At 62.5% G+C, this 46,678-nt stretch carries 54 protein-coding genes and 1 pseudogene (1 of these 55 only partly in view); 21 read left to right on the plus strand and 34 right to left on the minus strand.

Features of this window, described 5'->3' with window-relative positions:
- From NKJ64_RS17390 to NKJ64_RS17400, 3 genes are all read right to left on the minus strand, one after another.
- A protein-coding gene (locus tag NKJ64_RS17390; RefSeq protein ID WP_352463025.1) for a Coat protein crosses the window boundary here: on the minus strand, positions 1-439 show its 5' portion. The gene continues 389 nt to the left of window position 1, outside the view; the window shows 439 of its 828 coding nt (coding positions 1-439); it begins with the start codon at positions 437-439; the stop codon falls past the left edge of the window.
- A gap of 44 nt (positions 440-483) precedes the next feature.
- Complete coding sequence (locus NKJ64_RS17395) at positions 484-1,395, minus strand: hypothetical protein (RefSeq protein ID WP_352463026.1); 912 nt, start codon at positions 1,393-1,395, stop codon at positions 484-486.
- A gap of 88 nt (positions 1,396-1,483) precedes the next feature.
- Positions 1,484-2,056, minus strand: a complete 573-nt coding sequence (locus tag NKJ64_RS17400) for a hypothetical protein (RefSeq protein ID WP_352463027.1) — start codon at positions 2,054-2,056, stop codon at positions 1,484-1,486.
- A 260-nt stretch (positions 2,057-2,316) separates the two neighbouring features.
- Between NKJ64_RS17400 and NKJ64_RS17405 the strand changes: the two genes are divergently transcribed.
- Positions 2,317-2,634 (plus strand): YMGG-like glycine zipper-containing protein, encoded by a 318-nt coding sequence (locus NKJ64_RS17405; RefSeq protein WP_352463028.1) that lies wholly within the window; start codon positions 2,317-2,319, stop codon positions 2,632-2,634.
- 120 nt (positions 2,635-2,754) lie between these two features.
- Here NKJ64_RS17405 and NKJ64_RS17410 read toward each other — a convergent pair whose 3' ends face one another.
- From NKJ64_RS17410 to NKJ64_RS17425, 4 genes are all read right to left on the minus strand, one after another.
- On the minus strand, positions 2,755-3,189 hold the full coding sequence (locus tag NKJ64_RS17410) for a hypothetical protein (protein ID WP_023695030.1): 435 nt from the start codon (positions 3,187-3,189) through the stop codon (positions 2,755-2,757).
- 399 nt (positions 3,190-3,588) lie between these two features.
- Positions 3,589-4,023 (minus strand): hypothetical protein, encoded by a 435-nt coding sequence (locus NKJ64_RS17415; protein WP_023695031.1) that lies wholly within the window; start codon positions 4,021-4,023, stop codon positions 3,589-3,591.
- Positions 4,023-4,502, minus strand: coding sequence for a hypothetical protein (locus tag NKJ64_RS17420; RefSeq protein ID WP_352463029.1), 480 nt, complete (start codon positions 4,500-4,502; stop codon positions 4,023-4,025). Before NKJ64_RS17420 ends, NKJ64_RS17415 begins: the two co-directional genes overlap by 1 nt.
- Before the next feature lie 29 nt (positions 4,503-4,531).
- Entirely contained in the window at positions 4,532-6,466 is a 1,935-nt protein-coding gene (locus NKJ64_RS17425; protein WP_352463030.1) for a hypothetical protein, read from the minus strand.
- A 214-nt stretch (positions 6,467-6,680) separates the two neighbouring features.
- Between NKJ64_RS17425 and NKJ64_RS17430 the strand changes: the two genes are divergently transcribed.
- A complete protein-coding gene (locus NKJ64_RS17430) occupies positions 6,681-7,052 on the plus strand; it encodes an endonuclease domain-containing protein (protein ID WP_352447935.1) in 372 nt (123 codons plus the stop codon).
- 110 nt (positions 7,053-7,162) lie between these two features.
- Here the strand turns inward: NKJ64_RS17430 and NKJ64_RS17435 are convergent, their stop codons facing one another.
- The 5 genes from NKJ64_RS17435 to NKJ64_RS17455 all read right to left on the minus strand — a co-directional run bounded on the left by NKJ64_RS17435 (position 7,163) and on the right by NKJ64_RS17455 (position 12,090).
- Positions 7,163-9,259 (minus strand): portal protein, encoded by a 2,097-nt coding sequence (locus NKJ64_RS17435; protein ID WP_352463031.1) that lies wholly within the window; start codon positions 9,257-9,259, stop codon positions 7,163-7,165.
- 214 nt (positions 9,260-9,473) lie between these two features.
- Positions 9,474-10,661, minus strand: a complete 1,188-nt coding sequence (locus tag NKJ64_RS17440; protein WP_352463032.1) for an acyltransferase family protein — start codon at positions 10,659-10,661, stop codon at positions 9,474-9,476.
- A gap of 248 nt (positions 10,662-10,909) precedes the next feature.
- Positions 10,910-11,104, minus strand: a complete 195-nt coding sequence (locus NKJ64_RS17445) for a hypothetical protein (RefSeq protein WP_155924219.1) — start codon at positions 11,102-11,104, stop codon at positions 10,910-10,912.
- Complete coding sequence (locus NKJ64_RS17450) at positions 11,046-11,573, minus strand: hypothetical protein (protein ID WP_352463033.1); 528 nt, start codon at positions 11,571-11,573, stop codon at positions 11,046-11,048. Before NKJ64_RS17450 ends, NKJ64_RS17445 begins: the two co-directional genes overlap by 59 nt.
- A 376-nt stretch (positions 11,574-11,949) precedes the next feature.
- Positions 11,950-12,090 carry a hypothetical protein gene (locus tag NKJ64_RS17455; protein WP_352463034.1) on the minus strand — a complete coding sequence of 47 codons (141 nt, stop codon included), beginning with the start codon at positions 12,088-12,090 and terminating at the stop codon, positions 11,950-11,952.
- A gap of 747 nt (positions 12,091-12,837) precedes the next feature.
- Here NKJ64_RS17455 and NKJ64_RS17460 point away from each other — a divergent pair.
- Together NKJ64_RS17460 and NKJ64_RS17465 are read left to right on the plus strand one after the other, a co-directional pair.
- Complete coding sequence (locus tag NKJ64_RS17460) at positions 12,838-13,323, plus strand: hypothetical protein (RefSeq protein ID WP_352463035.1); 486 nt, start codon at positions 12,838-12,840, stop codon at positions 13,321-13,323.
- A 23-nt stretch (positions 13,324-13,346) separates the two neighbouring features.
- Complete coding sequence (locus tag NKJ64_RS17465; protein ID WP_156933494.1) at positions 13,347-13,766, plus strand: hypothetical protein; 420 nt, start codon at positions 13,347-13,349, stop codon at positions 13,764-13,766.
- 87 nt (positions 13,767-13,853) lie between these two features.
- Here NKJ64_RS17465 and NKJ64_RS17470 read toward each other — a convergent pair whose 3' ends face one another.
- From NKJ64_RS17470 to NKJ64_RS17480, 3 genes are all read right to left on the minus strand, one after another.
- Positions 13,854-16,070 (minus strand): hypothetical protein, encoded by a 2,217-nt coding sequence (locus NKJ64_RS17470; RefSeq protein ID WP_352463036.1) that lies wholly within the window; start codon positions 16,068-16,070, stop codon positions 13,854-13,856.
- Positions 16,071-16,208: 138 nt separating this feature from the next.
- On the minus strand, positions 16,209-16,964 hold the full coding sequence (locus NKJ64_RS17475) for a phage terminase large subunit family protein (protein WP_352463037.1): 756 nt from the start codon (positions 16,962-16,964) through the stop codon (positions 16,209-16,211).
- Between the two features lie 373 nt (positions 16,965-17,337).
- Entirely contained in the window at positions 17,338-18,042 is a 705-nt protein-coding gene (locus NKJ64_RS17480; protein WP_155923799.1) for a hypothetical protein, read from the minus strand.
- On the opposite strand from NKJ64_RS17480, the gene NKJ64_RS17485 reads away from it, so the two are divergent.
- Positions 18,023-18,910, plus strand: coding sequence for a HEAT repeat domain-containing protein (locus NKJ64_RS17485; protein WP_155923798.1), 888 nt, complete (start codon positions 18,023-18,025; stop codon positions 18,908-18,910). The two genes, NKJ64_RS17480 and NKJ64_RS17485, sit on opposite strands and share 20 nt — an antisense overlap.
- Before the next feature lie 333 nt (positions 18,911-19,243).
- On the opposite strand, the gene NKJ64_RS17490 is transcribed toward NKJ64_RS17485, so the two are convergent.
- Genes NKJ64_RS17490 through NKJ64_RS17500 form a run of 3 tightly spaced genes read right to left on the minus strand, consistent with a single transcriptional unit; the run spans position 19,244 to position 20,673 of the window.
- Complete coding sequence (locus NKJ64_RS17490) at positions 19,244-19,954, minus strand: terminase large subunit domain-containing protein (RefSeq protein ID WP_023832800.1); 711 nt, start codon at positions 19,952-19,954, stop codon at positions 19,244-19,246.
- Positions 19,881-20,270, minus strand: coding sequence for a hypothetical protein (locus NKJ64_RS17495; RefSeq protein WP_023693740.1), 390 nt, complete (start codon positions 20,268-20,270; stop codon positions 19,881-19,883). The genes NKJ64_RS17490 and NKJ64_RS17495 overlap by 74 nt, the downstream gene beginning before the upstream one ends.
- The gene (locus NKJ64_RS17500; protein ID WP_023832798.1) at positions 20,263-20,673 is read right to left on the minus strand and encodes a hypothetical protein; all 411 of its coding nucleotides are present in this window, start codon (positions 20,671-20,673) and stop codon (positions 20,263-20,265) included. The genes NKJ64_RS17495 and NKJ64_RS17500 overlap by 8 nt, the downstream gene beginning before the upstream one ends.
- Positions 20,674-21,113: 440 nt before the next feature.
- On the opposite strand from NKJ64_RS17500, the gene NKJ64_RS17505 reads away from it, so the two are divergent.
- The 5 genes from NKJ64_RS17505 to NKJ64_RS17525 all read left to right on the plus strand — a co-directional run bounded on the left by NKJ64_RS17505 (position 21,114) and on the right by NKJ64_RS17525 (position 23,638).
- The gene (locus NKJ64_RS17505) at positions 21,114-21,929 is read left to right on the plus strand and encodes a class I SAM-dependent methyltransferase (RefSeq protein ID WP_352460561.1); all 816 of its coding nucleotides are present in this window, start codon (positions 21,114-21,116) and stop codon (positions 21,927-21,929) included.
- 247 nt (positions 21,930-22,176) lie between these two features.
- Entirely contained in the window at positions 22,177-22,620 is a 444-nt protein-coding gene (locus NKJ64_RS17510) for a Ros/MucR family transcriptional regulator (protein ID WP_352460560.1), read from the plus strand.
- Between the two features lie 42 nt (positions 22,621-22,662).
- A complete protein-coding gene (locus NKJ64_RS17515) occupies positions 22,663-22,857 on the plus strand; it encodes a hypothetical protein (RefSeq protein ID WP_023689866.1) in 195 nt (64 codons plus the stop codon).
- A gap of 114 nt (positions 22,858-22,971) precedes the next feature.
- A complete protein-coding gene (locus NKJ64_RS17520) occupies positions 22,972-23,241 on the plus strand; it encodes a hypothetical protein (RefSeq protein ID WP_023697755.1) in 270 nt (89 codons plus the stop codon).
- 91 nt (positions 23,242-23,332) lie between these two features.
- On the plus strand, positions 23,333-23,638 hold the full coding sequence (locus NKJ64_RS17525; RefSeq protein WP_352460559.1) for a hypothetical protein: 306 nt from the start codon (positions 23,333-23,335) through the stop codon (positions 23,636-23,638).
- Positions 23,639-23,660: 22 nt separating this feature from the next.
- Here the strand turns inward: NKJ64_RS17525 and NKJ64_RS17530 are convergent, their stop codons facing one another.
- Both NKJ64_RS17530 and NKJ64_RS17535 read right to left on the minus strand, forming a co-directional pair.
- Positions 23,661-24,074, minus strand: coding sequence for a DoxX family protein (locus NKJ64_RS17530; RefSeq protein ID WP_352463038.1), 414 nt, complete (start codon positions 24,072-24,074; stop codon positions 23,661-23,663).
- Positions 24,075-24,219: 145 nt separating this feature from the next.
- Positions 24,220-24,693 carry an Lrp/AsnC family transcriptional regulator gene (locus NKJ64_RS17535; protein WP_023693744.1) on the minus strand — a complete coding sequence of 158 codons (474 nt, stop codon included), beginning with the start codon at positions 24,691-24,693 and terminating at the stop codon, positions 24,220-24,222.
- 114 nt (positions 24,694-24,807) lie between these two features.
- Between NKJ64_RS17535 and NKJ64_RS17540 the strand changes: the two genes are divergently transcribed.
- Both NKJ64_RS17540 and NKJ64_RS17545 read left to right on the plus strand, forming a co-directional pair.
- A complete protein-coding gene (locus NKJ64_RS17540; RefSeq protein ID WP_352463039.1) occupies positions 24,808-25,365 on the plus strand; it encodes an RBBP9/YdeN family alpha/beta hydrolase in 558 nt (185 codons plus the stop codon).
- 83 nt (positions 25,366-25,448) lie between these two features.
- Entirely contained in the window at positions 25,449-25,814 is a 366-nt protein-coding gene (locus NKJ64_RS17545; protein ID WP_352463040.1) for a VOC family protein, read from the plus strand.
- Here the strand turns inward: NKJ64_RS17545 and NKJ64_RS17550 are convergent.
- Complete coding sequence (locus tag NKJ64_RS17550) at positions 25,811-25,975, minus strand: hypothetical protein (protein ID WP_023671439.1); 165 nt, start codon at positions 25,973-25,975, stop codon at positions 25,811-25,813. The two genes, NKJ64_RS17545 and NKJ64_RS17550, sit on opposite strands and share 4 nt — an antisense overlap.
- Positions 25,976-26,063: 88 nt before the next feature.
- Positions 26,064-26,220 (minus strand): annotated as a pseudogene (locus tag NKJ64_RS17555) (SDR family oxidoreductase); the annotation flags it as partial.
- A 142-nt stretch (positions 26,221-26,362) separates the two neighbouring features.
- Between NKJ64_RS17555 and NKJ64_RS17560 the strand changes: the two are divergent.
- Both NKJ64_RS17560 and NKJ64_RS17565 read left to right on the plus strand, forming a co-directional pair.
- The gene (locus NKJ64_RS17560; protein ID WP_023671438.1) at positions 26,363-26,539 is read left to right on the plus strand and encodes a hypothetical protein; all 177 of its coding nucleotides are present in this window, start codon (positions 26,363-26,365) and stop codon (positions 26,537-26,539) included.
- A 114-nt stretch (positions 26,540-26,653) separates the two neighbouring features.
- Positions 26,654-26,947, plus strand: coding sequence for a DUF982 domain-containing protein (locus NKJ64_RS17565; RefSeq protein WP_352445885.1), 294 nt, complete (start codon positions 26,654-26,656; stop codon positions 26,945-26,947).
- Between the two features lie 49 nt (positions 26,948-26,996).
- Here NKJ64_RS17565 and NKJ64_RS17570 read toward each other — a convergent pair whose 3' ends face one another.
- Complete coding sequence (locus NKJ64_RS17570) at positions 26,997-27,716, minus strand: Crp/Fnr family transcriptional regulator (RefSeq protein WP_023671436.1); 720 nt, start codon at positions 27,714-27,716, stop codon at positions 26,997-26,999.
- Positions 27,717-28,000: 284 nt separating this feature from the next.
- Here NKJ64_RS17570 and NKJ64_RS17575 point away from each other — a divergent pair, with 284 nt between their 5' ends.
- Together NKJ64_RS17575 and NKJ64_RS17580 are read left to right on the plus strand one after the other, a co-directional pair.
- Positions 28,001-28,231, plus strand: a complete 231-nt coding sequence (locus NKJ64_RS17575; RefSeq protein ID WP_023671435.1) for a DUF6894 family protein — start codon at positions 28,001-28,003, stop codon at positions 28,229-28,231.
- A 106-nt stretch (positions 28,232-28,337) separates the two neighbouring features.
- Positions 28,338-28,838, plus strand: coding sequence for a hypothetical protein (locus tag NKJ64_RS17580; protein ID WP_023685942.1), 501 nt, complete (start codon positions 28,338-28,340; stop codon positions 28,836-28,838).
- 37 nt (positions 28,839-28,875) lie between these two features.
- On the opposite strand, the gene NKJ64_RS17585 is transcribed toward NKJ64_RS17580, so the two are convergent.
- The 3 genes from NKJ64_RS17585 to NKJ64_RS17595 all read right to left on the minus strand — a co-directional run bounded on the left by NKJ64_RS17585 (position 28,876) and on the right by NKJ64_RS17595 (position 32,234).
- On the minus strand, positions 28,876-30,990 hold the full coding sequence (locus NKJ64_RS17585) for an EAL domain-containing protein (protein WP_023828879.1): 2,115 nt from the start codon (positions 30,988-30,990) through the stop codon (positions 28,876-28,878).
- Between the two features lie 145 nt (positions 30,991-31,135).
- Positions 31,136-31,693, minus strand: a complete 558-nt coding sequence (locus NKJ64_RS17590) for an RNA polymerase sigma factor (RefSeq protein WP_023693751.1) — start codon at positions 31,691-31,693, stop codon at positions 31,136-31,138.
- 151 nt (positions 31,694-31,844) lie between these two features.
- Positions 31,845-32,234, minus strand: coding sequence for a DUF427 domain-containing protein (locus tag NKJ64_RS17595; RefSeq protein WP_023693752.1), 390 nt, complete (start codon positions 32,232-32,234; stop codon positions 31,845-31,847).
- 818 nt (positions 32,235-33,052) lie between these two features.
- Between NKJ64_RS17595 and NKJ64_RS17600 the strand changes: the two genes are divergently transcribed.
- Genes NKJ64_RS17600 through NKJ64_RS17615 form a run of 4 tightly spaced genes read left to right on the plus strand, consistent with a single transcriptional unit; the run spans position 33,053 to position 37,653 of the window.
- Positions 33,053-33,544 carry a Csu type fimbrial protein gene (locus NKJ64_RS17600; protein WP_023685937.1) on the plus strand — a complete coding sequence of 164 codons (492 nt, stop codon included), beginning with the start codon at positions 33,053-33,055 and terminating at the stop codon, positions 33,542-33,544.
- Between the two features lie 26 nt (positions 33,545-33,570).
- Entirely contained in the window at positions 33,571-34,293 is a 723-nt protein-coding gene (locus NKJ64_RS17605; protein WP_352463041.1) for a fimbrial biogenesis chaperone, read from the plus strand.
- Positions 34,265-36,682 (plus strand): fimbria/pilus outer membrane usher protein, encoded by a 2,418-nt coding sequence (locus tag NKJ64_RS17610; protein ID WP_352463042.1) that lies wholly within the window; start codon positions 34,265-34,267, stop codon positions 36,680-36,682. Before NKJ64_RS17605 ends, NKJ64_RS17610 begins: the two co-directional genes overlap by 29 nt.
- 14 nt (positions 36,683-36,696) lie before the next feature.
- Positions 36,697-37,653 (plus strand): Csu type fimbrial protein, encoded by a 957-nt coding sequence (locus NKJ64_RS17615; protein ID WP_023693755.1) that lies wholly within the window; start codon positions 36,697-36,699, stop codon positions 37,651-37,653.
- Here the strand turns inward: NKJ64_RS17615 and NKJ64_RS17620 are convergent.
- The 7 genes from NKJ64_RS17620 to NKJ64_RS17650 form a co-directional block, all read right to left on the minus strand.
- Complete coding sequence (locus tag NKJ64_RS17620; protein ID WP_023727091.1) at positions 37,647-38,633, minus strand: branched-chain amino acid ABC transporter permease; 987 nt, start codon at positions 38,631-38,633, stop codon at positions 37,647-37,649. The genes NKJ64_RS17615 and NKJ64_RS17620 overlap by 7 nt on opposite strands.
- Before the next feature lies 1 nt (position 38,634).
- A complete protein-coding gene (locus NKJ64_RS17625) occupies positions 38,635-39,522 on the minus strand; it encodes a branched-chain amino acid ABC transporter permease (protein WP_023693757.1) in 888 nt (295 codons plus the stop codon).
- 178 nt (positions 39,523-39,700) lie between these two features.
- On the minus strand, positions 39,701-40,405 hold the full coding sequence (locus NKJ64_RS17630) for an ABC transporter ATP-binding protein (protein ID WP_352463043.1): 705 nt from the start codon (positions 40,403-40,405) through the stop codon (positions 39,701-39,703).
- The gene (locus NKJ64_RS17635; RefSeq protein ID WP_352463044.1) at positions 40,402-41,193 is read right to left on the minus strand and encodes an ABC transporter ATP-binding protein; all 792 of its coding nucleotides are present in this window, start codon (positions 41,191-41,193) and stop codon (positions 40,402-40,404) included. Before NKJ64_RS17635 ends, NKJ64_RS17630 begins: the two co-directional genes overlap by 4 nt.
- Before the next feature lie 14 nt (positions 41,194-41,207).
- Positions 41,208-42,416 carry an ABC transporter substrate-binding protein gene (locus NKJ64_RS17640; RefSeq protein ID WP_352463045.1) on the minus strand — a complete coding sequence of 403 codons (1,209 nt, stop codon included), beginning with the start codon at positions 42,414-42,416 and terminating at the stop codon, positions 41,208-41,210.
- A 202-nt stretch (positions 42,417-42,618) separates the two neighbouring features.
- Positions 42,619-43,677 carry a GSU2403 family nucleotidyltransferase fold protein gene (locus tag NKJ64_RS17645; RefSeq protein ID WP_352463046.1) on the minus strand — a complete coding sequence of 353 codons (1,059 nt, stop codon included), beginning with the start codon at positions 43,675-43,677 and terminating at the stop codon, positions 42,619-42,621.
- A gap of 211 nt (positions 43,678-43,888) precedes the next feature.
- Positions 43,889-44,485 carry a YdeI/OmpD-associated family protein gene (locus NKJ64_RS17650; protein WP_023693762.1) on the minus strand — a complete coding sequence of 199 codons (597 nt, stop codon included), beginning with the start codon at positions 44,483-44,485 and terminating at the stop codon, positions 43,889-43,891.
- Between the two features lie 171 nt (positions 44,486-44,656).
- Here NKJ64_RS17650 and NKJ64_RS17655 point away from each other — a divergent pair, with 171 nt between their 5' ends.
- Positions 44,657-45,271: a hypothetical protein gene (locus tag NKJ64_RS17655; RefSeq protein WP_352463047.1), complete on the plus strand. Its 615-nt coding sequence runs from the start codon at positions 44,657-44,659 to the stop codon at positions 45,269-45,271.
- A gap of 188 nt (positions 45,272-45,459) precedes the next feature.
- Here NKJ64_RS17655 and NKJ64_RS17660 read toward each other — a convergent pair whose 3' ends face one another.
- Positions 45,460-46,371 (minus strand): S1C family serine protease, encoded by a 912-nt coding sequence (locus tag NKJ64_RS17660; RefSeq protein ID WP_023671416.1) that lies wholly within the window; start codon positions 46,369-46,371, stop codon positions 45,460-45,462.
- Between the last annotated feature and the right edge of the window lie 307 nt (positions 46,372-46,678).

Genomic DNA, 46,678 nt, shown 5'->3' on the forward strand with positions numbered 1-46,678 from the left:
TGGCGATGTTGTCGGCCACGACCCCTTTCAGGATGCCGAGCAGGGTCAGCTTGTTGGCGCGCTGCCAGTACTCGGTCTGGCGCTTGACGATCAGCTTCTGCGGGTCGTCGCCGGCCAGGATCGAGGTCAGGTCCGGAACGCCCCAGGCCTGGGCGCGAACATTGCGGGCGGCGACCTCGCGGCGGGCGCCGATCTTCTTCATCTCGATGGAATCGGCCGGATCGTCATTGACGGGTTCCGACGGATCGTTGCCGAGATCCTTCCAGCCGGGCATGTCGACGGAACGGCCGCCCATCGACAGCTTGGCGGTGATGGCCGGGTCGTTGAACAGGATGCCAGCCTGGAAGATTTCCAGCGACTGGACATGCTCCTCGAACGAGTACTGGGCATAAACGGACGGAACGATCGCGTCCGCGATACGGGTATAGGCGTCTGCCATTTTTCACTTCCTTTGAGGTTGATGTGGCGGCGAGCTTTGGAGGACTAGAGCGGGTTGTTGGGCATCCAGAGGTTGGGGTTTTCACCGGCCTCGCGTGCCAGCCGCCGGGCGCGGGCGGGGTCGCTTTTGACAAGGGCTGAAATGGCCGAAATGTTGCGGTCGCCAGCAGCGTTGCGCTTGAACGGATTGCCGCCGCTCACGGCCGCGCCGCCGTCGATCGTGTCTTCCCTGAACATCGCCTCGCCGACGGCGTGGAACGCCTTGGCAATCTGCGGATCGGTCAATGCGCCGTCCGGGAGAAGGATGCCCTTGGCCTTATAGGCGTCGACCAGTCCGAGCTTCTTCATCGCCCGGTTGGCGACCTCGAGCTTCTGGCGAAAGCCGTCGCTGTCGGTCGGTCCCCAGTCGCGCACGAGATCGTCATGCGTGGCTTCGACCGAGCGGGCGAGCGCGACGTCCTGACGCGCGGCCTGCTCGGCCATGTAGCCGACGAAGCGGTCGTGATAGGCCTGCGCCACCTTCGGCGTGGCGCCGGCCTCGACCGCCCAGGCCTTGGACGCCTGGGCAAGCTCGTCCGAATAGGCGAAGTTTTCCGGCAGGCCGTCGGGCCGCCTGTACTCGACCTTGTCGGGCGATGTCAGCGGGCGCATGGTCTCGGGCAGCCGGGCATGAAATTTCTGCCAGTCTTCCGGGGATGCGTCCGGTGCGGGAACGCGCAGGCTCTCACCCTGCTGCCGCTCCAGCTCCGCATAGGAGTTGAAAACCCGATCCAGGTTTTCAGCTTTGGTCCAGCCCTTGGCTTCAGCGAGCTTGCGGTTGCCTTCGGAAAGACCGTCAAACCAACTTTTGGCCGGAAGCGCGGCGGACCCGTTATCCGCGCCTGCCGGTGGCCGTACTGGGTTGCCCGCCGGCTGCGCACGCGCCGCCACGGACCCGGCATCTACCAGATCTGTCATGAGTGGATTCCTTTGATTGTTGTTAGAAGGAGCCGGCGACGAAACTGCCAATCTCCCCACCTGTGGGGGAGATTGGCTGTGTCGCCGCCTACGCGTTGTCGCCCCAGTTCTCCCACAGGAGCGTGATCGTGCCGGTGATTGCCAGCGTGCCATCGGCATCGATATCGGTGCCGGTCGCAAACGCCAGGTTGAGATAGAGGTCGACCGGCGTCACCGTGCCGTCCAGCGTGGCGGCTGCCGCGACATCCGCGGTCGAGGCCGTCGACAGCGCGGCGCCCAGGCCATCCAGTGTGCGGGCCGTCGAAGCCAGCACATTGACCATGGCGCCGGCCAGCGTCGCACTCGATGCCGCCACAGAGCCCAGCGACCAGGTCAGCGCCGCATTGTCGTTGATGGTCGCCGCGCGGGTGGTCAGTACCGCAAATTGCAGTCTGGCCGTGCCGCCCTTGATGCGCACCTTGCCGTCGGCGAAATCGAGCAGTTTCTGGCTGGCATAGGCCAGCGCGTCGGCGACCGGCACCTGCATGCCGGCAAGCGTGAAGACGGTGCGGTACGAGCCGCCCTGCCCCGTGGTGACGGCCTTGAGGCCGAATTTGGGCGGGGCAGATCCGGCCTCGCGGGCGGCGGCGCGCGACAGCGTCCGGGGAAGACCTCGGGTCATTGGTATCTCCATTTCTATTCGGGAAATTGCTGGAAGGACGTTATTCAAAAAGCGCCGGATCAGCGCTGGCGTATCGATTCAAACCGGGGCGCTATCGCCCTGTTCGCGCAAGGCGTTTCCGCTTTGGCAACCATTGTCTTCAAGGCCCGAGAAACCACGTCTCATTTCGTGAGCGGGCGCGCCGCCGTTTGGCCGCAATGCGACAGCTACTGGCAACCATTCGCCCCAATCCGCGTTTGGGGCTTCAAAGGAGTTCCAGGATGATCATCAGACAAGCCATTGCCGCCGTGCTCATGACTGCCGCTCTGGCAGGCTGCGCGACGCAGACCGAACAGCAGCAGAGGGCAACCAACGGCGCGCTTATCGGCGGCGGTGTCGGCGCGCTCGCCGGCCAGGCGCTGGGCGGCAACACCAAGAGCACCGTGATCGGCGCCGCCGGCGGCGCCCTGCTTGGTGCCGTTATCGGCCAGGCCACCACGCCGCGGCGCCGCGGCGAACAGCTCTGCCGCTACCAGGATCGCTACGGCCGCATCTACACCGCGCCTTGCGACGACCGGTATTACAACGGCGATTATTGAGGACCGGCTTCCCCTTCTCCTCGTTCAACGGGGAGAAGGTGCCCGAAGGGCGGTTGAGGGCAGCGCGATCCTCTGAGAGGCTGGCCCCTCACCTGCTACCGGCATCCTCAATCGTCAGAATTACCTTTTAAGCTCCGGCAAGATTTTCTCGTCGAGAAATTTGAGGCGGCCAGCCAGCATTTCGGCGTTGGCGGGATTTGCGTCTACATTGACTGGTATCAATTTCGCCACCGACTTTCCTTGTCGCGCTGCCTCGACCCAGTCCTCAAGGGCACCGATATAGCCATCAAGAGCCTCGAAAGGCGTCCTCGCGTCGTCGGCAGGGATATATGTCGGCGGCACATCGCCAACGATCACCCAGATCCATTGGTTCACATCCGGTCGCGGCTCTATCTCGAACAGGAAAATGTAGATTATTCCTTCCGCGCCATATCCGAAATATTCGCCTTTGATGGATAAGACCCAGGTGTAAAATTCGAGATACTGCCGTGCCTCGATTCGGGCGGCATCAAGATCGTCATCGGCGGTGCTGATGTCGGCCGGAGGCAGACGCATAACGCTGCTTAAGTCTGGTTTGGCGGTCTCTATGGCTAACTCCCTTGCCACCTTCGTCTAGCCCAGCGCACCGAGGCGGTCACCTCAACATCTGCAAAAGCCACGCCCGAAACACCTATCTCCAAAGGTTCCCGCTTGGCTTCCTCGGTGACAAGATAGCAGGGGAAGCTTGTTATGAGGACGTCACCTATCCAAACGTCAATCTCGTAGTGGAATTTGTGGACAATGGCGGGTGAACGCGATTGTCGAGGAGAGTATTTTTGCCAAAATCACCAGCGGCAAAAGGCTCTACATAATAGTAATCCATTTCTCACCTATATATTCCGAGAAGTGGAATGAGTGACCCAGAATTGGCAACTCTGGTGGATTAGGGTGACTTATTCATTGCATCGGCCCTCGTCATGAGTCTCTTTCGCCAAAAGGCTCAATCACCGCAGAGGGAATTCCTAGTCTTTCAAACAAATCAAGGACTCGCTCTGATATGACGAGATCGTAATTCGAAGCGATGCCAAAATCGTCGCGACCTGCTTGCCCGTCCACTTTTAACCAGACGAAATGTGGCAGTTCCTGCCCAGGCTGCAACTCATGAAATTCCTCCGACTCTGTCACCTCAGCATCGGAAAAATCAGCACCAGATATCCCCATCTTCAGCAACGCCTCCTTTGCTTCATCCGTTACAAGAAAGCATGGAAAGGTTGTGACAAGCGCGTCGCCGAACCATCCTTCTACCTCATAGTGCAGCTTGTGGACGACTGGTGGGTGAACGTCGGTGTCTAAAACCGTATGGTTACCCAGCCCACCAGCCACATCCGGCCTGATATCAAAATATCGCATTATTCACCTATCGGCGGGTCGAACAAATGGCCATATTTCTTGTCGATTTCTGTAATTTTATCAAGCCATTGCTCGCGCGTGAAATTGGGGTTGCGTTTATAGAATTCATCCCATTCAAACCTGATTACCTTTTTGTGTAGGTTTCTATCTCGTTTTTTTGGGATTCCTCGAAGATTTTCGTATGAATTTATTTCTTCTATATTTGTAATTCTTGGATCTCTCTCGACAACCTGCCTCTCGCCAGCATGATGAACAACGTTATCACTGCTCTTTAATTTCGGATTTCTGGCGTAAAAAATCTTGCGGTAATCCTCTGACTCGGCAACGCCTAGTTTTGCGCCGGAGTATCTGACCTTGTCTGGATCCCGGGCGAGCATTGCGCCTAGCATTGCATTGTCAAATGCGCGGTCGGATTTGGGGACCGATTGGAAAGCGAAGCTGGCCAGCCCCTGCTGGTATCGGAGCGTTTCGGCGTCCACGCCACCAACAAGCGCCTCGCCTTCGTCAGCTAACTCGCCCGGCCGCTTGGCGACAGGCCTTCGGCTCGCTCGGCCGCGATAGCGCTCATAGACTCAACTGCTCGCGGTATGCCTTTCTCGGCGGCTCGGCCAAATCCGGGCACCGGTATCGCCCAGCCGAATGCGTCACCTCCCTGACGCATCATCACTTTCTCGGTGGGATTTGCAGGCTCGTAGTAGCCTTGGCTGAAATCGGGAGGGTCGATTGATCCGAAGGAAAGCCCGTAGCCAACTCCCTTCGTCAATTTGCCCGCGAATATCCCGGCATTTGCACCCGCCTTGCCAAGCGCCTTGGCGTCAGCTCGAAACACCTCGCCCGCTGAAAGGCCAGGCTTGCCGCCGGGGAGTATGCCGCCCAGGCCGGCTTCATCCAATTCCCGGACCAAAGCTGCCCGCGCGACAGGATCTTTGGTGCGCGCAAACAACTCGCTCGCCTTGGCGTAGCGGTCCATCAAGTACGCGCTTCCGCTGTCGCGCTGTTCGGCAAGCTCAAGCAGGTAGGAAAACGTTATTGGCTGAAGATTTTCATCTTCGATGCCCAATACTTTTTGCAGAGCGACAGACAAGGCTATCGTCTGATCGTAAAGGTTCGGATCATAGTTCCCCGGATTCGAAGCCCCGCTGCCAAACACGGCTTCCCAGCCCTCGAAGGTCTTTTGAGACAATCCGCTGACGTAGCCACCGGCACCGACCCGCCGCCTCTCCCGCACCAGCTTTGCCGCGGCGTCGGTGATCTCATAGCGCTCCTGGTCCTCAGGTGAAGCGTTCGGCCCCGGCTCAGCGCTGACAACAGCGGCATCGATCGCCTGGTTCGACATGGTACCCATGTCAAAGATTTTCTTTCCGACCCCGGCTCGCCATTCGAGAACCCGCCGGCGCCTGTCGCCCTCATCGAGGCCATAGATGATCCGGTAGGCATCCTTGCCCGGTATTCCGCCGGAGTAGGCGCCCGTGCGTGCGAACTGGTCCGGCGCTTCCGCCTCGGCGCGACCGATGGCAATGCGCGTCTGGATGTCCTGCGAGAACTTGGCGACCTTTGCCTTTAAGGCCAGGACATCCTGTTCCTCCTGGGGAAGATCGTCCCTGAATGCCTGCGCTATGCGTTCGTCCGGAGTCTGCGTGCCGACGCGGCCTTCTTTCCCGGGCGCCATCCTTGGGCCTTCCACAAAGGAGTTGCCCGCAGCCTGCGCGCTGTCGCCCATAGCCCCACTGCCGGCGGCCGGCCTGCCAACGCCAAATATCGCCAGCGCGCGCTTCGGGTCCCTGGAAATCAGCGCCTCGAACCGCGCCTTGGCGGCGGTGCTGTGCCAGTCCTTGGCCAGTTGCTGCCTGATACCAGGATCGACCCCCATCTTGTCGATGAGATCGAGCCCGTCCTGCCTGGCCGCCTCGAAGGTCACGTGGTCGTCGGGGTGCGCCTTGCCGATGGCGATGGCGTTGGTTCGCAGCGCCGTGTCGACTTGGGCCCGCTCATAGTCTTTGCGGCGTTGCAGCTGCTGCGCCGCCATCCGCCAAGCACCCTCGGTGCGCAGCGTCTCCTTGCGAGCGCTGAGGCCGGGGTGCAGCTCGGGCGGCATCTGGCTCAGGAAGCCCTTGAACAGGGTGTCGAACCGACCCGTTTGCAAGACGCGCCCCGTGTGCGGGTCGACCTCGCCATACATGCCTAGGTGCAGGCCGGCTCCATCTGCCGGCGCATTGGCAACTGCGTCGGCCTCGGCCTTTGCGATCTCGCCATCCAGCTTGCGCGCGGCGATCTCGGTGTCGAAGGCCTGCTGCTGCGCCATGAGCCGCTCGTAGTGCTCGGCAACCTCCTGCCAGTAGCTGTCGGGCTGCTGGCTTGCCCCGCCTGCCGGCGAGGAGCCAGTATCTTGCGCCGTATTGCCGGGCCGGCGCCGGGCAACCGAGAGAGGAATGATGTGGACCATGTGTCTGGTTCCTGCCGATGGAGCGCTTTGCCGGAGGCATGGCAAGCCGCAACGCACGCCGATCGCGTCGTTTGCGGACTTTTGGAGTGGCGTTGTTGGAAACACGGCAACGGTTGAGCAGAGCGCCGGTGACAGCTAATCTCCCCCCTCGTGGGGGAGATGTCCGGCAGGACAGAGGGGGGCGCCGTAGAGTGCCCGCATCGGGGCTTTCATAATGCCGCACACACCTTTGCCCCCAAGGCATCGTTCAAAAGCCAGATCGATGCGCAAGGTGATGACCGACGCCGAGTTGAAGCTTTGGAATGAACTTCGCGCGCATCGATTGATGGGGCTTGGCTTCCGCCGGCAATTTCCGATCGCCGGCTACATTGTCGACTTCGCTTGCCCTGAAAAGAAGCTCACCGTGGAAGTTGACGGCTCCCAGCATGCGGAAGCGGATTCAGCCGCGCGCGACGGAGCGAGGACGACGCGCCTTGAGGAAGACGGATGGACTGTTCTTCGCTTCTGGAACGACGACGTCCTTCGCGACATCGATAATGTTTGCCAGCATATCGTGATTGCGGCTGGGCTTGGCGCAGCGCGTTGATTGGGAAATCGATCTGTAGAAACGGCAAACGCTAGCGGGACAGCGCCCCCCTCTGTCCTGCCGGACATCTCCCCCACACGGGGCGAGATTGGCAGCTTTGCGGATGCCGCCTACCCTTCCGCCCGTGCCGCCTTCTCCAGCGCAGCCAGCTGCGTCTCGTCCAACGTCAGAAATCCCATAATGTGCTGCACCACCTCGGCACGCGCATTGCTGAGCGCGCTGTGCAATTCGAAGCCGTTGGGCGTCCTGGTCCTGGCCATCCACTCGCCATAGGACGGGCGGCGGTAGTAGCCGACGGTTGCTGCGAGGTCGGCCAGCACCATTTCGCCGTCCTCGCCGGAGAAGACCCTGAGATAGGCCTTGGTCAGCGCGTCGCGCGCCTTGGCGGGACCGCCCGTCTGGCCGGCTCGGGCGAAGCGTTTGGCGCTCATGCTCCCTGCTCCGGCGCGGCCGCTCCGGCCGGCGCCCGGCGCGGCCGATCCGGCCGTCGCCTCTCCGCCGCCGCCCGCCTGCAGCATCAATGCGTCGAGCAGGCCGCTGTCGCGCGCCTGGACGGCTGCGGGCACGGCATCCTTGGCGACCTTGCCGGCGGAAGCGATCGCCGCCATGCCGGCCTGTGCCTGTTGGGCCTGTGCTCTTGCTCCACGCAGACCCTCCACCTCCTCCTTGCGCCGAAAGATGCGCTGCGGGCTGCGGCCGGCGCTCTGCACGATCTTCAGCGCCTCGTCGCCGTCGATATTGTCCATGATGCCGGGATCGAACTGCGCCATCTGCATGGCCGTCGTCACCACCTGGATGGTGTCGCGCGCTTCGGCCGAGCGCCTGAGCACATCGAGCGGGCCGGTGAAGGTCGGCCGCACCGCCTTGCCGGCGAGGCTTTCCGGCGGCGCGAAGCGGCTGTCCTCGTCATAAAGGCCCTTGTCCTCGAGAATGCCTAGTTCACGGTCGAGATTGCTGGCAAAGCCGGCCTGGATGATCGAGCCCGAGGGGCCGAGCAGCGCGCCCTTCTCTTCCTGGCGAATGAGCGCTTCGGTCGCCGTCATCTGCGGGTTCTGCACCAGCGTCTGGAACAAATTGACGAACATCATGTCGCGGATTTCTTCTGCCCGGCTCGCCGCGTAGTTGAAGGCATAGGTCGGGTTCTGCCCGGTCGCGATCGGCTGGATCAGCGGCCTTCCATTGTCGTCGATGAGGCCGGGATAATTCTCGCCGGGGTTGAGCACCGGGACATAATCGAGCCTGGCCTTGGACGCGGTTGCCGGATCGGTGATCTGCTGCAGGGCGCGCAGGCCCGAGCGGCGCACCGCGTTCTCCTCGCGAACCGTCGTCAGCGCCTCGATAGCAGGCGAAATGCCATAGGGGTCGCCCTCGTAGCGGCGCCAGTTGAATGTCGACACCGGGAAGGACCGAAAACCGCTCTCCCTGACGATCTCCTCCTCGTCCTCGATGACGTGATAGGAGGCAAAGGCCGTGTCGAGATACTGATAGTCGCCGGAAAGCCGGTACATCTTGCGCTCGTCGCGCGGCTGGATGCACTGGATCAGCGAGATTTTCGTCTCGCATTTGGCGGGATCGTCGACCAGCATCTTGATCCGCGCCGGCATTTTTTCGTAGCCGAGCAGCTGCGCCGCCTGTCTTGCCGTGCGCTCGTAGCGGCGGTGGAAAATGTCGACCTGGCCCCAGCGGTTGCGGGCGAGATAGCCCTCGACCACGGGGATCGAGGCATAGCGGATCAGCGTGCCGCCAAAGCCCTCCTCGGCATAGAGATAGGCCGGGCCATAACGCACGACATTGCGCAGGCAGGCTTGCGTCGCCGGCACGAAATTGGAGTTGGCGGAATAGCGCAGCGCAAACAGGAAATCGCGCAAGGCTTCCGCCCATTCCTTCTCCTCGTCGGTCTCCTCGTCGTTCATTTCTGCGGTGGTCAGCCCGTGCCATTTTTCCGACTGCGGGATGATCAGGCTTTCGAGCCCGGCGGCGAGGCGATTGGCGGCCGAGTTGATGGTGTTGGCATAGACGCGGGCACCGCGCCGCTCCTGCCGCTCGGCCTGCGAATCCGGTCCGCCGCTTCTGCGGCCGCTCCAGACATCGCGCGCATCGGGATCGCAAAATTCCGCCACCTGCTCCCACACCGCCTCGTACTGAGAGCGCTCGGTCTCGAGCTCGGATTGGCGGGACAGGATATCGCGGGCACGGGAATCGGTCATGAGGGGCTCGCTGGGTAGGATGTGAATGGACGGCGAAGCGGCGCTTCTCCCCACTTGAGGGGGGAGATGGCCGGCAGGCCAGAGGGGGTCGCCGCGCGTGGAGCGCTAGCCTCATCTGTCGGTGGCGGGAGGTCGCGTCCGGTCGCACCGACCCCCTCTGTCGCCTTCGGCGACATTTCCCCCTCGAGGGGGGGAGATCGGCAGCGTCAGCCGACTACGCGCTGCGCTTGATGCCCTCGAGCACCGGCGCAGTTTTCCGGCCAAAGCGCTGGACGACGAAGCGGCCCGCCTTCTGGCCGGGGACCTCGATCAAAGTATAGGTGATCCAGGACAGCAAAGTCACCGTCGGCAGCACAACGGCAACGACGATGGCGAAGCGCAGCGGCGCCGACAATTCGTGGCCGAACTCACTGATGACGAACGCCGCGACGGGCTGCAGCACCAGCAGATGGATCAGGTAGATGCTGAAGGAAAGCTCGCCCATCAGGTGGAAGAACCGGTTGCTGAGCGTCACGGCGATCGCTCGCGCCAGCGTTCCCGCCCTTCCAGGCAGCATGCGGTAGAGAACCAGCGCAAAGAAGCCCGCCACCAGCGCTTCACGCACCAGAAGCTTGCCCAGCCCCTGGTCGCCGCCAAAGGGCAGCGCCGCCAGCAGCAGCGCCAGTGCCAAGTACAGGATAGATCGCGGCTGGCTCTGATGCACGACTCCGGCCAGCAGCATCCCGCACAGGAATATCTGTATCTTGAGCGGCAGAAAGGACGGCATCGGAAAATGGATCGACAACAGCCGCATCGCAAACACGATGACGCAGCCGATCGCCGCGACCACAAGGGCGCTCCTGATCCAGTCCAGCCTGCGAACCAGCAGCATGACGGCCGGGAACACGGCATAGAACTGCATCTCCAGCCCCAGGCTCCAGTCAGGCAGCGGCGTGCGATAGGCGAGGTTCGGCACCAGCCCAAACAGGAACGTGAGATGAGCGACGATGTTTTTCAGGCTGCCGTCGAGGTAGCGTTCCGGCGCCTGGTGCGATCTGGAGAGGAAATCGTCGATGATGATCCTGCAATCGTAGAGATAGGGGCCAAGCGCCAGCGCCAGGAAAAGCATGACATAGAACAGCGGCGCGATCCTGAAATAGCGGCGCGTCCAGAATTTCAGCCAGGTTTCCGGTCTTTGCCAAGGCTCCTTTTCCTGGCGCAGCTGATAGTGGAACACCATCAGGAAGCCGGACAGCATGATGAACAGGTCGACGCCGAGATCCGGCTCGCCGACGATCGGAATTTGCCAGCCGGTCAAAAGCATGCAGTGCCCGACCAGCACCCAGATCGCCGCAAGCGCGCGAAGCCCGTCCAGGCATTCGATCCGCGACGACTTGATGATGCTGGTTTCGTAGCTAGCCATGTTGCACTGCAGCATGGCGCCTGAGGAGCGATTGTCAAGCCGCTGAGAGATGACGAATTGCTACACCCTCCCCCTTGTGGGGAGGGTCGGCGAGTTCGCTTTGCAAAGCAAAGCGAGGGAGACGGGGTGGGGGTGCAGCGCAGACCCCACCCCGTAGCGTCACCTCCGCTTCACCAGCCTGGCATGCCGTCGCCAGTACCACCACGCCAGCACGCGCTTGCTGAAACTGCGTTTCATCGCGGTCATGGTCATACCCCCAGCAGAACGCGGCGCTGGCCGGTGAGGTCGCCGGGCGCGAGGTCGGTTTTCACCGTCGCCGCCGTGCCCTGGCGCTGTTCGAGTTCAGCCCGCAGGGCGGCCTCGCGCGCCTGCACGTCCTTGTCTTCAATGGTCGGGGTCGGTGGCAGCGGCTTCAGCGCCGGCGGCTTTTGAAAGAGACACATGGTTCCAGCCTTCTCTTGTCCAGTCGTAGAGGAAAAAATCTTCGCCGTTCCTGCCATAGCCCGGCAGCCGGCAGCGTTGGGTGGCGCCGAGCCGGCCGAGCCAGCGCAGAGCCAGTTCGTTGGCGGCGAGCGCCCGCGCCTCGACCCGCCAGGCGCCCCGCGCCGCGACCTGCGGCCCGAGCACGGCGTGGAAGTGCGCAGTGATGCCGGGCACGCATCGCCTCATGCGGCGCGTACCCCAGCTCCAGGCGATCCACAACCCGCTACGCTGTTCGGCAGCGCCAAAGCCGGCCTCCGGATTGCCGTCGAGCTCGGCGACATAGGCAAACCCTTGCAGCGCGGTGAGCGCCAGCAGCGCCGGCGACCAATGGTCAAGCTGGCAGTCGGTCTCGGCACGGTCCTCGGGACGCAGATTTGCGGCGATGTAGGAGAGATCGCGCAGCGTGGCGGCGATGATGCGGAGGGTCATGGATGGACCTTCGTCAGCCAGAAGCGAAGCCATCGTCAGTGAAGGAAGCGAGACGCCCCCCATCCTTCGTCATCCTATGGCGAAGCAAGGAGCGAAGCGACGCGGCGCAGACCCCTGGAGCTGCTCCGCAGCCAAGGGATTCATGCCGTGACCCGCGAGCGGTGCAGCGGTGCAGAATTCTGAGGCGCCGCGTTCTCTCGCAATCGTCGCAGCATCCGCACCGGCTATCGCGCAAACAAAAACCCGCCTGATGGCGGGTCACTGGCGCAAATCAGCACCATGGATAGAAGTATACCATTGCTGCCCTCACCCCGTCAACGGATTTAAGAATAAAATCCTACTGCCCGTCGACAGGAGGCATCCCCCTGGTGCATGCTCAGTCCTTGTTCGGTTTCGCCGCCATCCGGCTGTCGATCTCGCTCAACTTGGCCAGGATGCCTTCCTGCGCGCGCGCCATCTGCTGCTGAACGCGGATGAGTTTGAATGCGAGCCAGATGCTCACCCAGAGCTGCGCCACCAGATAACCAGCAATGGCAGGTAGGAAATAATGTATGCGAGAATGCTGGTTTCCGCTTCCATGATGATGCCTCAGGTTGCTGATGCCGAACGCATCGTAAGGTCATTCCGCAAAAACCGATGATTGGCGAGCCCCGGTGAACACTACAGAGGCTCTCGCCTCACTCGCCTCCCCCGCAGCCAGTTCCGATGCACGTCAAGCCGTATTCTTTCATCAGCCGGCGGGTGACCAAATCCCTGATCCGCTCCTCCTGCGCGTCACTCAGCCCTCCGTGGGACACTCTTCGTAGCCGGCAGCGACGTCCGGGTTACCCTGATCGCGTGCCTTGCTTAGAACGCAGGAGAATGCCTTCCATTCTTTCTTTGAAGGGTGATTGCCGACGCGGGCACGGCGTAGACAAGGCCAAGGGAAAGGCTCGCGAGCAGGACTGAACGTGCCTTCCACAAACTCCCAGATTGCTCCCTCACTCGCCGTCCCCGCAGCCGGTTCCGATGCATTTCAAACCGCTCTCCCTCATCAAGCGGCCAATAACCAGGTCCGGCGTCGGGCACTCATCTATGACAAAGTTTGCTGCCACCTCCGGATTACCCATAGTGCGCGCTTTTTTCAATCCTATCCCATATCCTTCCCAGCGATGTCAGCACTTGCTACAACCAAAATGGCGCTATAGCTTGCAACATACAATTTAAGAGAGCATTCTTGCGATCACTCATTCTCGCCCCAGTTGTCGCACGAAGAGCCGACGCCATGAGAGCAATTGGCTTCGCCTTCGGCCTCTTGGCGCTGTCGACGCCGATGGCCGTTGCCAAGGAGCCTATCAAATGGATCGAGTCGTTAAGCGGCGGAAGCAAGATCGAGATCCCCGAATTCTTTGAAGATGGCGATGGCTGGTTGCTTGGTGGGTTCGCCGAAAACTACGGCTCGGTGTTCCGTCCGGCATCGTATCCGGACGCAGAGCTTCGTCAGTACCGAGCCCTTGAAAAAAAGATGACTCCGTTTGAGTACCTTAAACAGGCAATCGTCGGTGATGACAGCATCGTAACGTATAAGATTGACAGGCCATCGCTCGCAGTGATTTCCGGGACCTCGCCCGATGGCGAATTCATTTTCTACGGCATGTGTCAGAAACACCGTACCGTCACCTGCTTCGATATGCATTGGAACAAGAAGGATCAGGCGCTGTTTCAGCCAATTGCCGAGCGCATTGCTCGGTCATTCCGCAAAAATCGGTGACCTGTACCGTCCTAGGAGGCAAATTGCGATCACTCATTTTCGCTGCGATGGCGGTGTTTGCGTTGCCATTTGGCGCGGCTCAGTCGGACGACGTGGATAAGACGGACACTCTGTGGCAAAGCTGCCCAAAGGGCGTGCTCTTCAAGGAACTCGAGTCGGGGATTGTCGTGACCGTCATCCGACAAGGTTCCGGTAAAGCCGCCTTCACGGCGGATAAGAAGCTTTTGCAGCCGGCCACGGCGGCGGAGCTGGTGACGAAAGAGGGCGACCACGGATTTATCAGTGGTCCGATGCCTTCCTATATGTTTGCGGTAGGTCCGGATACAGTCAAGAACTTCAATTGGAGGCCCGCTGAAACTTACCCAGATGCATTCTATACCGTTCGGGACGATGAAGGCGTCGAACCACTACTAAATTTTGTTGATGTTGGCTGCGCGCCGTAGCTGAACGGATGATGATTGTTTTCACAATAAAGGACACCGCCTAATAAAGAGGTGGCCCTTTCTGAGCGGCACCGATATCGATCTATTTTACCGCCAAGCTGAATAGTAGTCCTCTGGTAGATTGATACCAAATTTTCCCGGAAGGAACCGCAGCAAATCGGGAGGCGTACCATGCAAATGAAGACCACGCTTCATTTTTAATTTCAGTAACCACTTAAGACCAGATTCGTCTGCATAATCTGGATTACCATAGCTAAGATTATCATCAACCGATGACGGCTCGCCTGATGCACGCTGCATTAGGTATTCGTCAACTATCCTCGATGCTTTAGGAAAACGTGGGTCGCCGATGGGTACTTGATCGATGTCGGATCGATTATGCTTAGACCTGGAGGTCGGACCATTAACGTCTGAGAATTGATCCTTGCTGTTTACTACGCTTTCAATGCTGTAGCCCCAATGCTGGGAAGCCAGCCGATTTAGAACCGCGTCGATAACTGCTTTAGCCTCGATTTCGTCGCTCTTAGGATAGTATTCCGTCGCAACTGTTTTCTTTAATCGAAGAATGTCTGCCGGAGATAGATCGATTGACTTCGCGAATCTTTCATTTGATGGACGCTCGGAACCGGCATCGTCAAACCCATCCGCATCCGGCTCGCCGTCAGACGCTGCCAGCGCATCTGATTGTGCCGCCTTGATATTATCCAGCTGCGTGGCCAGCGCTTTGCGCGATTTCTGATCAATTATTGCTTCAAGCGCCTTGCGCTCGGCTTCCTCCGGATCGGGGGTATCATTCCACGCTTTGATCAAACCTTCAGCGTCGGATAGGGGCAGCGGCTGAGGCTTCGCGATACCCAATTGACGCTGAGCGGCAAATGATAGCGCGACCGCGGCTTGCAAGTCCTCTGGTGTCGACAAGTTTTTGAAGGCTGTATCGACGGCCGGGATCACCTTGCGCACGTAAGCCGCCGGGTCGATCTGCCGCTGTTGTATGATGAAAGCTGCAGCGTCCGCGTTCAATTCATAGCGCTTCTGATCTTTTTCGAAGCGCGCCTGATCCATCCTATACAGTTCGGGATCTTCCTCCTGCGAGAAGCGGTTCGGGAGGGGTTTTGCGGCAAAGATTGACGCATCGATCTGACTTGTCGGCATGACTCGCATATCGGCAAGATATGGGCTGACATCCGCTCTCCAATTGAAAGCTCTGGATCGTTTGCCGCCCTCTTCGGCACCAAAGACAGAAGTAAACTCGGTATCGTCATGTCTTGTGTCGGAATAGGGTGTCATGTTGATTATGGCTGCCCGCGCGTTTTGAGAAGCGATGTCGAGATCGGCATGGGTGCCGATGAGACTTGCCGCATCCGCGGTGCGCGCCTTGCGAACAACATCGTCATAGGAACCAGGCGAAAGCTCGGCAAGCAACGTATCGATCGGAAGATCGTCCTGAAATGCCCGCCTTATCCGTTCATTCGACGTGAGTCGGCGAACGCGGTCACCTTTTTCGGTTGACTCGTCAGAACTATCCGTTCCGGCAACAGAGTCGGTGATGATATCATCCATCCCCTGCCCCGGCTGATTGCTTTCCTGAGTGGTAAACGCTGTCGGCACGAGCAGATTGAGGGCCCTTTTCGGGTTCTGAGTTATCAGAGCCTCAATCCGTGTCTTTGCCGTGCTATCCCGCCACGCGGCTTCGGCCTGCAACTTGCCCTGCGGGTCGAGGCCCATCTTGTCGAGAACATCGAGGCCGCGCCGGCGAGCGGCGTTAAAAGCCACAGTGTCGTTGGGATTGCTTTGAGCGATGGCGTCAAGCTCGGCGCGCTGGACCCCGGACCATTGGTTCTGTTCATAATCCTTGCGCCGCTGGAGCTGCCGCTGCGCCATGCGCACCGCGCCTGCCATGCGCATCGCCTCCTTCTGCTTGGCAAAGTTGGCGCGTTGGCTTTCGGGCATGCTCGGCAAGACCTCGCCGAACATCTTGTCGAACAGACCGGGCTTCACCGCTCGGCCGTCATACGGGTCCAGCTGGCCGTACATGGCCTCGTGCATGCCCGCGCCGTCGGCCGGCGCCTTCGCCGCCAGCTCGTCTTCGGCCAACGCGATCCGGCCGTTGAATTGGCGGCGTGCGATCTCGGCGTCGAAGGCCTCCTGTCGCTCTGTCATCTTCCGGTAGTGCTCGGCCAGTGCGGAAAGCTCGTCGCCAAAACCCTGCATGGCGCCGCCGATGGGCGACCCTTGCGGATACTGCACTGCGTTCCCCGTATCGAGCCGTCGCCGACCAACGGAGAGTGGGATGATGTGTACCATTGTTGGCTGCTCCCTGGCTTTGAACAAAGGCGCGCAGCGCTGGCGACCACAGCAGGGCCGGGCCACACGCGTTCGCCCGCCCGCCTCGCGGGCTTTGTCGGATCGAAGACTCTTGGAAAGATCGAGGGCGCTTGCCCCTCACCGAAAAGCCCCCAGCGGATCACTCTGCCCGGTCGTCCGCCTCGCGCTCTTGAACTCCGCGGGATCAACCACCGCTTCCCGCAGCATCATCACGCCATAGCGCGTCGCGGCCATCAAATCGTCGCGCAGTTTCACCACCTTGCCGTCCTTGCGATGGTAAAGCCGAAATTCCTCGAACCAGGGCAGCAGCGACGAGAACACCTTGAAGCGGCCGGACTGCATGCGGTCGAGCATCTCCATCAGCCCGGCCTCGACCGAGACCGAGCCGTCGGCGAAGCGGGCGTGGCCGGTGAGCATGTTCAAGCCGTGGGCGGCATATTGCCTGGCGAGCGCCGTGCCCGCCCCTTCCAGCGTCTCGCGGCGGCCGTCGCGCGGCCAGGCCCAGGGCAGCCATTCGCCCCATGGCTTCAGCGCCAGCACCTGCATCGCCGGCGTCTGCTGCGAGGCCCGCGCCGCCTTGGAGATATAGACGACATCGGCCTCCGTATCCCAGGCCAGCTCGACCGCGGCCGACGGATGGTCCCAGCCGAAATCGAGGGCGCCGATCCGCGGCCAGTAGCGCGGCAGCCGGAACGGCTCGCAGGCAATCAGCTCCTCGGCAATCGGAAAGATGCGGCCGGAGCCCAGCACCGGAATGCCCTTGGCCCTCGCTTCGCGCTCATGTTCGGGATAGGCGGCGATGATCGCGGCACGCTCGTCCGGCGAATAGTGTTCGACGTCGTCTATGGTCATGAAGGTGACGTGACGGGTCATGCAAGCATGCTCCAATAGAGTGTGGCCATTGATACCACCGCTCGTCAATGCGAAGCTGACCCAAGACTTGGGGGAACACATGATTCGGATTGCAATCGTTGTCGCCATTGCCGCCAGTGCATCGGCATGCACCAGCCAGGCGAATGTTCCTTACGATACGAGTAAAAAAATCTGCAGAACCCGTACCGATCCAGGAACAGGGTTCAAACGCGAGGTCTGCGTCCCCGACACTCCCAATCAATCCTGTATGCTCTATATATATCAGTATACCGGTCGAGAGAAAATATTGTGCGGCCCATTAACGCGCAAATCGCCAACCGCCGAAGGTCGTGCCAGGCAACTTGCCGGCACCAAATACCCCTGATTCGACTTATCAACTGGGTTTGATGCGGATCACCTTTGGCGCCTGCGCATCCATGAACATGTAGCACCTGCCAAGCAGCGCCTTTTTGCCGAGCTCATCGAACACATTCTGCCCCAGCGGCGTGATCAGCACCTCGCCCGTAGCCAGCCCATCCTGGTGGCGGGCCTCGATCTCTTGCCAATGCGCATTCGCAACGTCGGAAAGCACGACATTGAAGGCTGGATGATTGTAGCTGACCAGCACGTTGCCATCATCCATGTCGGACGGCTTCATGTCCGGGTGATAGTTGTAAATCATGGCAAGCGTCTGGATGGCGGCCATGGCTGCCGCCTCATCGGACAGGCCGGCTTCCGTCAGCACGCAGGTGCCGTTTTCAAGGATGGCAAAGTCACGGCCTCTGTCGAAGTAATAGCCGAACCGTTCCTCGATGCGATCGATGGGTTGTGAAAACGAGGGTCGCCATTTGGGCACCTGGGGCTTTGACACCTCAGCACCACCCGCCGGCGACACGACAAGCGACGACAAACCGCCTGTCAATACCTGCCGCCTGTTCATGGACTTGGTTCCTCGACAACCTGGCCACCAGTCTAGTCGCGGTTCGCGATTCCGCAACGCGCCGAAACGGGAAAGCTTCGCTCTCATCTTTTCCTTTATCGCTTTATGCGGTAGGTCTTGCCGTGCATCGGCGACATCGATGCGTCTGGGCTGGTGCATTCTGCGCGGCCTGTACTCTACGCGGGTGGGACAGCCACTCTTTGCCATGACAGATCTATTCGAGGCGATGCGCCTGTCCGCCGAGGACAGCGAGGTTGCTCATCTTTTTTTCAGCGAAGGCGGTAAGATCCTGCTGCCACTCGGCAAATCGACAAATGCCATGACAGGTCAGGAGATGCTGGAGCGGCTGCTGTCGTCCCCGCATGATGACGATGGCGCGCTTGCCCACGACCTTCTCGGCGAGCTCGGCAAGACGGTGCCGTTGGAAAGCCTTCGTCTCCTGCTGACATCTGCCAATGCTGAGACGCGAGCGGCGGGTGCGTTTATTGCCACCTTTCAAAACCAGAACATAAGTTCGATGGTGGGTGAGCTGGCCGCGCTGCTTGGGGACAGCAACCCGCGCACGCGCTTCGATGCCGTGGAGTCTATCTTGCGATGCAGTACGCGGAACGATGGTCAGCATCTCGCGCAGGCGTTGTTTGCCCTTGATGATTATCACGATGGTGTACGCATGGGAGCCGTCAAATTTGTGCGCTTTGCAAAAGACTGGCAGTTAAAGCTTGCGCGTCAGCACGCCGCGTTGCTCAGGCCGCAAACGCCGTTTTCGGCGATCGCCGATATCTCCGGGCAATGGCGAGATGATGCATCAGGCATGATCCGTGCGATGCTCGACCATTCAGAGCCGGCAGTGCGCCGTTACGGCCTGGGGCTGGCCAGCCGGGCGAGGTTGGTCGTTGTTGACGCGTTCGTCGAATGGGCGCAGGCGTCCGCCGATCCTGAAATCAGCAAACTGGCAACCGATTGCATCGAGCACAACCAGATATCGCACCACGCCGTATGGCAATCATCATTGCCGGCAATCGCCTGAGGCACCGCTGATCTCGAGGTCAAGATAGCGACGTGACAGGACGTAGAGCCTGCCGAACTGATTCAAAGTAATGGTCGTATGATGTTGTCCGCGCACGATATTTGCGTCGGGCGTGGCGGTTCTTACCTTCTCCCCTTGTGGGGTGAGAAGCGGTCCGCGTGGCGGACGAAAAGCCATTGCTTGGCTTTTCGAGCTTCGAACGCCCTGAGCCTGCGAAGGGCCAGGTGGTCGCCGATCCAACCTGCCGGGTCCCGGCTGCTCCGCAGCGTCCCGGCGTTCGCCGGCCTTTCGTCGTGCCACTGGCACGACGAATTCGCTTCGCGAACCAGCTGCTCACCCCACAAGGGGGGAAGGGAGAACCTCCTGCGCCGTCAAGAACCGCAACACCACGTCGCTCATGCCCAGCAGCGGCGTGAACGTCACGATGGTGATGCCGCCCGTCGCGTTGGTGCGGGTCAGGCCTTCGGAATAGATATCGAGCGGCGGCTCCTCGTCGAACCAGACGCCGTGCAGGGTTTCGCCCTGCCACTTTTCGCGGCCCTTCTCATAGCTCTTGAACGAAAGCACCGATTCATCGGCCTGCACGTCGCCGCCGCCGCCCCAGCGCACCACGATGCTGTCGAGCGCGCCCGGGGCGCCGCGGCCCATGGTCGTGTGCAGGATGGCGTTGGCCGGGATCATGCCGGTGCCCCATGCCGCCTGCTGCTGCGGCGGGCCGACCAGCACGCGCTGCGGGTTGTCGCGCGTGCCCTCCCCCGTCACGCCGGCAGCCCATAGCCTGACGGGGGTGTCGAAGGTCTTGCCCTGCCACCACGCGGGGTAGCGGCCGGTGAGATGCATGGCCCATTCGGCGCCGCCGGCCCTGGTCTTGCCGAGCTGGTTGCCGGCCATGAACAGACGTTCCCGGTTCTGCGCGCCGGCGGCGTGAAACTGCGCCTGCCTGGGATAAGGCCGGTAGGCGGCAAGCTGGTTAGTCCTGCGCCTGCGGTCCAGCTCCTGCAGCAGCGCCAGATAGTGGCGGCGCGCCTTCAGGCTGGTCGCCAAACGGCCCGAGGACGGCTTCGAGGCCGCGGATGCGGCGGCGGATCTCGTCATCGCTCAGGGCTTCCAGATTGTCAGATGAAACATGCAAATCCTTGGCCAGATCCTTGGGCAGCACCGATTGCACGATCTTCAGATACTGGTCGGGCTTGTCGGCCCGGACCGCGGCAATGACGCCGGCTCCATGGGCGCGGAAGTCGGCGCGCACCGCGTCGAGGAAATCATCGCCAAGCGTCTTCTTCGTCCGCTTCGGCTTGGCAGCGGCGGCGGCAGGCGCCTTGCGGTCAGGGCGCGCACGCGGCGCCGTCCGGTCAGCCATGATCCGAGATCCCGGCGGGCTCGGCAGTCGCTGCCTGCTTCGCCGGCCCCTTGATCTTGCCGGACTTGATCTTGCCGGACTTGCGCCGTGCCGATTTTGGCCCTGACCGTTTTGGGGCGGCCTTGCGGGCTGCATCAGCGGCCGGCGCGTGGCGCTTTCCGGCAGACGCGGCTTTCAGGCTTGCCCTGGCGATCGCCCTTGCGTCGTGCGCGCCGCGCGGAAAGCCGAAGCCGCCGATGGCATCGACAGGACCACCGCGAACCATGCCGATCAGCACGCCCGGCACGACCGGCTCCATACGGCCGATGCGCGCCTGCGGGGCAGCGCCCTCGAACACGCCAATGGCGCTGACGACCTCGCGGCCGTCATCGTCGGTGATGATGGTGGCATAGCGGTTGGACAAGGGAGGCCTCGCGGATAAGGCAGAATGAACCGAGGATAGCGTTCCTTCACGCCCCCCTCTGTCCTGCCGGACATCTCCCCCTCAAGGGGGGAGATTGGCAGCTCCAGGGTCGCGACCAATTTGCAGCGCCGACGATTGGCGAAAGCAAGGCGGCAGTCCGATCTCCCCCTTTGAGGGGGAGATGGCCGGCAGGCCAGAGGGGGGTGCTGTCCCGCCGACATCCGATATCCGCACGTTGTGGGCATCAGGAAAACAAAACCCGCCTCGTGGGCGGGTCGGTGGCGCAAATCAGCACCATGGACAAATCATAGCAAAGCTGCCCTCACCCGTCAATGCAAAAAAGGAAATAATTCCTACTTCGGTCAAAGCCGCGTCTTGGCGCGGCCGCGCATTGCGCAAGGGCAGCATCGATGGGATGCTGCGTCTCGTCGGAGAGCGCAATGAGCAATGTGACCAGTCACTATGGCAGCGGCGGCATCGTCGAGCGCATCCTGTCGGCTGTGCCGGACGCCAGGGCCGGCAGCCTCGCGGCCGAACAACTCTATCCGTTCGACCAGCTTCATGGCCGCGAGCTGATCGCCACGCAGGACCATGCCGCGCGTCTTGCGCCCTCCGCCGGCGATCGGGTTCTGGACATCGGCAGCGGCATTGGCGGCCCAGCCCGGTTCCTTGCCGAGACCTATGGGTGCAGCGTCGACGGCGTCGACCTGACGCAGGCGTTCGTCGAGGCATCCCGCCGATTGACCGAGCTCTGCGGCCTCGGCGACAAAGTGCGTTTCCATGAGGCCGATGCGACAAGGCTGCCTTTTGCGGACGACACATTCGACGCGGCGATCTGTTTCTATGTCGGCATGAATATCGCCGACAAGGCGGCGGTCATCGGGCAAGCGTGGCGCGTACTGAAGCCGAAGGCCAGGCTTGTCTGGACCGAGGCGGTGCTGGCGGACGGCGAGCCTCACTATCCCTTGCCTTGGGCGGTGTCGCCTGTGGCCAGCCATCTCGTCGACCGCGAAACCCTGAAGGCCCTGTTTGCTTCAGCCGGATTCCGGGTCGACGATGTCATCGACGAAACCGGCGATCATGTCGAGCTGGCGTTGAAACGGGCAAATTCCGGCATCGTGCCCTCGCCCGCCCAGCAGCAGGCCAATGAGATCGTGCTCGGCGCCGAGTTCGTGCATCGGCGAAAAAACTACATAAGCAGCCTGAGCGAGGGAAAACTCGCGTCACTGGCCGTCATCGCTTCCAAGCCGGCCTAAAACAATAACCCGCCTCGGCGGCGGGTTGCTGGCGCAAATCAGCACCGTGATCAGATCATAGCATAGCTGCCCTCACCGGTCAAGATATGTCAGGAAAGAATTCCTACATCGACATCGATCGGAGACTCGGCGATGCTAGCGCTACCACATCCGGCGTCAAGTCATATGCATATGTTCTAAAGTGCCATGCCGTCGGCGGATGTTGTCTGATAATTTGCCCTTTGGCATCAAGGGGGCAAAAGAAGCCATGTCTGAGGACAAAATCCGAAATATAAATCTGACCGCCGATATCGTCGCGGCATTCGTGCGCAACAATTCAGTGCCTCCAGATAGCCTGCCGGCGTTGATCGAGAGCGTCAATGCAGCGCTCGCGGCCGTGGACAATCCCGTTGCTCCGCCGCAACCTGCGCCTGAGCCCGCGGTCAACCGCAAGCGCTCGGTAACGCCGAATTTCATTTACTGCCTCGAGGATGGCAAGAAGTTCAGGTCGCTGCGGCGTCATCTCGGCTCCGCCCATGGCATGACGCCGGAAGCCTATCGCGCCAAATGGGACCTGCCCGGCGACTATCCGATGACGGCGCCCAGCTACGCCGCCAAACGATCGGAGCTGGCAAAGGAGTTCGGGCTCGGCATCAGGACACCCGAGACCCCGGCCGCCAAGGCACCGGCCAAGAGCAAGACCAAGGCGTAAAGGCACGCCCCCTCCGTGCCGTACGCCTGCTGGAGGACGATCGTGGTGGCCGGAGAGCCCAATGACGTTCGGGTGGAACGTGTCGACCGCCGCCAATGGGCGGTGCTGGTTGCCGAGAATGGCACGGTGACCCAGCATCTGTTCATGGCCCAGGAAGCGGCCGAGGAGTTTGCCGACGGCGAGCGGACAAGGCTCGGCCTTCCCGCCAGGCCGCCGGCGGCGGATCCGCTGGCCTGAACAGTCCTTCAACCGGCTGCAGGATACAAGACGCAGCCTTCGACAGGCCGTCTAGCGACTGGTCATTAGCTGGCTCTTATGGAATCATTCCACCCCAACTCGGGGGAGAGCGGGATGGACAAACCAGCCATGGCATCCGTGTTCAGGATGCGGCAAGCGCCAGCCACTGTTTCGGGCGTTCGCAGCGTCGGCCAAGGCCAGGCCGATCCGGTCATCGGCAGAAGGCCGCTCGGCGAGGCGATCCGCTTCGTCATCGACGCCCATCCCCATTACGACATCAGCGGCGTTTCGATCGCCTATGGCGACGGCTCGGCCCCGCGCCTCGGCAGCCGGGAGGTCAAGGCGCTGTGGGCCGAATATGGCCGCCGCTGGATGGAAGAGTAGCGCAGGTCGGCCGACGCCTATCGCTTTCATCCCCGTCCGGATCGTAACAGCGGCTCATGCGTTGAGCGTGAGCCAAATGGGAGCAACAGCCATGAACGTCGCCAATCTGCAACTCGAAGGCCTGCTGATGGCCGTCGCCTCGATCAATCAGGTGCTGGTGCGCAAGGGCCTGGTCACGGTGGAGGATATCGACATTGCGCTGCGCAAGGCCGAGGCCATCGAAACCGGCGAGGAGCGGTCCGACGGCATGTCGGAGTCCAACCGCGACGCCGTCAACTTTCCGATCCGACTGCTGGAACTGGCCAATCAATGCCAGCCGGAGGCGGACATGCCGTCCTTCTCGAAACTGGCCCGCATGGTCGGCCAGATGAAGGAACCCTACAACGACCAGATGTGAGGCGGTCTGCCGACGCGGGGCCTCACCCTCGGCCGAGCTTCGAGGCCAGCACGCTGCCCGGTCCATGCACGGCGGCGAACAGCAGGCCGGCGGCGAACGGGAAATGGGACATGAAGGCGCCGAACTCGGCCTGGTTGCCGGTCCAGTGCGACGGACCGTGGAAGGCAAAGCCGAGGAAGACCACGTAGACGGCGGCGACCAGGGCGGCCGGTGTGAAGAATGCTCCGGTCAGGAGGGCGATCACCAGCAGCGTTTCGAGGATCGCGGCGCACCAGGCCAGAAACAGCGGGAACGGGAAGCCGGCGGCGGCGATGTAGCCGGCAGTCATGCCCATATCCATGAACTTGAAGGCTGCCCCCATCGCGAACATGGCGGCCAAGGTCAGGCGGGCGATGAGAATAGCCGTGGTCTGCCACGGCGATTGAACGGCTTCCATGAGATGTCCTCCAGGTTTGGAACGGGTTTCGTCCCAAGGACGGGCGCCACGCCGCCGATCCTACACCAGCCCGCGAAATTCTTTCCCGGCAAAGCCGGAGCTCGCAAAAGGAGGCGCTTGCAATCCTCTTGCGGCGCGTGGCCGCTCAGAGCTTCGCCATCAGTTCCCGCCCCAACCGTTTCGGCGGCTCGGCGCGCAGCACCACATTGGTCGTCACCGCGCCGTAGCGGCCGATGGCGTCGACGATGCTTTCGAGGTCGGGCGGCGACGGGACGACGACCTTGACCAGAAAACAATCCTCGCCGGTCACCCGCAGCACCTCAACCACTTCCGGCATGGCCGCGAATTTCTTCAGGCAGGTCTGGATGTGCTCATGCGTGGTGCGCAGGCGGATCATGGCCATGGTGCCGAGACCGAGGGCGGTGGGATCGATCGCGGCCCGGTAGCCGGCGATGATGCCGCGCTCCTCCAGCCGCTTCACCCGCTCCGACGTCGCGGGCTGGGACAGGCCGACGCGGCGGCCGAGTTCGGAAATGCCGATGCGGCCATCCTCCTGCATGATCTCGATGATTGCCATGTCGGTGGGGTCGAGCCGTGGCCGGTAATCGCCGTTTGCCATGAACACCTTCAATCCATCGGAATTCTTCGTCGCTTTCCGATGATCTCTCATTCCGCGAACAAGGAGAAGCCCTAGGATTGGGACATCATCTGCGGCGAAGAAACAGGATTTTCGATGACCGACTTCATCATTCTGCCGGGCAGCGGCGGATCGGGCGAGGCCCACTGGCAGACACGCTGGCAACAGGCCGACCCGGCGATGCGCCGCTTCAGCCCGGCAAGCTGGGAGCTGCCGGATTTCGACGACTGGGTGGCGGCGCTGGACGTCGCGGTGTCACAGGCACAGACCCCGCCGGTGCTCGTCGCCCACAGTCTCAGCTGCCTGCTGGTCGCGCATTGGCAGGCGGTGTCGAGCCGTCGGATCGGCGGGGCGTTTCTGGTTGCGGTTCCCGACCCGGCCTCGCCGGTCTATCCCGCTTACGGAATTCCCTTCGCCGATACGCCGCGCGGGCCGCTTCGCTTCCCCTCGCTGATCGTGGCCAGCACCGACGATCCCTATGATCCGAACGGCTATGCCGGTGAGAAAGCCACACAATGGGGCAGCGAACTGCACATCGCCGGGCCGCTTGGTCACATCAACAGCAATAGCGGGCTGGGCGACTGGCCGGCGGGAATGGAGCTGCTGACGGCCTTCGTGAGAGAGAGAGAGGCCGACCACGCAATCGCACCGTAGGCGCCCGAAGCGTGCGCGCGGGCTTGCCCCGACTTGTCCCGCCAGCTATCTCTCGGGAGGGGCCTTTGTGAGGGAGCCTGCGAATGGTGTCCGTCCGATATCTGGTCCGCGATGTCGATCTGTCCATCGCGTTTTATACGAGCCATCTGGGCTTCGCGCTGAAGCAGCAATTCGGTCCGGCGATGGCCATCCTGACGCGCGGCGACCTTTCGCTCTGGCTCGCCGGCCCCCTGGCGTCGGCAGCCAGGCCGATGCCGGACGGCCGGACACCCGAGCCGGGCGGATGGAACCGCTTTGTGCTCGAAGTCGAGCAATTGCCGGCAGTCGTGACTGAGATGCGAGAGGCCGGCGTGGGGTTCCGCAACGAGATCGTCGAAGGTCCGGGCGGGCGACAGATTCTTTGTGAAGACCCGTCCGGCAACGTGATCGAGCTGTTCGAGCCCAGCTAGGCTTCGGCCGTCGCCTCGGATTCGGCGCCGGGCTTTGCCTGGCCTTCCCACTGCCGCTCCGCCTCTGCTTTGCGCTTCGGACAATCCTCGTAGTCATGCTCTCGCGAACCGCAATAGGAGCAGCATTTTGCCGGCGTGTCGGTTCGAAGCATTGTGGCCATGCACAAGAATGCACGAAAATTCATCCGGTTGCAGCAGCGTCCGCGACGTCGCTGCTCGGATGCGTGACCGCCAGCCTGGCGACGCCGCTCAATAGCCGCCGAGGATCGGCAGACTCTCGCCGGTGATGTAGCTTGAACATTGCGGCCAGGAACACATAGGCCGGCGCGATCTCCTCCGGCTGGGCCGGGCGCTTCACCGGGGTCTTGGCGCCGAACTGCGACACATCCGCCGCCTGCTTGTCGGACGCGAGACCAGCAGAAGGGTTGGCGGCAGACATTGCGCGCGGCGCGTATTCGTCCGGCCTATATCAAAGTTAAATGCGGATGCTGGGCGTGAGGTGGTAGGTGATCGCGATGGGGGGACTCTCAACGCGCTCGAGGTGTCCCATGGACGTTCGAAATCTGATTGCCAAACTGTCGGCCGCGGTACTGCACCGCCGCGCCGCGTCTTCGCCGATACTGTTCAGGCCGATCCGCAACTCGCTCGCCGACATCCCGTTGAAGCCGGCGCCGCGCCCGCCTTATCGTCCGCATCGGCCGATCTGGCCGGCAAGCAACATGTAGCTCGCCAGGCCTGCAACCAGTTTGTGATTTCCTCGTTTATGGCGATCCTGTTTTCAAGGAGGCAAGTGATGAGATCGATCCGGGCGAGACGCGAACGGTTTGGATGGTGAGCGCATGAGCCGTTTTCTGCCCCTGACGATCAGATTCGTGGACGGCAGCGCGATGACGGTGTCGTCGATCGCCGACGCCAGGAGGGCACTAGGCGGAACATGGAAGAACAAGCAGGCGGCGGCTTACAAGGCGGCCGACAGGCTGGTGGACGACGCGTTGAACGGCATTTGCCGCCCGGACATCGCCTTTGCCGCTTTCCAGAATGCCGCCGCCCAACAGGGCTTGCTGAAGCCGGCCAAGCCAAGTGCCGCCCTTGCCATGCTCGACGAATTGGCGTCGCTGGATGGGCATCGTTGAAAGACCGGCTGACGGATTGCCGGCGATGTCATGGCGAACGCCGGATGGCCTATCTCGGCTCGCGATTCATGCTGAGATAAGTCGGGTCGAACTCGGCGATTTCCACCAGCTGCTGCCAGTCCAGAATGGTCACCATGTAATTCGCCCAGCCGATCACACCGATCTTGCGCAGCGCGCCGATGACCCGGTTCATGTGGACCACCGAAAGCCCAAGCACATCGGCCAGTTCCGCCTGCGACAGGGGAAGCCGGAAACTCATGCCGTTGGTCTGCTTGACCACCTGGAGCCGGACGAACAGCTCGCACACCAGATGCGCCAGGTGCGACGTCTTGGACCGCCGGCCCATGGCCACGATCCATTCCCGGTGAATGGCGCCATCGACGAGCGTGTCCAGCCACAGCAAGCGGCTCAGATGAGGCGCCTGTTCGGTGATCGTCCTTAGCCGACTGTGGTCGGCGGCGATCACCCGGCATGGCGACAAAGCTATAATGCCATGGTCCATTGTCTTGAGCAGGAAGGCGTGCAAATCGACAAAATCGCCTGGCACCTGCAACGAGGTGAACTGGCGGCCGCCATCCTCCAGCACCTTGTAGCGCGCCGCCAGACCCTCGATGATGAGCGTGCTGTAGCCTGGCCTCGATCCCTCTGAAACGATGTCCTGACCGGTGGCAAAATCCATCTCGATGGTCATGGCGGCGGCCAGCAGCCCCTTTTCCTGCTCGGACAAAGCGTCATGCTGGCCAAGGTTGAGATAAAGCGGTTCTAGCATCGAGGATCCAGTTCGAGATTTCGTGGACATTCGTGGCCTAGCCAAACGCCGGAGATCGGGTGCGGTTGCAATCGGCCGGCACGGCGACGGCTCCTGGCAGGAAATCTGCTCAGGACACAGTCGCATGGAACCATGGGTGCGGGTTGGGATTTAATCCATGTCGCTCAAAAATGGCCCCGATTTTGAGACAACGACATGCATAAAAACACAGACCTGAAGCGCGTCGCCTGCATCCTTTCAACCGCGATGCGCCTTAGCGTTCTCACGCAGGGATCCTTGCACACATGGAACGGTTCTACTTCGACTTGTACAACGCTGAGACCCAGATTGACGAAGAGGGGCAGCTTTTTCCCAGCCGCGAGCGCGCGGGAGCCGAAGCGCTGCGCATATTGCACGATGTGGCGCGCGACGAGATTCCGGAGGGCGACCACCGGCGGATCACCGTCAAGATGCTGAACGAGAACAGGGAGCAGATATTCGAAGCGTCGCTGACCATGGCGTCGCTGTGGAGTTGAACTCGTCGACCCTGTCGAGGACTGTATGGAACCTCTTGCCCTCCCCTCTGTTTTCTAAGGAGGGGGCAGCGGCAGAAGCTGCCCGGCTGATTGACTGGAGGCATCTATGTCCTTGCAAAAGCTTCATCCCGAGCAGGTCGACGACACACGCAGGCTTGCCTATTCGACCTTTGCCCCGGCGCTGATCGGTTCGCTCACCAAGCGTCTGGCGCGGTGTCAGGGCGTCAAGGAACTGGGCGCCCTGGAAAAGTCGCTCATCCGCCTGATCGAAGACTCTGATGTCGATGGGCCGCAAGCCGAGGCGATGAAAGAGTTCGCCATCGAGCTGGTGGTGTCGACGATATCGGAAGCCCGCGCTCACCCCGACACCAAGAGCGATGTCGAAGCCGTTGGCGAGCGCCGCGCCGAAGGCCGCTCCGAGAACCCGCAGACGCTCGAGGAGCAGTTGCAATCAGGCCTCGAAGACAGTTTTCCGGCCAGCGATCCGCCCGCCGTCGTCTCGACCGCCATTTCCGGCGGCTCGAAGGACCTTGTCGGTACAGATGAGGTGTTGCGCCGCAAGAAGGAGGCGGCGCAGCGAAAGCAGGAAAAGGCCGACGCCGGTTAGCCGGACAATTCGCGCGAGCCCGAGGCGATGAGAGCCGTCAGCCGAAGCGCTTTTCCGGCGACTGTCCGCTGGCCGGTGACTGTTCGCCGGCCCGCGTGACGATCGCCTCGAGCGGCTCCGGCCGGTGAAGCAGAAAACCCTGGCCATAGGCCACGCCCATGCCGCGCAGAATGTCGAGCGCTTCCTGCTGCTCGATCTTTTCGGCCACCACCGCGCAGCCGAGACTTTTGGCGATGCCCGCTATGGCCGAGACGATCTCGCGGTCGAAACGGCTTTCCGCGATATTCTCGATGAACGAGCCGTCGATCTTGATCTGATCGACCGGAAAGCGCCGCAAATATTCGAACGAGCTCATGCCGGCGCCGAAATCGTCGAGGCTGACGCGGCATTGCCGCTCGCGCGCCTTGCGCACGAACTGCTCGGCGGCGTCGAAATTGGTGACGGCCGCGGTCTCGGTGATCTCGAAGCCGATGCCGGAATGCGGCGCCCCGGTCTCGGCGATGACGGCGTCGACGAAATCCCATAGCAGCGGATCGCTCAGCGTCTGCGCCGACAGGTTGAAGCCGAGCATGATGGCGCCTGACCGCATCGCCGCGCCATGCTGCGAAAGCGCTGTCCTGATGATCCAGCGGTCCAGCCGCGAGGCAATGCCGAAGCGCTCGGCGACCGGAATGAATTCGTTGGGCGGGATCAGCTTGCCATTGCGCCCGGCAAGCCGCGCCAGCACCTCGACGTGGCGGCTCTCCTGCCAGGGCTGGCCGAGCAGATGGATTTCCTGGCCGAACAGTTTCAGCCGCCCGTCATCCATGGCGTCGACCGTGTCGGCGGCGACACGCGCCGCGTTGAGGCCGCCGGAGCCCGACGCCGCATCGGCCGAAAACACCGCGAAGCGATTGCGCCCGGCCGCCTTGGCGGCATAGCAGGCGTCGTCGGCGCAGGCCAACGCATCGGCAACCGTGGTGGTGGTGTCCTCGACGAAGGCGATGCCGATGCTGGCCGCGAGTTTTCGCGAGGTCGCCGGCAGTCCGAGGTCGGCGTCACGGACCGCCGCAAGAATCGCGCCGGCCAGCGCCTCGGCCTTGGCCGATTGGCAATTGGGCACCAGCAGCGCGAACTCGTCGCCGCCGAGGCGCGCGGCACGTGCCGATGCCGGCAGGCAGCCCAGAATACCGGCGGCCACGCCCGTCAGCGCCAGGTCGCCGGCGGCGTGGCCGGCAAAGTCGTTGAGCGCCTTGAAGTAGTCGAGATCGACGTAAAACACCGCCAGCGGCAAAGCCCGCTCGGTGGCGATATGCACGGCCAGCAGCCGGTCGAAGGCGGCACGGTTCAAGAGGCCCGTCAGCGCATCGTGGTGAGCGGCGTAGGCGAGTTCCCGCTCGCGTTTCTTGTCCTCGGTGATGTCGCGCACGGTGCCGAGAATCTGGCCCGCCGTCTCGGGCGCCGCGATGAAGCGCACCAGCGATTCGACATGGCGGATTTCGCCGTCGCGCCTGACGATGCGGTATTGCGCGGCGACGACGCCGTCGGTCGAAAGCGGCGCCAGATGGGCGCGCTCTGCGGCATCCTTGTCGTCGAGATGCAGATAGGAATGCCAAAGGTCGGCAGCCACCTCGTCGGTGTCGGCGACCAGGCCGAATATCTCCCTGGTGCGGGCGTCCCAATAGCTCTTGCTGGCGTCGATGTCGTGATGCCAGATGCCTGTGCCACTGGCCGCCAGCGCCAGGCGAAAGCGCACATTGACCCGCTCCAGTTCGGCTTCCGCCTCTTTCTGCCGGCTGATGTCGGTCTGCACGCCCATCAGCCTGACCGGCTTGCCCGTCTCGTCACGCTCGACAATGCCGCCGCGGTCCAGCACCCAGATCCAGTGGCCGTCCTTGTGCTTGAGGCGTAGCTCGGTCTCGATCGAGGCGGTCAGGCCGGAAATGTGCCGCTCTCCGCTGGCCAGCGCCCGCTGGCGGTCGTCGGGATGCGTCAGCTTCAGCCAGAGGTCGTCGCTGTTGGCAAGCTCGCCATCCTCATAACCCAGCATGTGCGACCAGGTTGGCGAATAGAAACAGTCGCCGCTCAAAATATCCCAGTCCCATACGCCGAGATGAGCGCGTTCGAGCGCAAGCGCCCAGAATTCGCCGTTGCGTATTTTCTCTTCAGCCATGCCCTGGTTTCGCTCACTCCGTCGCCGCCACTATGCACGCAAGCAGAGAAGAAAGCGTTACCGGGTGCGCCGCGCCCACAGTGCGGACAAGGCCTGCAATCGTGCCGGACCATGCCGTAAGGCGTCATCATGCGATTGGGGCTCGTCATGCCATTGGCGCCCTGATTGGAACCGCCCTGCCCGGGCCTGGCTCGACGATCCTTATCGCGCGGCGGCGCGCATTGTCCTCGAGCAGGCCGCGCAGTTCCTCACGGCCGCGCGCGATGCGCGACATCAGCGTGCCGGCCGGCACGCCGAGCATCTCGGCGGCCTCGGCATAGGAGAAGCCCTCGATGGCGACCATGGTCAGCGCGGCACGGCGGTCGGGGCTGATCGCCTGCAGCGCGTCGATGATCTCGCGGGCCGCGACATTCTCCAGCTGGTCGGCGGGAGAGGCCTGCACCTCGCCGGCCTCCAGCGGCAGCATCGAGGCCTCGCCTCGCCGGTTCACCTTGCGCATCTGGTCGATGAACAGATGATGCATGATCGTGAACAGCCATTTTCGCGGGCTCTCTCCCGTCTGCCAGTTGTCCAGCCGCAGCAGCGCCCGCTCCAGGCAGTCCTGGACGAGATCGTCGGCGGAATCGCGGTCGCGCAGCAGCGAGCGCGCATAGCGGCGCAGGCGCGGGATTTCGTCGAGAATTGCTCTCTGCTTTTCGTCCATGACCTTTTGTCTTCGTTTCGGCATGCCGTTGCCGCAAAACCGCTGCGCCCCCGGGTGAGGACAGCTTTGGCTGATCTGAAAAATTCCTCTGTTCATGCCTGTCGTCGGCTCCAAAAACGCTGGGCACTTTTGGGCGACAGGCATGACGCGCTCAGCGCGGCGCGGCGTCGATGGTGACCCGGTGTGGGTAGAAGGCGCCGTGGTCGCGAATTTCAGTCATCTCGTCGAAAGGCTGCTCATAGGCCCACATCGCGTCGTTGCCGGTTTCACCCGCCGGCAGCACGTTCCAGTAGCTGGCGTCACCCTTGTAGGGGCACAGCGTCGACCGCTCCGTCTTCTTGAGCTTGCGGAAGTCGATGTCCTCGAACGGGATGTAGAAGGAGAAGGGATGGGGCGGCTCGGTCACCATTTTGGCTTTTGCCGAGGAAGCGATGATGGTGCCGTTTGCAAACACGACGACACGCCCGGTGAAGGGCTCGACGGTGATCACCTTGCCCGGATTGCGCCTGAAGCCGGGTGACGGGTTCGCATGCTGATCCATGACTGCTCTCCTTGTCCGCTGGTGGTTCGATGCCGGTCGACGGCGTCAGCTCTCACTGGTCACTGATGGGCCGGCGACAGCGGTCACACGCGACAGCTTCTGGCGCTTTTCGAGCTGTGGCTTTTCATAGGTCTTCTTCATCGTTCTTCCTTTTCTGACGTCTGGCAGCCGGTCCGCGCGGCTGCCGGTCGTGGATCATGGCTCCAAGGGACAACAGGCGCATCTCCCGTCCGGCCGATGCGCCGCCGAAGGAAATCCGGGCCAGCGTGGCAAGAACGATTCGCATGTGTTTCGCCGCGATCCGACGGCGGTGGATTTATCTCAGCCGGGACGGCCATGCTTGGGCCGGGCGGAACACGGTTTTGGCGAATGCGGCCCTGTCAGCACGACCGCAAGGCTTGGACAGGCGCGAACAGCTACCGGCGCGGCTATGGCGATGGCTGCTTGGCGCCGGTGCACGCCGCGAAATATCGATAATAAAGGACGACAGGTGAGACTCTACAAAATCAAGATGATTTGCCAGATATTTCGCCTTTTCGGCACGAGAAGCAAAATACATTTTCGACAGACAAACTTTCACTTCGGAAAAATGTCCATTTCATCTCTGTTAACCAAATATTAACCAAAATTATCCGATACATGCCGAAGTTATTCGCTGTCGCAATCCGAATCTAAGTTGTAATAATCATTGCACAGTTCGCTTATGACATTACTGTATCGTTGATGTCTTGCGAAGCATGCAACGGAGGAGCTGTAGGAGTGAAATCCGGGTCAAGACTGTGTTGCGAGGAACGGTCTGCCCGACGGAGGAAACACGCATGAGATTGCTGAAATATGCGCTGCTGGCGGGAGCGTCGCTGCTTCCCATCCTGCCCGCGATCGCCGCGACCGCGACGGGCAGCATGAATGTCCGCATCACGATTACCGACGAATGCAAGGTGCAGACGGCGAGCGATCTCGATTTCGGCTCGCACGGTGTCATTGATGCGAATGTCGACCAGACCAGCACCATCAACGTGCAATGCACGACCGGCAAGTCCTACAATGTTGGTCTGAGCGCCGGAGCGGGCGCGGGCGCAACGGTTGCTGTTCGCAAGATGACCGGGCCGGCGTCGGCGACGATCGACTACACCATCTACAGGGAAAGCACCCGGACGCAGCTTTGGGGCACCACGATCCCCACCGACACGGTCGGCGGAACCGGCAACGGCGCCATTCAGCCGCTGACGGTCTACGGGCGTGTTCCACCGCAGACGACACCGGCGGCGGGCCTCTACACCGACACCGTTGCGATCACCATAACGTACTGACAATCGATACCAACACGAGGACGATCATGCGATCCATGCTTTCACGCATCGGAGCCACGGCTGTTCTGTTGCTGTGCGCCGGTCTCTCACAAGCCGCTTCGCTCAGGGTGGCGCCGACAGGTCTCGAGCTGATCTCGCCCGACGCCTCGGCGGTTCTCAACCTCAGCAACGATGACCCCAAGCGGCCGATCAATGTGCAGATACGCGTCTTCGCCTGGAGCCAGGCTGGCGGGATCGAGACGCTGACGCCGACTACCGACGTCGTCGCCAGCCCGCCATCGACCAAACTCGGACCCAATGCCCAATACGTGGTTCGCGTCGTGCGCGTCAGCAAGGCGCCGGTGCGGGCCGAGGAAAGCTACCGCGTCATCGTCGACGAGTTACCCGACCCGTCGCGCAAGAAGGCCGGTACGGTCGCGCTCGCGCTGCGCTACTCCGTGCCGGTGTTTTTCCGCGACGCCGATGCGGCCGCGCCGGCAGTCGCCTGGAGTGTTTCGCGCAAGGGCGGCAGTCTTGTGCTGACAGCCAGCAATACCGGTGAAAGTCGTCTCCGCTTGTCCAACCTATCCCTGACCCAGAACGGCAAAAAGCTCGGCAACCGAAACGGGCTCGTCGGTTATGTCCTGGGCGGCGCGACCATGCAGTGGCCGATCGGCAGCGGCAAATCACTGCCCGCGGGCTCCGTGCTTTTGAAGGCACAGAGCGATCTTGGACCCTTCGATGCCAACGTTGCCGTCAAGGGCAAGTAGCGTCGCTGTCATCGTCGCGGTTGCGACTTTCACACCTTGCTTGGCGGTGCGTTCGCAGGAATTTCCGGCCGTGACGAACCTCGAACAGCCGGCTTCCGTTTTACCAGCGGGCCGCAGCCTCTATCTCGAGGTGTTCATCAACGACGTTTCGACCAAGCTGGTCGGCAATTTTATCGAGATGCCGGATGGTGGGCTGGCGGCGGCGCCCCAAGAGCTGAAGGAGGTCGGCCTGAAACCGCCGGAGGACATAGCCGACGCCGGCGGCCTGGTCAGGCTCGACCAGTTGGCCGACGTTTCGTTTCGGATCGATGAGGTAGCCCAGCGCCTCTACGTCACCGCCGCCAATGACAGCCGCGAGGCGCGCATGGTCGATCTCGGCTTGCGCTTGCAGGACCGGCCGGCGCCGCAATCGGGCTTGGGCGCGGTTCTCAACTATTCGCTGTTTGCCAGCTCCAACACATTGTTCGACAAGGACGTCGAGCTGTTCCAAGGCGTTTCCGGCGGCTTCGATGCGCGCGCGTTCAGCCCCTATGGAACGCTCAGCCAATCCTTCATCGCCGGCTATTCCGACGGCAGGCTGGGCGGCTTCACGCGGCTCAACACGACATGGAGCTATTCCGACCCCGACCGGCTGATGACCTACCGCGCCGGCGACTTCATCTCCGGTGGATTGTCGTGGACGCGTCCGATCTATCTCGGCGGCATCCAGGCGCAACGCAACTTCCACCTGCGATCGGACCTGGTGACGCTACCCCTGCCCTCCTTCGGCGGCACGGCGGCGGTGCCGTCGACGCTCGAGGTCTACACGCAGAACGTGCGCACCTATTCCGGCGACATCCAGCCCGGGCCGTTCCAGGTCACCAATCTGCCGGTGTTCACGGGCGCCGGACAGGCGCAGGTGGTGCTGCGCGACAGCCTCGGCCGCGAGACCACGGCCACCTTGCCGTTCTATGCCTCCAGCATGCTGCTGCGCCAGGGACTGCTCGACTTTTCCGTCGAGGCAGGGATGGCGCGGCGCAATTTCGGCATCTCCTCCGACGATTATGACGGCCGCGTCATGGGGGTCGCCAGCGCGCGTTACGGCGTGACCGACCGGCTGACATTGGAAGCCCATGCCGAGGGCGGCGCCGATCTGATCAATGGCGGCATAGGTGCTGCCTTCCCGCTCGGGGCATATGGCGCGGCTTCGCTGGCGGTCGCCGGCAGCCATCATGACCGGCGCACCGGCTCGCTGGTCGATGCCAGTGTCGAATTCGGCTATGACGGCTGGGCGATCAACGCCCACATGCAGCGGGCCTTTGGCGGCTATGAAGACATCGCCTCGGTGACGGCGGAGCCGGTTCTCGACCCCGACGACTTCACCCGTTTCAGCGCTGGCGTGCCGCGCTCGGTCGACCAGGTGACGCTCAGCGTGCCGATGCCGATCGATTTCTCCAGCCTCAACCTGTCCTATACGCATTTGAAGAGCGCCGAGGGCGAAAACAGCCAGATCGTCGGCCTGTCCTACAGCCAGGCGATCTTCAAGCGCAGCACGCTCTATGCCACCGCCTTCGCCGATCTCGACGACGACAGCAGCTATGGCGTGTTCGCCGGGATTTCGATCCCGTTCAACGACGAGATCTCGGCGTCGACAGGCGTCGAGCAAGGCCCTGACGGCCTCAATGTCACTGCCGACCTCGCCAAATCGGAGCGGGCCGAGGACGGCAGCATCGGCTGGCGGCTGCGCACCTCGGAGGGCGAGGTACCCAATCGTTCGGCAGCGGTCAGCTACCGCGCGCCGTTTGCGCGTTTCGAGGCCGGCGCCCAGCAATTCGACAAGGACTTTCGCGTGACCGGCCAGATGGACGGCGCCATTGCGGTCGCAGGCGGCGGGGTGTTCGCCACCAACCGCATCGACGATGCCTTTGCCGTCGTCGATGTCGGCACGCCTGATGTCGAGGTCTTGCATCAGAACCGGCCGGTAGGCAGGACCGACAGCAAAGGCCGCATCCTGGTCACCGGGCTCAACTCTTATGAGCTGAACACGGTCTCCATCGACCCGAAGAATCTACCAGTCGACGCGGATGTCCCGGCTACCAAGGAGACCGTCGTCCCAGCCGACCGCAACGGCGTCGTGCTGAAGTTCGGCGTGTCTGAGGCGGCGCAGGCCGCGCTGGTGACGCTGGTCGACTCGAGCGGAACGCCACTCGAAGCCGGACTCTCGGGACGCGTCGATGGCGGCACTGAAGACTTTGTCGTCGGCTATGACGGGCAGGCCTACATCAAGGGCCTCGGCAAGCAGAATTCAGTGCAGGTCGAGCGCGCTGACGGCGGTTCATGCCGGGCAGAGTTTCCCTTCGAGGCGGCGCGCGGCCGGCAAGTGGTGATCGGGAACGTGGTGTGCCAATGAGAGCTGGAGGAAAAATGCTGCGCGCCGTAATCATCGCCCTGCTGCTGGTGCTGCTCCCGTCGCTCGCCCGGGCGCAGAGCTGCAGTTACACCGTCACCAGTTTGAATTTCGGCCTCATCGACACGCTGTCGGGCACCGCGGCGACATCGACAGCCACCTTCACCGCGACTTGCAGCGGCAGTTTGCCATTGCTGCTGCCCGTCCTGGTCTGTCCGCATATTGCCGCCGGCACCGGCGGTGCAACCTCGGCGGCGGCCCGGCAGATGGCGAGCGGCGTCAACAGCCTCAACTATCAACTCTATTCGGACCCCGCAATGAGCGTTGTCTGGGGCACCTATAACTGGGCCTATGCCTCGCGCCCGCCACCGCTGCTGCTGAGCCCCAATCTCTTCGGCAACTCAATCGACACCCTGACGCTCTATGGCCGGGTTCCCGGCGGCCAGGCGACCGTTCCGCCGGGCACTTATCTGTCGACATTTTCGGGCGGGCAACTCGAGTTCCGCTCCCGGACAACCCTGTTGAGCAGCAGCTGCAACACCGGCGCGGGCAACTTGGGCGCCAGTCCGACCTTCACCATCAACGCCACGGTCGCGGCAAACTGCCTGGTCGCCACCCAGAACATCGATTTCGGCTCCAAGGGCGTGCTCGACGCCAATGCCGATGCCACCGGCCAGGTCTCGGTCACCTGCACGCCGTCGACCGCCTATACGGTTTCCCTGAATGGCGGCACGACAGGCGGCACGCCGACCAATCGCAAGATGTCGAAGGGCGGCGAGCGGGTCACCTACGGCCTCTACAAGGACGCCGCGCGCTCGCAGCCCTGGGGTGACGCCGGAACGCCGGGAAGCACGGTGGCCGGCACCGGAACCGGCTTGGCGCAACCGCTCATCGTCTACGGCCGCGTGCCGCCGCAGACGACGCCCTCGGCCGGCGTCTACACCGACACGGTGGTGGTGACCATCACCTATTGATCGCGGCCCGCCTCGCCGTTGGCCGGCGCCAGCCAGCGCGCGTAAATCTCGCCGACGATGCCGCGGCGAAAGACCAGCACGCAGATCATGAAGATCAGGCCGGTGGCGATGGTCACCGGGAAGCCGGAGGTGGCGAGCGTGTTTTCCAGCCCGACGACGAGGCCGGCGCCGACGACAGGACCGACCATGGTGCCAATGCCGCCGAGCAGCGTCATCAGGATCACCTCGCCCGACATCTGCCAGGTGACGTCGGTCAGCGTCGCGAACTGGAAGACGATCGCCTTGGTCGCGCCGGCAAGCCCGGCAAGGGCTGCCGACATGACGAAGGCGGCGAGCTTGTAGCGGCCGACCGAATAGCCCAGCGAGATGGCGCGGTTCTCGTTCTCGCGGATCGAACGCAGGATCATGCCGAACGGCGAGTTGACGATGCGCCAGACGGCGAAGACGCCGATGAGGAAGACGGCAAGCACGACGAAATACATGTTGAGCGTGACGTTGAGATCGACGATGCCGAACAGATGCCCGCGCGGCACGCCCTGTATGCCGTCCTCGCCTTCGGTGAACGGCGCCTGGACGCAGAAGAAATAAAACATCTGCGCCAGCGCCAGCGTGATCATCGAGAAATAGATGCCTTGCCGGCGGATGGCGAGGAAGCCCATGACCAGGCCGAGCACGGCCGCTCCGGCGGTGCCGAGCAGGATGCCGGCCTCGGGCGGCCAGCCCCATGCCTTGACGGCGTAGGCGCAGAAATAGGCGGCGGCGCCGTAGAAGGTGGCGTGGCCGAACGACAGCAGCCCGGTGTAGCCGAGCAGCAGGTTGAAGGCGCAGGCAAACAGCGCGAAGCACAGCATCTTCATCAGGAAGATCGGATAGACGAAGAAGGGCGCGGCTATCAGCGCCAGTATGGCCAATGCCAGCAATACCCGCTTAAGCCGCACGGAGGCGGCGGTGCGCTGGTCGTGAAGGGCTGCCTCGCTCATCTCAGGCGTCCCTTCCGAACAGGCCGGCGGGGCGCAGGAGCAGCACGATCGCCATGATGACGAAGACGACGAGGTTCGACGCCTCGGGATAGAACACCTTGGTCAGGCCCTCGGCGAGGCCGAGCATATAGCCGGTGACGATGGCCCCAAGAATCGAACCCATGCCGCCGACCACAACGACGGCAAAGACGACGATGATGATATCGGAGCCCATCAGCGGACTGACCTGGTAGACGGGCGCGGCGAGAATACCGGCAAGGCCGGCGAGCGCCGCGCCGAGCCCATAGGTGAGCGTCAGCAGCAGCGGCACGTTGACGCCGAAGGCCTGCACCAGCTCCGGATTCTCGGTCGCGGCGCGCAGATAGGAGCCGAGCCTGGTCTTTTCGATCAGGAGCCAGGTGCCGATGCAGATAATGAGCGAGGCCACCACCACCCAGCCGCGATAGTTGGGCAGGAACATGAAGCCGAGATTGGTGCCGCCGGCAAGCTGCGCCGGAACGGCATAAGGGTTGCCCGACACGCCGTAGTAGAAACGGAACACGCCTTCGATGACCAGCGCCAGGCCGAAGGTGAACAGCAGCCCGTAGAGCGGATCCAGGCGGTAGAGCCGCGACAGCGCCACGCGCTCGACCGCCATGCCGAAGACTCCAACGATGAGCGGAACCAGGAGCAGCGCCGGCCAGTAGCCGATGCCGAGATGGACGAGCAGCAGGTAACCGATGAAGGCGCCGAGCATATAGAGTGCGCCATGGGCGAAATTGATGATGCGCAGCAGGCCGAAGATGACGGCCAGGCCGAGGCTCAGCATGGCGTAGAAGGAGCCGTTGATCAGCCCGACCAGCATCTGGCCGAGCAAGGCCTGGACGGGGATGCCGAAGATCATGGTCATGGCGCCGTCACCGAGGGTGTTGCAAGCGGGATGCGTCTGTGCGGCACGTACCCCCACCCGGACCTTCGGTCCGACCTCCCCACAAGGGGGAGGTAGGGCGGTGGCCCTCCACCCTCCCCCTTGTGGGGAGGGTCGCTGCGCAGCAGCGGGGTGGGGGTACTGCCGTGGGCTGTCGTCATCATACCCCAAGCACATCGTGCAGCTGTTGCGTGTGAGCGGCAAGCTCGCTTACGGCAAAACCCTCCACCACCTTGCCATGCTCCATCAGATAGAAGCGGTCGGCGATGCGCGCGGCGAAGCGGAAATTCTGCTCGACGAGCAGGATGGTCATGCCGCGCTTCTTCAAGGTTGCCAGCAGTTCGCCGATGCGCTGGACGATGACCGGCGCCAGGCCCTCGGTCGGCTCGTCGAGCAGCAGCATCTGCACGCCCGTCCGCATGATGCGGGCGATGGCCAGCATCTGCTGTTCGCCGCCGGAGAGTTTGGTGCCGGGGCTGTTGCGCCGCTCCTTGAGGTTGGGAAAGAGATCGAAGATCTCGTCGACGCTCATGCCGCCCTTGGCCACCACCGGCGGCAGGATCAGGTTCTCGTCGACGGTGAGCGTGGCGAAGATGCCGCGTTCCTCCGGCACGAAGCCGATGCCGCGATGGGCAACACGATGCAGCGGCAGGCGCATCAGGTCGCTGCCGTCGAACGCGACGCTGCCGCTGCGCTTGCGGACCAGCCCCATGATGGCGCGCAGCGTTGTGGTCTTGCCGACGCCGTTGCGGCCGAGCAGCGTCACGGTCTCACCGCGAAAAACGTCGAGGTTGACGCCATGCAGCGCATGGCCCTCGCCATACCAGGCATGGAGATCGCGCACGGCAAGCAGCGGCTCACTCATGCTCGGTCCCCCTGCTCGGTCCCCATGTAGGCGACCCTGACGCGCTCATCGTTGCTCACCGTCGCGTAGTCGCCGGCGGCGAGCACCTGGCCGCGCTGCATGACGGTGATCCAGTCGCAGAGGTCGGCGACGACGGTGAGATTGTGCTCGACCATCAGCACGGCGCGGTCCGTTGCCAGCGAGCGGATGATGCCGGAAATGACGCCGACATCCTCGTGCCCCATGCCGGCCATCGGCTCGTCGAGCAGCAGCACTTTCGGGTCGAGCGCCAGCGTGGTGGCGATCTCGAGCACGCGCTTCCTGCCATAGGAGAGATCGCCGGCCGGACGATGCGCGACATCGTCGAGACCGACGACGGCAAGCAGTTCGCGCGCCCGTGGAGTCAGTTGGTCAAGCGCGGCCAGCGAGCGCCAGAACTGGAAGCCGAGCCCGCTCGGCCGCTGCAAGGCGACGCGGACATTGTCGAGCACGCTCAGATGCGGAAAGATCGCCGATATCTGGAACGAGCGGACGAGACCCATGCGCGCCACCCTGGCCGGCGCGGTGCGGGTGATGTCGTTGCCCAACAGTTCGATCCTGCCGCTGCTCGGCTGCAGGAACTTGGTCAAGAGGTTGAAGATTGTCGTCTTGCCGGCGCCGTTCGGCCCGATCAGCGCATGGATCTGGCCGTGATGGACGTCGAGGTCGACATTGTTGATGGCGACGAAACCGGCAAAGTCGCGCCGCAGGCCGCGGGCGGAGAGCACCACCCGCGGCTTGATTTCGGCACCGTCCGGCTGGACGGCCACGGCTTGCGCCAGCGTCACTTGGTGACGAGCGGGCAGCCGCTGTCTTCAGCCTTGATGAAGGCCTTGTCGCCCGGAATGGTCGCAAGGTAGGTGTAGTAGTCCCAGTCCTTCTTCGACTCCTCGGGCTTCTTGACCTGATAGAGATACATGTCGTGCACCATCGAGCCGTCGGCCTGTACCTTGCCGTTGGCGTTGATGATGTCGTCGACGGGCATTTCATGGAGTTGCTTGGCGACCGCCTCGGTCTCGTCGGTGCCGGCCTTGTCGATGGCCTTGAGATATTGCAGCACCGCCGAATAGGTGCCGGCCTGGATCATGTTGGGCATGCGGTTGGTGCGCTTGAAGAAGCGCCCGGCGAAGTCGCGGCTCTTGTCGTCGCGGTCCCAGTAAAACCCTTCGGTGAGCACCACGCCCTGCGCCGCCTGCAGGCCGAGGCCGTGCACCTCGGCAAGGGTGAACAGAAGGGCTGCCAGCCGCTGGCCGCCAGCGACAATGCCGAACTCGGCCGCCTGCTTGATGCTATTGGAGGTGTCGAGGCCGGCATTGGCAAGGCCGATAACCTTGGCGCCGGAGGACTGCGCCTGCAGCAGGAAGGAGGAATAATCCGTCGATCCCAAGGGGTAACGCACCTCGCCCAGCACTTTGCCGCCGCTTGCCTCAACAACCTTTGAGGTCTGCTCCTTCAGCGAATAGCCGAAGGCATAGTCGACGGTGATGAAATACCAGCTGTCGCCGCCCTGCTGCACCAGCGCGCCGCCGGTGCCGACCGCCTGCGAGTGGGTATCGTAAGCCCAGTGGAAACCGTAGGGCGAGCATTGCTTGCCGGTCAGGTCGGCCGATGCCGCTCCGGTAACGATGTCAATCTTCTTCTTTTCCTTGGACAACCCCTGGACGGCGAGCGCCACCGAGGATGTCGTCAGTTCCATGATCGCGTCGACCTGCTCGGTGTCGTACCACTGGCGCGCAATGTTGGAGGCAATGTCGGGCTTGTTCTGGTGATCGGCGTTGACGATCTCGATTGGCGCGCCCTGCACCTTGCCGCCAAAATCCTCGACCGCCATCCTGGCGGCCTCGACCGACCATTTGCCGCCGAAATCGGCATAGACGCCCGACTGGTCGTTGAGGATGCCGATCTTGACCTTGCCGTCGGAAATTTCGCCGGCCGCCGCCGGCATCGCAGTCGCCGCAAGCAGCACGGCTGAGACGAGATAGGATGCTTTCACAGGTGGTTCCTCCCTTGTGGCCGACGCTGGAAAACGCGGCGGCCTTGCAATGGTTCAACAGCTCCGTCCGGTTCTCGCTGAAATCCGGGCCAGCGCCCGCCACTTCTCCTCTTGGCAACCCCTCCGCCCTGGGTGCGCCGGGAACCGTAGCATCACATTTCGCAAGGGGAGAATGCTATTTTCGTAGCATGGCGTGTGGGCGCTACCAGTCCGGCTCAATTGGAAGGTCTTCGGAAAAGCCGCTCGGGCCAGGAAGGGACAGCGTTGCGGCCGCAGCGTCCAGCAGTGCCCCCGGAAGCCCTTTGAGATGCTCGCTGTCCAGCGGAAGCGCAAGATAGCCCGTGGCAATGCGTGCAGCCGCTTCCGCCTGTTCACGATCTCTCATTGCCTTGACCGCAGACCGATCAGGCCGCGTGGCCAGCCAAGCCTTGTGCAGAGCGAACATTCGAGGGTCGACCGTCGGTATGCTTACGGGATAGCCACGCTCATCGATCGCCACAGCCTCCACCTTCGGGGCGTTGATGAGCCATTGCAGCCCCTCCATGGGTGCGCTGTCGAGGTCGTCGGCAAGCTGTGTAATCGAGGTAGTGGCGTTGTCCTTGAGGACATGTCTTGCCCGCGGACGGATCAGGTCGACCAGATAGCCATCACGGTTCACTGCCCTGAAGGCCCGGGGCTGGAGCGGCTTGAAGGACCTGTCCACTTTACGCAACACGCCTATCAGGCCGGACTGGCTTACCCTCTCGCCGGTCACGAAGCTGATGCGACGTCGCGAATCGAAGAGCAGGTCGATGTCGCCGGTTGCCGTGAGACCGCTGGTGATCTGGACGCCCGCCAGAGCCTCGTAAGCGAACAGCGCATTCGTGCCGACAACCAGCAACTGCTTGCCCAGCAGGTCTGTTTCGGCGCACCGCCGCAATATCCGTGCGGCGATGGCCGGTACCCTGCCCAACCCCATTGCCACATTGACTTTCGCCAGGCCGTTCAGGCGATCGGCCAGACCTGCCAGCAGATCCTTGTTCTGCACCCTGCCCTCGGAAAACGCAGCGAACGCCTTCTCCGTCTGGCTGCTTTTCGGCCCGAGTGAATTCTCGACCTGCCGGACCTTCCGCAGCAGGTATTCAGCACCGCTGCGCTCAACCCAGCGCATGCTGCCTGCAAAGCGCCTTTGGCGCTGGTCATCAGCACGCTGCCAGGCCTCGTAGACCTGTTGCGTATCTATGAGTTGGCGCCGCTGCTCGCCGGTCAACTCTCTCAGCATCGTTTTCCACTCTTAAGCCAAGATCAAGTTAACATAGTGGAAAACTCTTAATTAACAATATGTTGCTATGTTTTTTCCACTATCGCAGCTATCACCCACACGCCGAGTGGAAAATACCCTAAAAACAATAGGTTATGTCCAAGAAAGGGAGGCCAGAACCTCACACGCGGGTTTTTAGCTGCGCGCACCATGGCAGCCGCTTGCCGTCGCCTCACCGCTTCTGCGGATAGATCGTCTCGCCGCGCTTCAGCATCTCGACAAAAGCCTCGATCTTCTTCCTGCGCCCCGCCTCCGTCTTCATGTTGTGCGTTCGAAACGCCAGCGCGAACCGGTTCTGGGCGGAAAGCTTTGCCAGCATCTCCTTCGCCTTCGGCTCGGCGTCGATGGCGGCCTGCAGATCGTCAGGGATCTTCATGTCCTTGCCTGAGGCATAGGCGCGGTCCCAGCGGCCGTCGGCCTTGGCCGCCTCGACCTGTTTCAGCCCGTGTTCGGTCATGCGGCCCTCCTCGACCAGGCGGGCGACATTGTCGATGTTGATCTTGCTCCAGATGCTCTTCTTGCCGCGCGGCGTGTAGCGCTGCAGAAAGCTCTTGTCGTCGAGCGGCTTGCGTATGGCGTCGATCCAGCCGAAGCACAGCGCCACGTCGATGGCCTGCTTCGGCGTGATCGAGGCGAGGCCCGAGCCGACCTTGTGGACCTTGATCCAGACCTCGCTCTCGCCGGCATGATTTTCGCGCAGCCAGGCGTAAAAACTGTCGGGATCGGGGAATTCATGAACCTTGTCGGGATCGACCTTGAACGGCGCCATCATCACCTCGTTGTTGCCGGGCCGGCTGTATCGGCTGTCGATGCCAGTTTCCGTCAGCGGCGTCGATACCCCCTAGCCTATTGCGAGCCGGCTTGCGCCCAAGCCGGCGCTCATGGCAGTTTCCCGGCTGGTCGAGCCGGGCAAGGCAGACTGCAATTCGGGGGAAATGCCATGCGATCGATGTTACTCGGCCTCATCCTTCTGCTGCCGGCCTCGGCGCTCGCCGAACCCATCGAAACCCAGAAGATCATCACCGCGCTGACCGGCGACTTCAATGGCGACGGCGCCGCCGATCTGGCGATGATCGTCGAGACCGAGCCCGAAGATGGCACCATGGACATGCATTTCTTCCTCAGGGACAAAAAGTACAATTTTCTGAAACCCGCCGGCATCGTGCATGAGCAGGTCTACGGCGAATGGAACGACTACGACCAGCCGCATTATGAGGGCTCCGGCATCGAACCGGAGTTGACCTTGCTGCCCAACGGCTCGATCAAGATCTATCTGCCGGGGCTGATCGGCCCCGGCGAGCGGACCGACATGACGCTGACCATCGCCTGGCGCAACGAAGCCTTCGTCGTCGCCGGCGTTGCCTATGACCATTACAAATACCAGTCCGTTGTCGTCTACAGCAGTTGCGACTACGACGTGCTGACCGGCAAGGGCAAAAGTATGCAGACGCAGGATGATGACAGCAAGGTGAACAGTATCGTGTCTGTCGAAGGCCAGGTCGTGCCCTTCGCGGAGTGGGACACGGGGACGCCTTTTAGGGTATGCGGGGATTGAGGGGGCAGCCAATCTCCCCCCTCGTGGGGGAGATGGCCGGCAGGGGGGCCGCTGTCCCGCCAACGCACCGGCCAGTGTCAGCCACGTTTATCCCGCGATTCTTGTCAGAAAACAGATCGAGAGGCCGCGATCCTTCGCGCCCCCTCTGCCCTGCCGGGCATCTCCCCCACTTGGGGGGAGATTGGCCTTCACTGCAGATGCGGTTTCTTCAAAAAGCTGTTTCGGTCGGCGGATTTCACTCGCAGCCAAGTCTCACGACCGTCACGCACGACCCTGAGAGGAATCTCCGAACCCGCCGGATTCTGCCATAGCTTGCGGTAGAAATCGGCGAGCCCGTCGACCTCGCCATCGCGCACGTCGGAGATGATGTCGCCCTGGCGCAGGCCGGCCTTGGCGGCGGGGCCGCCTTCGGCGACGCTCATCACCACGACCGCACCGTTCGACTCGGCCGAGAAGGCGCCGAGCCATGGGCGCGGCGGCTTCGCCACCTGGCCGCGCGTCAGCAGATCGTCGAGGATCGGGGTCAGAAGGTTGATCGGCACGACCATGTTGATGTCGGCGACCTCGCCGTTGCGGCTCATCTGCAAAAGCAGCGAACCGATGCCGAGCAGGCTGCCATCCTGGCCGATGAGTGCCGCGCCGCCCCAGGACGGGTGCGCCGGGGCAATGAAGATCGCCTCGTCGAGCAGATATTCCCAATAGCCGGCGAATTCCTGCTTGGTGACGATGTGTGCCTTGACCGAGCGGCCGGTGCCGTCGGCAAACACCACGGGGTCGCCGATCTTGGCCTTCGAGGCGTCACCCAGCGCCACCGCCGGCAGGCCGAGCGGCGCCAGCGCCTGCACTAGGCCGAAGCCTGTCTCCTGGTCATAGGCCAGCGCATGCGCCGGCACGACGCGGCCGTCCTGGTCGGTCAGCCAGACCTCCTCGGCCTCGGTGATGAGATAGCCGATGGTGAGCACCAGCCCGTCGCCGCGGATGACGACGCCGCTGCCTTCCCGGCGCGTGCCCAGGGCATTGGCCGTGAAGGCATCGTCGGGAACCATGGCGCGCACGCCAACGACGGAGCGCAAGAGCGGGGAAACGGGATCGATGGGCATGCTTTCATCCTGGCAGATATGCGTGGGCAGTATCCTCTATAGGTATGCCGCGCTGCACAGGGCGCAAGGGCTTGGGCAACAAGGCAATCATTTCAGAGGCTGGCGCTGCTCCTCGTCCGCCTGCCGGCACCTTCTCCCCCGTATAGCGACGGGGAGAAGGGAGATGGCCGCAACATCGGCGCTCTTGGCAACGCTGGCAATTGGCGAAATCAGTAGGCGACAGCTGTCCAGCCGATAGATGGGTAACACTTTGAACCGGATACATAGGTGACACTTCTCTCCCCCTATGCGTCCGCCGCAGCGCCAA

Origin of the sequence: Mesorhizobium sp. M0062, from assembly GCF_040323125.1 — a bacterium.
Lineage (GTDB): Bacteria > Pseudomonadota > Alphaproteobacteria > Rhizobiales > Rhizobiaceae > Mesorhizobium.

Coding starts and splice junctions, on each gene's coding strand:
- NKJ64_RS17395 (WP_352463026.1), bottom strand. CDS start 1,395: ATGACAGATCTGGTAGATGCCGGGTCCGTGGCGGCGCGTGCGCAGCCG.
- NKJ64_RS17400 (WP_352463027.1), bottom strand. CDS start 2,056: ATGACCCGAGGTCTTCCCCGGACGCTGTCGCGCGCCGCCGCCCGCGAG.
- NKJ64_RS17405 (WP_352463028.1), top strand. CDS start 2,317: ATGATCATCAGACAAGCCATTGCCGCCGTGCTCATGACTGCCGCTCTG.
- NKJ64_RS17410 (WP_023695030.1), bottom strand. CDS start 3,189: ATGCGTCTGCCTCCGGCCGACATCAGCACCGCCGATGACGATCTTGAT.
- NKJ64_RS17415 (WP_023695031.1), bottom strand. CDS start 4,023: ATGCGATATTTTGATATCAGGCCGGATGTGGCTGGTGGGCTGGGTAAC.
- NKJ64_RS17425 (WP_352463030.1), bottom strand. CDS start 6,466: ATGGTCCACATCATTCCTCTCTCGGTTGCCCGGCGCCGGCCCGGCAAT.
- NKJ64_RS17430 (WP_352447935.1), top strand. CDS start 6,681: ATGCCGCACACACCTTTGCCCCCAAGGCATCGTTCAAAAGCCAGATCG.
- NKJ64_RS17435 (WP_352463031.1), bottom strand. CDS start 9,259: ATGACCGATTCCCGTGCCCGCGATATCCTGTCCCGCCAATCCGAGCTC.
- NKJ64_RS17440 (WP_352463032.1), bottom strand. CDS start 10,661: ATGGCTAGCTACGAAACCAGCATCATCAAGTCGTCGCGGATCGAATGC.
- NKJ64_RS17445 (WP_155924219.1), bottom strand. CDS start 11,104: ATGTGTCTCTTTCAAAAGCCGCCGGCGCTGAAGCCGCTGCCACCGACC.
- NKJ64_RS17450 (WP_352463033.1), bottom strand. CDS start 11,573: ATGACCCTCCGCATCATCGCCGCCACGCTGCGCGATCTCTCCTACATC.
- NKJ64_RS17460 (WP_352463035.1), top strand. CDS start 12,838: ATGAGAGCAATTGGCTTCGCCTTCGGCCTCTTGGCGCTGTCGACGCCG.
- NKJ64_RS17470 (WP_352463036.1), bottom strand. CDS start 16,070: ATGGTACACATCATCCCACTCTCCGTTGGTCGGCGACGGCTCGATACG.
- NKJ64_RS17475 (WP_352463037.1), bottom strand. CDS start 16,964: ATGACCCGTCACGTCACCTTCATGACCATAGACGACGTCGAACACTAT.
- NKJ64_RS17485 (WP_155923798.1), top strand. CDS start 18,023: ATGCGTCTGGGCTGGTGCATTCTGCGCGGCCTGTACTCTACGCGGGTG.
- NKJ64_RS17480 (WP_155923799.1), bottom strand. CDS start 18,042: ATGCACCAGCCCAGACGCATCGATGTCGCCGATGCACGGCAAGACCTA.
- NKJ64_RS17495 (WP_023693740.1), bottom strand. CDS start 20,270: ATGGCTGACCGGACGGCGCCGCGTGCGCGCCCTGACCGCAAGGCGCCT.
- NKJ64_RS17505 (WP_352460561.1), top strand. CDS start 21,114: ATGAGCAATGTGACCAGTCACTATGGCAGCGGCGGCATCGTCGAGCGC.
- NKJ64_RS17510 (WP_352460560.1), top strand. CDS start 22,177: ATGTCTGAGGACAAAATCCGAAATATAAATCTGACCGCCGATATCGTC.
- NKJ64_RS17520 (WP_023697755.1), top strand. CDS start 22,972: ATGGACAAACCAGCCATGGCATCCGTGTTCAGGATGCGGCAAGCGCCA.
- NKJ64_RS17525 (WP_352460559.1), top strand. CDS start 23,333: ATGAACGTCGCCAATCTGCAACTCGAAGGCCTGCTGATGGCCGTCGCC.
- NKJ64_RS17530 (WP_352463038.1), bottom strand. CDS start 24,074: ATGGAAGCCGTTCAATCGCCGTGGCAGACCACGGCTATTCTCATCGCC.
- NKJ64_RS17535 (WP_023693744.1), bottom strand. CDS start 24,693: ATGGCAAACGGCGATTACCGGCCACGGCTCGACCCCACCGACATGGCA.
- NKJ64_RS17540 (WP_352463039.1), top strand. CDS start 24,808: ATGACCGACTTCATCATTCTGCCGGGCAGCGGCGGATCGGGCGAGGCC.
- NKJ64_RS17545 (WP_352463040.1), top strand. CDS start 25,449: ATGGTGTCCGTCCGATATCTGGTCCGCGATGTCGATCTGTCCATCGCG.
- NKJ64_RS17550 (WP_023671439.1), bottom strand. CDS start 25,975: ATGGCCACAATGCTTCGAACCGACACGCCGGCAAAATGCTGCTCCTAT.
- NKJ64_RS17560 (WP_023671438.1), top strand. CDS start 26,363: ATGGACGTTCGAAATCTGATTGCCAAACTGTCGGCCGCGGTACTGCAC.
- NKJ64_RS17565 (WP_352445885.1), top strand. CDS start 26,654: ATGAGCCGTTTTCTGCCCCTGACGATCAGATTCGTGGACGGCAGCGCG.
- NKJ64_RS17570 (WP_023671436.1), bottom strand. CDS start 27,716: ATGCTAGAACCGCTTTATCTCAACCTTGGCCAGCATGACGCTTTGTCC.
- NKJ64_RS17575 (WP_023671435.1), top strand. CDS start 28,001: ATGGAACGGTTCTACTTCGACTTGTACAACGCTGAGACCCAGATTGAC.
- NKJ64_RS17580 (WP_023685942.1), top strand. CDS start 28,338: ATGTCCTTGCAAAAGCTTCATCCCGAGCAGGTCGACGACACACGCAGG.
- NKJ64_RS17585 (WP_023828879.1), bottom strand. CDS start 30,990: ATGGCTGAAGAGAAAATACGCAACGGCGAATTCTGGGCGCTTGCGCTC.
- NKJ64_RS17590 (WP_023693751.1), bottom strand. CDS start 31,693: ATGGACGAAAAGCAGAGAGCAATTCTCGACGAAATCCCGCGCCTGCGC.
- NKJ64_RS17595 (WP_023693752.1), bottom strand. CDS start 32,234: ATGGATCAGCATGCGAACCCGTCACCCGGCTTCAGGCGCAATCCGGGC.
- NKJ64_RS17600 (WP_023685937.1), top strand. CDS start 33,053: ATGAGATTGCTGAAATATGCGCTGCTGGCGGGAGCGTCGCTGCTTCCC.
- NKJ64_RS17605 (WP_352463041.1), top strand. CDS start 33,571: ATGCGATCCATGCTTTCACGCATCGGAGCCACGGCTGTTCTGTTGCTG.
- NKJ64_RS17610 (WP_352463042.1), top strand. CDS start 34,265: ATGCCAACGTTGCCGTCAAGGGCAAGTAGCGTCGCTGTCATCGTCGCG.
- NKJ64_RS17615 (WP_023693755.1), top strand. CDS start 36,697: ATGCTGCGCGCCGTAATCATCGCCCTGCTGCTGGTGCTGCTCCCGTCG.
- NKJ64_RS17620 (WP_023727091.1), bottom strand. CDS start 38,633: ATGAGCGAGGCAGCCCTTCACGACCAGCGCACCGCCGCCTCCGTGCGG.
- NKJ64_RS17625 (WP_023693757.1), bottom strand. CDS start 39,522: ATGACCATGATCTTCGGCATCCCCGTCCAGGCCTTGCTCGGCCAGATG.
- NKJ64_RS17630 (WP_352463043.1), bottom strand. CDS start 40,405: ATGAGTGAGCCGCTGCTTGCCGTGCGCGATCTCCATGCCTGGTATGGC.
- NKJ64_RS17645 (WP_352463046.1), bottom strand. CDS start 43,677: ATGCTGAGAGAGTTGACCGGCGAGCAGCGGCGCCAACTCATAGATACG.
- NKJ64_RS17650 (WP_023693762.1), bottom strand. CDS start 44,485: ATGGCGCCGTTCAAGGTCGATCCCGACAAGGTTCATGAATTCCCCGAT.
- NKJ64_RS17655 (WP_352463047.1), top strand. CDS start 44,657: ATGCGATCGATGTTACTCGGCCTCATCCTTCTGCTGCCGGCCTCGGCG.
- NKJ64_RS17660 (WP_023671416.1), bottom strand. CDS start 46,371: ATGCCCATCGATCCCGTTTCCCCGCTCTTGCGCTCCGTCGTTGGCGTG.